The sequence below is a fragment of the Sutcliffiella tianshenii genome (assembly GCF_016908565.1).
Classification (GTDB): Bacteria; Bacillota; Bacilli; order Bacillales; family Bacillaceae_I; genus Sutcliffiella_A; species Sutcliffiella_A tianshenii.
Map to the genome: position 1 here is coordinate 1 of NZ_JAFBED010000015.1, position 57,671 is coordinate 57,671.

General features: G+C 40.3%; 47 protein-coding genes, 2 tRNA genes, 1 rRNA gene, 2 pseudogenes and 3 riboswitches (1 of these 55 running past the window's edge). Of the genes and pseudogenes, 32 read left to right on the forward strand and 20 right to left on the reverse strand.

Annotated features, from left to right (window positions below; all coding sequences use genetic code 11):
* From rrf to JOC95_RS19745, 3 genes are all read left to right on the forward strand, one after another.
* Nucleotides 1–95 (forward strand): 5S ribosomal RNA (gene rrf / locus JOC95_RS19735); the annotation flags it as partial.
* A 25-nt stretch (nucleotides 96–120) separates the two neighbouring features.
* Nucleotides 121–197: transfer RNA gene (locus JOC95_RS19740), tRNA-Met, on the forward strand.
* A 4-nt stretch (nucleotides 198–201) separates the two neighbouring features.
* Nucleotides 202–277: transfer RNA gene (locus JOC95_RS19745), tRNA-Asp, on the forward strand.
* Nucleotides 278–415: 138 nt separating this feature from the next.
* Here JOC95_RS19745 and JOC95_RS19750 read toward each other — a convergent pair.
* Complete coding sequence (locus JOC95_RS19750; protein ID WP_204419562.1) at nucleotides 416–1,351, reverse strand: DUF2268 domain-containing putative Zn-dependent protease; 936 nt, start codon at nucleotides 1,349–1,351, stop codon at nucleotides 416–418.
* Between the two features lie 236 nt (nucleotides 1,352–1,587).
* Nucleotides 1,588–1,902: a DUF3243 domain-containing protein gene (locus tag JOC95_RS19755; RefSeq protein WP_204419565.1), complete on the reverse strand. Its 315-nt coding sequence runs from the start codon at nucleotides 1,900–1,902 to the stop codon at nucleotides 1,588–1,590.
* A gap of 162 nt (nucleotides 1,903–2,064) precedes the next feature.
* Here JOC95_RS19755 and thiL point away from each other — a divergent pair, with 162 nt between their 5' ends.
* Genes thiL through tsaD form a run of 5 tightly spaced genes read left to right on the forward strand, consistent with a single transcriptional unit; the run spans nucleotide 2,065 to nucleotide 5,688 of the window.
* A complete protein-coding gene (thiL, locus tag JOC95_RS19760; RefSeq protein ID WP_204419567.1) occupies nucleotides 2,065–3,039 on the forward strand; it encodes a thiamine-phosphate kinase in 975 nt (324 codons plus the stop codon).
* 11 nt (nucleotides 3,040–3,050) lie between these two features.
* Nucleotides 3,051–3,506 (forward strand): tRNA (adenosine(37)-N6)-threonylcarbamoyltransferase complex ATPase subunit type 1 TsaE, encoded by a 456-nt coding sequence (gene tsaE, locus JOC95_RS19765; protein WP_204419575.1) that lies wholly within the window; start codon nucleotides 3,051–3,053, stop codon nucleotides 3,504–3,506.
* Nucleotides 3,503–4,198 (forward strand): tRNA (adenosine(37)-N6)-threonylcarbamoyltransferase complex dimerization subunit type 1 TsaB, encoded by a 696-nt coding sequence (gene tsaB / locus JOC95_RS19770; RefSeq protein WP_204419577.1) that lies wholly within the window; start codon nucleotides 3,503–3,505, stop codon nucleotides 4,196–4,198. Before tsaE ends, tsaB begins: the two co-directional genes overlap by 4 nt.
* Nucleotides 4,199–4,207: 9 nt before the next feature.
* Complete coding sequence (gene rimI / locus JOC95_RS19775) at nucleotides 4,208–4,657, forward strand: ribosomal protein S18-alanine N-acetyltransferase (protein ID WP_204419580.1); 450 nt, start codon at nucleotides 4,208–4,210, stop codon at nucleotides 4,655–4,657.
* Nucleotides 4,654–5,688: a tRNA (adenosine(37)-N6)-threonylcarbamoyltransferase complex transferase subunit TsaD gene (gene tsaD / locus JOC95_RS19780; protein WP_204419582.1), complete on the forward strand. Its 1,035-nt coding sequence runs from the start codon at nucleotides 4,654–4,656 to the stop codon at nucleotides 5,686–5,688. Before rimI ends, tsaD begins: the two co-directional genes overlap by 4 nt.
* 338 nt (nucleotides 5,689–6,026) lie before the next feature.
* On the opposite strand, the gene JOC95_RS19785 is transcribed toward tsaD, so the two are convergent.
* Complete coding sequence (locus JOC95_RS19785) at nucleotides 6,027–7,955, reverse strand: ABC-F family ATP-binding cassette domain-containing protein (protein ID WP_204419688.1); 1,929 nt, start codon at nucleotides 7,953–7,955, stop codon at nucleotides 6,027–6,029.
* A gap of 192 nt (nucleotides 7,956–8,147) precedes the next feature.
* On the opposite strand from JOC95_RS19785, the gene JOC95_RS19790 reads away from it, so the two are divergent.
* The 3 genes from JOC95_RS19790 to tatC all read left to right on the forward strand — a co-directional run bounded on the left by JOC95_RS19790 (nucleotide 8,148) and on the right by tatC (nucleotide 9,942).
* On the forward strand, nucleotides 8,148–8,786 hold the full coding sequence (locus JOC95_RS19790; RefSeq protein ID WP_204419585.1) for a redox-sensing transcriptional repressor Rex: 639 nt from the start codon (nucleotides 8,148–8,150) through the stop codon (nucleotides 8,784–8,786).
* Between the two features lie 197 nt (nucleotides 8,787–8,983).
* Nucleotides 8,984–9,169, forward strand: a complete 186-nt coding sequence (locus JOC95_RS19795; RefSeq protein ID WP_204419586.1) for a twin-arginine translocase TatA/TatE family subunit — start codon at nucleotides 8,984–8,986, stop codon at nucleotides 9,167–9,169.
* 17 nt (nucleotides 9,170–9,186) lie between these two features.
* Entirely contained in the window at nucleotides 9,187–9,942 is a 756-nt protein-coding gene (tatC, locus tag JOC95_RS19800) for a twin-arginine translocase subunit TatC (RefSeq protein WP_204419591.1), read from the forward strand.
* A gap of 25 nt (nucleotides 9,943–9,967) precedes the next feature.
* On the opposite strand, the gene JOC95_RS19805 is transcribed toward tatC, so the two are convergent.
* Both JOC95_RS19805 and JOC95_RS19810 read right to left on the reverse strand, forming a co-directional pair.
* A complete protein-coding gene (locus JOC95_RS19805; protein WP_204419594.1) occupies nucleotides 9,968–10,168 on the reverse strand; it encodes a YdiK family protein in 201 nt (66 codons plus the stop codon).
* 46 nt (nucleotides 10,169–10,214) lie between these two features.
* Complete coding sequence (locus tag JOC95_RS19810; RefSeq protein WP_204419596.1) at nucleotides 10,215–10,940, reverse strand: CPBP family intramembrane glutamic endopeptidase; 726 nt, start codon at nucleotides 10,938–10,940, stop codon at nucleotides 10,215–10,217.
* 296 nt (nucleotides 10,941–11,236) lie between these two features.
* Here JOC95_RS19810 and groES point away from each other — a divergent pair, with 296 nt between their 5' ends.
* Together groES and groL are read left to right on the forward strand one after the other, a co-directional pair.
* Nucleotides 11,237–11,524, forward strand: coding sequence for a co-chaperone GroES (gene groES, locus JOC95_RS19815; protein WP_204419598.1), 288 nt, complete (start codon nucleotides 11,237–11,239; stop codon nucleotides 11,522–11,524).
* 46 nt (nucleotides 11,525–11,570) lie between these two features.
* Nucleotides 11,571–13,199: a chaperonin GroEL gene (gene groL, locus JOC95_RS19820; protein ID WP_204419601.1), complete on the forward strand. Its 1,629-nt coding sequence runs from the start codon at nucleotides 11,571–11,573 to the stop codon at nucleotides 13,197–13,199.
* A 390-nt stretch (nucleotides 13,200–13,589) separates the two neighbouring features.
* Here the strand turns inward: groL and JOC95_RS19825 are convergent, their stop codons facing one another.
* Genes JOC95_RS19825 through JOC95_RS19835 form a run of 3 tightly spaced genes read right to left on the reverse strand, consistent with a single transcriptional unit; the run spans nucleotide 13,590 to nucleotide 17,267 of the window.
* Nucleotides 13,590–14,669 carry a Ger(x)C family spore germination protein gene (locus tag JOC95_RS19825; protein ID WP_204419604.1) on the reverse strand — a complete coding sequence of 360 codons (1,080 nt, stop codon included), beginning with the start codon at nucleotides 14,667–14,669 and terminating at the stop codon, nucleotides 13,590–13,592.
* Between the two features lies 1 nt (nucleotide 14,670).
* Nucleotides 14,671–15,786 (reverse strand): GerAB/ArcD/ProY family transporter, encoded by a 1,116-nt coding sequence (locus JOC95_RS19830; protein ID WP_204419606.1) that lies wholly within the window; start codon nucleotides 15,784–15,786, stop codon nucleotides 14,671–14,673.
* Nucleotides 15,787–15,791: 5 nt separating this feature from the next.
* A complete protein-coding gene (locus tag JOC95_RS19835) occupies nucleotides 15,792–17,267 on the reverse strand; it encodes a spore germination protein (RefSeq protein ID WP_204419608.1) in 1,476 nt (491 codons plus the stop codon).
* 255 nt (nucleotides 17,268–17,522) lie between these two features.
* Here JOC95_RS19835 and JOC95_RS19840 point away from each other — a divergent pair, with 255 nt between their 5' ends.
* On the forward strand, nucleotides 17,523–18,530 hold the full coding sequence (locus JOC95_RS19840; RefSeq protein WP_204419610.1) for a DUF3231 family protein: 1,008 nt from the start codon (nucleotides 17,523–17,525) through the stop codon (nucleotides 18,528–18,530).
* Nucleotides 18,531–18,622: 92 nt separating this feature from the next.
* Here JOC95_RS19840 and JOC95_RS19845 read toward each other — a convergent pair whose 3' ends face one another.
* The 3 genes from JOC95_RS19845 to hxlA form a co-directional block, all read right to left on the reverse strand.
* The gene (locus JOC95_RS19845; RefSeq protein ID WP_090831815.1) at nucleotides 18,623–19,342 is read right to left on the reverse strand and encodes a 3-ketoacyl-ACP reductase; all 720 of its coding nucleotides are present in this window, start codon (nucleotides 19,340–19,342) and stop codon (nucleotides 18,623–18,625) included.
* 111 nt (nucleotides 19,343–19,453) lie between these two features.
* Nucleotides 19,454–20,011, reverse strand: coding sequence for a 6-phospho-3-hexuloisomerase (hxlB, locus tag JOC95_RS19850; protein ID WP_204419612.1), 558 nt, complete (start codon nucleotides 20,009–20,011; stop codon nucleotides 19,454–19,456).
* An 8-nt stretch (nucleotides 20,012–20,019) separates the two neighbouring features.
* Complete coding sequence (gene hxlA / locus JOC95_RS19855) at nucleotides 20,020–20,652, reverse strand: 3-hexulose-6-phosphate synthase (protein WP_204419614.1); 633 nt, start codon at nucleotides 20,650–20,652, stop codon at nucleotides 20,020–20,022.
* Between the two features lie 430 nt (nucleotides 20,653–21,082).
* On the opposite strand from hxlA, the gene zwf reads away from it, so the two are divergent.
* The 6 genes from zwf (at nucleotide 21,083) to JOC95_RS19885 (ending at nucleotide 27,407) form a co-directional block, all read left to right on the forward strand.
* Nucleotides 21,083–22,540, forward strand: coding sequence for a glucose-6-phosphate dehydrogenase (zwf, locus tag JOC95_RS19860; protein ID WP_204419616.1), 1,458 nt, complete (start codon nucleotides 21,083–21,085; stop codon nucleotides 22,538–22,540).
* A gap of 47 nt (nucleotides 22,541–22,587) precedes the next feature.
* The gene (gnd, locus tag JOC95_RS19865; RefSeq protein WP_204419619.1) at nucleotides 22,588–23,481 is read left to right on the forward strand and encodes a phosphogluconate dehydrogenase (NAD(+)-dependent, decarboxylating); all 894 of its coding nucleotides are present in this window, start codon (nucleotides 22,588–22,590) and stop codon (nucleotides 23,479–23,481) included.
* Nucleotides 23,482–23,525: 44 nt separating this feature from the next.
* Nucleotides 23,526–24,014 (forward strand): hypothetical protein, encoded by a 489-nt coding sequence (locus JOC95_RS19870; protein ID WP_204419622.1) that lies wholly within the window; start codon nucleotides 23,526–23,528, stop codon nucleotides 24,012–24,014.
* A 145-nt stretch (nucleotides 24,015–24,159) separates the two neighbouring features.
* A complete protein-coding gene (locus tag JOC95_RS19875) occupies nucleotides 24,160–24,510 on the forward strand; it encodes a winged helix-turn-helix transcriptional regulator (protein WP_204419624.1) in 351 nt (116 codons plus the stop codon).
* An 865-nt stretch (nucleotides 24,511–25,375) separates the two neighbouring features.
* Nucleotides 25,376–26,515: a tRNA 2-thiouridine(34) synthase MnmA gene (gene mnmA / locus JOC95_RS19880; RefSeq protein ID WP_204419626.1), complete on the forward strand. Its 1,140-nt coding sequence runs from the start codon at nucleotides 25,376–25,378 to the stop codon at nucleotides 26,513–26,515.
* Between the two features lie 28 nt (nucleotides 26,516–26,543).
* Entirely contained in the window at nucleotides 26,544–27,407 is an 864-nt protein-coding gene (locus JOC95_RS19885) for an SDR family oxidoreductase (protein WP_204419628.1), read from the forward strand.
* A gap of 786 nt (nucleotides 27,408–28,193) precedes the next feature.
* Here JOC95_RS19885 and JOC95_RS21455 read toward each other — a convergent pair.
* Nucleotides 28,194–28,417 (reverse strand): annotated as a pseudogene (locus tag JOC95_RS21455) (hypothetical protein); the annotation flags it as partial.
* A gap of 571 nt (nucleotides 28,418–28,988) precedes the next feature.
* On the opposite strand from JOC95_RS21455, the pseudogene JOC95_RS21460 reads away from it, so the two are divergent.
* Both JOC95_RS21460 and JOC95_RS21465 read left to right on the forward strand, forming a co-directional pair.
* A pseudogene (locus JOC95_RS21460) lies at nucleotides 28,989–29,486 on the forward strand (LamG domain-containing protein); the annotation flags it as partial.
* Between the two features lie 195 nt (nucleotides 29,487–29,681).
* Nucleotides 29,682–30,761, forward strand: a complete 1,080-nt coding sequence (locus JOC95_RS21465; RefSeq protein WP_239583040.1) for a glycosyltransferase WbsX family protein — start codon at nucleotides 29,682–29,684, stop codon at nucleotides 30,759–30,761.
* A gap of 247 nt (nucleotides 30,762–31,008) precedes the next feature.
* On the opposite strand, the gene JOC95_RS19895 is transcribed toward JOC95_RS21465, so the two are convergent.
* The 4 genes from JOC95_RS19895 to rfbF all read right to left on the reverse strand — a co-directional run bounded on the left by JOC95_RS19895 (nucleotide 31,009) and on the right by rfbF (nucleotide 35,215).
* A complete protein-coding gene (locus tag JOC95_RS19895; protein ID WP_204419633.1) occupies nucleotides 31,009–32,262 on the reverse strand; it encodes a UDP-glucose dehydrogenase family protein in 1,254 nt (417 codons plus the stop codon).
* Nucleotides 32,259–33,347: an NAD-dependent epimerase/dehydratase family protein gene (locus JOC95_RS19900; RefSeq protein WP_204419635.1), complete on the reverse strand. Its 1,089-nt coding sequence runs from the start codon at nucleotides 33,345–33,347 to the stop codon at nucleotides 32,259–32,261. The genes JOC95_RS19895 and JOC95_RS19900 overlap by 4 nt, the downstream gene beginning before the upstream one ends.
* A 129-nt stretch (nucleotides 33,348–33,476) precedes the next feature.
* Entirely contained in the window at nucleotides 33,477–34,388 is a 912-nt protein-coding gene (locus JOC95_RS19905; RefSeq protein ID WP_204419637.1) for an NAD-dependent epimerase/dehydratase family protein, read from the reverse strand.
* A gap of 47 nt (nucleotides 34,389–34,435) precedes the next feature.
* Nucleotides 34,436–35,215: a glucose-1-phosphate cytidylyltransferase gene (gene rfbF / locus JOC95_RS19910; protein ID WP_204419639.1), complete on the reverse strand. Its 780-nt coding sequence runs from the start codon at nucleotides 35,213–35,215 to the stop codon at nucleotides 34,436–34,438.
* Nucleotides 35,216–35,468: 253 nt separating this feature from the next.
* On the opposite strand from rfbF, the gene JOC95_RS21650 reads away from it, so the two are divergent.
* Together JOC95_RS21650 and JOC95_RS19920 are read left to right on the forward strand one after the other, a co-directional pair.
* Nucleotides 35,469–36,593, forward strand: coding sequence for a glycosyltransferase 61 family protein (locus JOC95_RS21650; RefSeq protein WP_204419643.1), 1,125 nt, complete (start codon nucleotides 35,469–35,471; stop codon nucleotides 36,591–36,593).
* 187 nt (nucleotides 36,594–36,780) lie between these two features.
* Nucleotides 36,781–37,653: a methyltransferase domain-containing protein gene (locus tag JOC95_RS19920; protein WP_204419647.1), complete on the forward strand. Its 873-nt coding sequence runs from the start codon at nucleotides 36,781–36,783 to the stop codon at nucleotides 37,651–37,653.
* A 435-nt stretch (nucleotides 37,654–38,088) separates the two neighbouring features.
* Here JOC95_RS19920 and guaC read toward each other — a convergent pair whose 3' ends face one another.
* Nucleotides 38,089–39,072, reverse strand: a complete 984-nt coding sequence (guaC, locus tag JOC95_RS19925; protein ID WP_204419650.1) for a GMP reductase — start codon at nucleotides 39,070–39,072, stop codon at nucleotides 38,089–38,091.
* A gap of 83 nt (nucleotides 39,073–39,155) precedes the next feature.
* A riboswitch (purine riboswitch) is annotated at nucleotides 39,156–39,255 on the reverse strand.
* 257 nt (nucleotides 39,256–39,512) lie between these two features.
* Between guaC and JOC95_RS19930 the strand changes: the two genes are divergently transcribed.
* The 3 genes from JOC95_RS19930 to JOC95_RS19940 all read left to right on the forward strand — a co-directional run bounded on the left by JOC95_RS19930 (nucleotide 39,513) and on the right by JOC95_RS19940 (nucleotide 47,217).
* Complete coding sequence (locus JOC95_RS19930; RefSeq protein WP_204419659.1) at nucleotides 39,513–45,362, forward strand: lamin tail domain-containing protein; 5,850 nt, start codon at nucleotides 39,513–39,515, stop codon at nucleotides 45,360–45,362.
* A 268-nt stretch (nucleotides 45,363–45,630) separates the two neighbouring features.
* On the forward strand, nucleotides 45,631–46,374 hold the full coding sequence (locus tag JOC95_RS19935; RefSeq protein WP_204419663.1) for a phytanoyl-CoA dioxygenase family protein: 744 nt from the start codon (nucleotides 45,631–45,633) through the stop codon (nucleotides 46,372–46,374).
* Nucleotides 46,375–46,410: 36 nt separating this feature from the next.
* Entirely contained in the window at nucleotides 46,411–47,217 is an 807-nt protein-coding gene (locus JOC95_RS19940) for a helix-turn-helix domain-containing protein (RefSeq protein WP_204419666.1), read from the forward strand.
* A 24-nt stretch (nucleotides 47,218–47,241) separates the two neighbouring features.
* Here the strand turns inward: JOC95_RS19940 and JOC95_RS19945 are convergent, their stop codons facing one another.
* The 3 genes from JOC95_RS19945 to JOC95_RS19955 all read right to left on the reverse strand — a co-directional run bounded on the left by JOC95_RS19945 (nucleotide 47,242) and on the right by JOC95_RS19955 (nucleotide 49,868).
* The gene (locus JOC95_RS19945) at nucleotides 47,242–47,892 is read right to left on the reverse strand and encodes a VOC family protein (protein WP_204419675.1); all 651 of its coding nucleotides are present in this window, start codon (nucleotides 47,890–47,892) and stop codon (nucleotides 47,242–47,244) included.
* A 558-nt stretch (nucleotides 47,893–48,450) separates the two neighbouring features.
* The gene (locus tag JOC95_RS19950; RefSeq protein ID WP_204419678.1) at nucleotides 48,451–48,852 is read right to left on the reverse strand and encodes an anti-sigma regulatory factor; all 402 of its coding nucleotides are present in this window, start codon (nucleotides 48,850–48,852) and stop codon (nucleotides 48,451–48,453) included.
* A gap of 326 nt (nucleotides 48,853–49,178) precedes the next feature.
* On the reverse strand, nucleotides 49,179–49,868 hold the full coding sequence (locus JOC95_RS19955; protein ID WP_239583039.1) for a Na-translocating system protein MpsC family protein: 690 nt from the start codon (nucleotides 49,866–49,868) through the stop codon (nucleotides 49,179–49,181).
* Between the two features lie 400 nt (nucleotides 49,869–50,268).
* Here JOC95_RS19955 and JOC95_RS19960 point away from each other — a divergent pair, with 400 nt between their 5' ends.
* From JOC95_RS19960 to JOC95_RS19980, 5 genes are all read left to right on the forward strand, one after another.
* Nucleotides 50,269–51,222 carry an AAA family ATPase gene (locus tag JOC95_RS19960; protein WP_204419680.1) on the forward strand — a complete coding sequence of 318 codons (954 nt, stop codon included), beginning with the start codon at nucleotides 50,269–50,271 and terminating at the stop codon, nucleotides 51,220–51,222.
* Nucleotides 51,222–52,433: a DUF58 domain-containing protein gene (locus JOC95_RS19965; RefSeq protein WP_204419682.1), complete on the forward strand. Its 1,212-nt coding sequence runs from the start codon at nucleotides 51,222–51,224 to the stop codon at nucleotides 52,431–52,433. The genes JOC95_RS19960 and JOC95_RS19965 overlap by 1 nt, the downstream gene beginning before the upstream one ends.
* Nucleotide 52,434: 1 nt before the next feature.
* Entirely contained in the window at nucleotides 52,435–54,657 is a 2,223-nt protein-coding gene (locus JOC95_RS19970) for a transglutaminase TgpA family protein (RefSeq protein WP_204419684.1), read from the forward strand.
* 230 nt (nucleotides 54,658–54,887) lie between these two features.
* Nucleotides 54,888–54,989: riboswitch (purine riboswitch) on the forward strand.
* A gap of 180 nt (nucleotides 54,990–55,169) precedes the next feature.
* The gene (gene guaA / locus JOC95_RS19975) at nucleotides 55,170–56,690 is read left to right on the forward strand and encodes a glutamine-hydrolyzing GMP synthase (RefSeq protein WP_204419692.1); all 1,521 of its coding nucleotides are present in this window, start codon (nucleotides 55,170–55,172) and stop codon (nucleotides 56,688–56,690) included.
* 139 nt (nucleotides 56,691–56,829) lie between these two features.
* Nucleotides 56,830–56,931: riboswitch (purine riboswitch) on the forward strand.
* A gap of 126 nt (nucleotides 56,932–57,057) precedes the next feature.
* Nucleotides 57,058–57,671, forward strand: the beginning of a protein-coding gene (locus JOC95_RS19980; RefSeq protein ID WP_204419686.1) for an NCS2 family permease. Its footprint extends 715 nt past the window's final position; only the first 614 of its 1,329 coding nucleotides appear in the window; the start codon lies at nucleotides 57,058–57,060; the stop codon falls past the right edge of the window.

Consider the following 57,671-nt stretch of genomic DNA (forward strand, 5'->3'; position numbering starts at 1 on the left):
TCACACCCGTTCCCATACCGAACACGGAAGTTAAGCTCTTCAGCGCCAATGGTAGTTGGGGGCTGTCCCCCTGTGAGAGTAGGACGTTGCCAGGCGTATAATTACTATACATATTATTATCGCGGGGTGGAGCAGTCTGGTAGCTCGTCGGGCTCATAACCCGAAGGTCGCAGGTTCAAATCCTGTCCCCGCAACCAATAAGGTCCCGTGGTGTAGCGGTTAACATGCCTGCCTGTCACGCAGGAGATCGCCGGTTCGATCCCGGTCGGGACCGCCATTTTTAAAGAAAACGAAACTTGGTTTCGTTATTTTTTTTGGTCTTTTTTAATGAATGACTAGGCAAAGCGAGCCCTTCTAGACAACATATAACAACACATATAAAACCTCGCCATCTCAAGATGGCGAGGTTTTCTGCTTAATTGTAATTAGATTGATAATCGGTTTCTTCGAAGATCTCACTTGCAGGCTTTGCTGCCCATTCCTCGATTGGAGTGTCTGGGTTTGCATCAAGGTACGCCTTGACCATTTTGTAACCTTCGCTTGCGCCATAGCTTTTTGGAAGCTGCTGAACCTGTGCTCCGCCTTTTAGGATCGCATTTCCTCTGTCAGGATCAGAATTGCCAAGATCTTTTTCGATCTTTGCCCATTGTTCCTTTTTGAAGGCTTCATCAACCGGTGTCAAAGAGAAATTAGGGAAAACAGTCTTTTCAAACATGACAGCTTTTCCTTTATTGACCAGTTGATCCAGGACAGTCGTTGTATCGGCAAATTGCTTTTCATAAGCGACACTATTATAGTATTCATGTGCTACTGCAGATTTGATGATTTCAGGTGAATAGTTGCGATTGTATAATAGGATGATCTTCCCGGATCCCGCTGTAAATGATAAAGTGGTGGAGTCATTGGTAGGGAAAATACAAACGGTTGTATCTTTTCCAGATGGTAATAGTTTTGAAGATTCAATAAGTGCTTCTTTAACTGCTTCATTAGTGCTTGCATAGTCGATTTTCTTGATAACATCCTGAACGGCAATACGATTCTTAGGTTCCTCGTTCAAGATGGTTTCCGCCATTTGAATATTTTCGCCATCTTTAAAACATTTATCGTTGACCTGGTCAATGATACTTGATTTATATAAAGCCAAAACTTCTTCTTTTGGAAGACTCTTAGATTCTTCATAGTATGGGTTGAATAACTGGTATGCATGAATTACTTCGAAGTTTTGATCATTTTCCTTAAATGTTGAAGTTAACCCTTCTTCCCCACTTACCGTACCTGCACTCTCTCCGTTGCCACAACCTGTCAAAGCTAAAACAATGATGAAAAAAAACAAGAAACCCTTCAAACGCATTAATTTCCCTCCTAAACATAATTTTGTCCACAATTGATACTTATTTGTGCCTGAGGATAAGTATTCTACAAAATACCTGAAAATCCTTTATTTTCAGAAAATTTTTGTTGTAAGGAAACTTCCCACGCCAAATGCCCTACCGGTTAGGGTAGGGCTATTGTCTCAACTGTCATTATGTTAGTTGGGTTTCTCTGGCTGAAGCTGTCTAGCAGACTGTTCGTCCAAAAACTTTTCTATTAATCTACCAACTTCACCAGCATATGAGCGAGTTTGTGGCGTTCGTCTTTGTCTCCGACTTTCCAGAGTTCCTGGAGGAGTTTTTCTTCGCTGTTTCTTGGCTCTTCGTGTTTGGCCAGGTAGTCTGCGACTTTTTCCGCTGCCATGGCTAGTTGCTCTTCGCCGAGGCCGACTCTTTTCCCTGCTGATACTTTATCGTTCAGATAGCTCTTAAAGGTATCGAAATCGGCCAGGATTCTTTCTTTCTTGTTTTCATCCATGTTCTCTACTGTTCGTTCCACTTTGCTTTGGGTTTCTTGATCAGTGTGTGCCATTATTGATTTCCTCCTTTAATTTCCTTGAATTAGTGCATCCCTAGTCCATATCCTTTTTTTGGATTGGCTAAACCTTTAAATGTGGGGCAGGATTTATTTTCTTTCTCTTTCTTCTTTCGTTATAATAGTGGATAGCATAAGGAAGCAGAGGGGTGTCGTCTCTTGTCGGTTTCGGATGAGTTTGGATTCATAAGTAGTATTCAGCCACAGGCTCTGTTCCATGGGGACAAGGTTGTGGGAATAGGCGATGATGCAGCTATCGTCGGGATGGATGAGGGCTTTGAAAGCGTGGTTTGTGTCGATACCATGGTGGAAGGGGTCCATTTCAACCCGGATACGATGAAGCCGTATGATATCGGCTATAAGGCACTGGCAGCAAATATCAGTGATATTGCTGCGATGGGTGGCATACCGCTCTATTACCTTGTATCGATTTCGATTCCAAAAGCATGGCCGGAGGAAGAGCTTTTGGACATCTATAAAGGAATGAAGGCTCTGGGTGATCAGTACCGGATGGATCTTATCGGTGGCGATACAACTTCGGGGAAATCCCTTGTTCTGAGTGTCTTTGTCATCGGGAAGGTGGAGAAGGGAAAACGACTTCTCCGTTCGAACGCCACGCCTGGTGATCTTGTGTTTGTTTCTGGGACATTGGGTGATTCTGCAGCGGGCCTGGATGTTCTTTTGCAAGGTCATTCCGGGTGGGATGAGTTGAAAAGGAAGCATCAGAATCCAGCACCTCAAGTGGAACTAGGCAGGATCCTGACAGCATTCGATCGGGTTGCATTGAATGATGTGAGTGATGGCATTGCAAGCGAGCTGATGGAAATTGCGGAAGCAAGCCATGTAGATATTGTGATAAACAAGGATACACTACCATTAAGTACATCAATGGTTCAATATAAGGAAGAAAAGGCACTGAAGTGGGCGCTTGCCGGTGGAGAGGATTTTGAGCTGGTAGGTACGATCAGTGCGAAAGATTGGTCTCTTTTACAAAAGCGGTGCCAGGATGCCGATATTCAAATTACCCAGATCGGTGAAGTGACGGCAATCGGAAAAGGACAAGTCTTTTTGAAAGATGAAGGTCAGAGCGTATTAATGAAAAAAGAAGGATATAATCACTTTTTAAAAGAGTAGGAGCATGTTATATGATGCAAGTCGAGTTGAAGACACATTCTTCAGAGGAAACGATGACTATCTCTCAAGGACTAGGGAAGCTCCTGAATGGGGGAGAGGTCCTTTTATTGGAGGGAGACCTTGGTGCAGGCAAGACAACATTCACCAAAGGGCTGGCAAAGGGATTGGATATCAAGCGCAATGTGAACAGTCCTACGTTTACCATCATCAAAGAGTATGAGGGGCGCTTGCCTCTTTACCATATGGATGTGTACCGCCTAGCGGACAGTGAGGAAGACCTCGGGTTTGATGATTATTTTATGGGCAGTGGCGTCACGGTTGTGGAGTGGGCCCATTTGATAGAGGATTATTTGCCGGAGGAACGGTTGGAGATCTATATCTACCACCTTGGCGATGATGAAAGAAAAATCGTGTTGACTCCAAGGGGAGCACGCTATGAAGATATCTGTAAGGAGCTAATGGAATGACTAGAGTATTGGCCATTGATACATCAAGCTATGTGCTTGGTGTGGCGGTTGTAGAGGAAGACAGAGTGATCGGGGAGCTTGTAACCAATCTGAATAAAAACCATTCGGTGCGTGCGATGCCTGCGGTGGAGAGGCTATTGAAAGATTGCGAGATAACACCGGATACGATTGACCTGATTGTCGTAGGGAGGGGGCCAGGCTCCTTTACCGGTGTACGTATCGGTGTCACGCTTGCTAAGACTTTGGCTTGGTCGTTGAATGTGCCGCTTGTGGGCGTATCAAGCCTGGAGCTGTTGGCAGCAAATGGCCGCTATTTCAAAGGGATGATCTCTCCCCTCATGGATGCAAGGCGCGGACAGGTGTATACCGGTTTATTCTCATGGGAGAAGGCGGGCGTGCAGACCTTGGTGGAAGATGTGAATATCGCATTGACAGATTGGCTTGGCATGCTGAAGGAAAAGAATGAGGATGTATTATTTATAGGCAATGATGTGCACCTGCATAAGGAAACCATCATAGAGTATCTTGGGGAAATGGCTCATTTTGCACAAACAAGTGAAAACAGCCCTCGACCGAGTGAGCTTGCTCTTATCGGACTTGATAGGGAAGCGGAGGATGTCCATAGCTTTGTTCCGAACTATACCCGTTTGGCGGAAGCGGAAGCAAAATGGCTAGAAAGCAAAGAAAAATAGGTGAACAAGATGGAATCAATGATTGATATAACGAAAATGACGGTCCATGATATTGAGGGGGTCCATGAGGTGGAAATGCTTTCGTTTGCCACTCCCTGGACAAAGGACGCCTTTTACTATGAGCTGACCAATAATCCATATGCCCATTATTTTGTCATGAAGGAAGATAACAGGGTGATTGGGTATTGTGGGATATGGGTGGTCATGGGAGAGGCGCAGATAACCAATATTGCGATTCATCCCTCGTGTCGGGGTCGGAAGCTTGGGGATATACTGATGGGAAATGCCATTCAGTATTGTCGCATGATCGGGGCAATCTCGTTATCACTTGAGGTGAGGGTCTCCAATATCGTGGCACAGAACCTGTACCGGAAGCATGGTTTCCAAAATGGCGGAATTAGAAAAAAATATTATGTGGATAACAGTGAAGACGCATTAGTGATGTGGGTGAGTTTATGATAAATGAGCAACAAAAAGACGAATATATATTAGGTATTGAAACGAGCTGTGATGAAACGGCTGCAGCTGTCATCAAGAACGGGACGGAAATCGTGGCAAATGTGGTTTCCTCCCAGATTGAAAGCCATCAGCGCTTTGGAGGGGTTGTTCCAGAGATCGCCTCTAGGCATCATGTGGAACAGGTCACCATCGTGCTCGAGGAAACGATGAAGCAGAGCGGCCTCACCATGAATAGTATTGATGCCATCGCCGTGACGGAAGGGCCAGGTCTTGTAGGAGCGCTCCTGATCGGTGTCAACGCAGCGAAGGCTGTGGCGTTTGCCCATCAGAAGCCGTTGATCGGTGTTCATCATATTGCGGGGCATATTTATGCCAACCAGCTTGTTGCGGAGCTGAAATTCCCGTTATTGGCCCTGGTCGTTTCCGGAGGTCATACTGAGCTTGTTTACATGAAGGAGCACGGTTCCTTCGAGGTAATCGGTGAAACGCGTGACGATGCAGTAGGCGAGGCCTATGATAAGGTTGCGAGAACGCTACAGCTGCCTTATCCGGGCGGTCCTCATATCGACCGTCTGGCTATGGAGGGACAACCTTCCATCAAGCTTCCAAGGGCGTGGCTTGAGGAGGATTCCTATGATTTCAGCTTCTCAGGCTTGAAATCGGCAGTTATCAACACGCTCCACAACGCCAAGCAAAAAGGGGAAGAAATCAGCCCACAGGATTTGGCGGCAAGCTTTCAAGAAAGTGTCATCGAGGTGTTGGTCGGTAAAACACTGAAGGCCATGGAACAATACAAGGTGGATCAAGTACTGCTTGCAGGCGGGGTGGCGGCCAACAAGGGATTACGCAGTGCCCTTATGACTGCTGTGGATAATGTGGGGAAAGAGCTGGTGATTCCTCCACTATCGTTATGCACCGATAATGCAGCGATGATTGCAGCGGCAGGAAGCGTCCTATATCGAAAAGGAAAACGTTCCGGTATGGACCTTAACGGAAACCCGGGGCTTGATATCGAAAAACCTTTCAATTGATTCTTCAGTTGAAAGGTTTTTTATTTGTCCAAAAATAGAAAGCGCATACGTTATACACAGTCTTGTGGACAACTTGTGGATAAAAGTCTTACTTTCCCACATATTCAATCTTGTAATTGTGAATAAAAATTGTGGATAACTTTAGATGAAAATGTGGATAGTGTGTATAAACCTCTTGATAACTTATTAATTAAGGGTTGATATGTGAATATGTATGTGGAAAAGTGAGTTATATCGACAAAGTTCTTAAAATGAGGGCTATGTATCGACAAAATCAGCTAATTGATATTTTTATCCACAAAAAAGCTACTCCCCTTTTAAGGAAAGTAGCTTATTCATCACACCAACTCTTCCCATTCCTCCATCAGTGCCATCAATCTTTCCTGCAGCTCCTCATTATGCGTGTTGAGCTCCAGTACTTTTTCATGATCCTGATAGACTTCCGGGAGACAGAGCTGGCTCTCATTTTCTTCGAGCCTGTTTTCGATCTCTTCTATTTCTTTTTCGATTTCTTCAAGACGGCGCTTTTTTTGCCGTTCGAGTCGCTTTGCTTCTTTTTCCTGTTCATAGCTCGGCTTTTCCTTTTCAGCCTGAAGAGATCTGACGGTAGTTGCGGAAGATGCTTCGCTTTCCAGCCTTGCGAGCTCCATCGCCTCTTCTTTTTTCTCTATATAATAGTCATAATCCCCGAGATATTCAGTTGCCCCAACCCGGCTCAATTCATAGACCTTCGTTGCCAGGCGGTTGATGAAATAGCGGTCATGGGAGACGAATAGGATGGTTCCAGGATAATCGATCAAGGCATTCTCCAGGATCTCCTTGCTGTCGAGATCCAGATGGTTGGTAGGCTCGTCCAGGATGAGGACATTGGAGCGCTGCAGCATCATCTTGGAAAGTGCCAATCTCGCTTTTTCACCGCCGCTTAAAGTGGAAACGGGCTTCAGTACATCATCCCCGGAGAAAAGGAAGTTTCCGAGGACAGTCCGGATTTCCTTTTCCATCTTGCTTGGGTATTCATCCCAAAGCTCGGCCAACACCGTCTTATTGGAAGTGAGGTCCGCCTGCTGCTGATCATAGTAGCTCACAGAAACATTTGCCCCGAATGAAAAGCTGCCTTCGAGCGGATCAAGCTGTTTGACCAGCGTCTTTAACAGGGTGGACTTCCCGATTCCGTTTGGCCCTACTAGCGCCACGCTATCTCCGCGAGAGAGGGAAAGGTCCACATGCTGGAAAATCGGTGTACGGTCATAGGAGACGGCCAGGTCCTTCGCTTTCAGTACATCATTGCCACTCTGCCTATCAATATCAAACATGATGCTGGCGGACTTTTCGTCCCCTTTAGGACGATCCATCACCTGCATCTTATCGAGCTGCTTTCTGCGGCTCTGGGCACGCTTTGTGGTGGAGGCCCGTGCAAGGTTGCGCTGTACAAAATCCTGCAGCTTAGCAATTTCATCCTGTTGCTTTTCAAACATCTTTATATCACGTTCGTATTGCTCGGCCTTTTGTGCAAGGTACGCACTGTAGTTGCCTACGAACTTCGCAGACTGTTTGCGTGAGATTTCATAGACGGTTGTGACTACCTTGTCTAGGAAGTAGCGGTCATGGGAAACAATAAGTAATGCACCAGGATAACCCTGCAGATAGCCTTCGAGCCAGGACAGGGTATCGATGTCGAGATGGTTCGTCGGCTCATCGAGAATCAATAGATCCGGCTTGGTCAGAAGAAGCTTGGCAAGCGCAAGACGCGTCCGCTGACCGCCGCTGAGCGTCTCGATCTGAGTCTGATAGTCAAATTCTGAGAAGCGAAGTCCGTGAAGCACAGAGCGGATATCCGCCTCATATTGAAAGCCGCCTTTTTGCTTGAAGCTTTCCTGGATTTCGTCATATTCCTTTAAGATGCGGGCGTAAAGCGGGCCATCCTCAAAATATGCGGGATCACCCATTTTCGCTTCCAGCGTGCGCATCTGACTTTCCATCTCTTTCAGGCCGGAGAAGACGGTCAGCATTTCATCCCAGATGGAACGCTCGGTCTCAAGGCCGGTATCCTGCGCCAGATAGCCGATCGACACGTCCTTAGGCTTGATGATGTCACCGGAATCATAGGAAAGTTGATTGGATATGATCTTCAGCAGGGTGGACTTCCCGGCCCCGTTCCGCCCGACAAGCGCAATTCTGTCTTTCGATTGTACTTCTAGTTTTATATTCGATAGAATAAGGTCAGCACCAAAATATTTCGTTAATTGATTTATCTGTAAAATAATCATCATTTTCACCTCATGCAATTCTAATGTAAGTGTATACTTCTTCAAGCCCTACATCAAGAATTGGAAACGGCAACCCCTTACAAAATTGCAGAGAATAAGGTAAAATGAAAGCGATTTAAAATCGAAGAGCGGAGCCGGTATCCGTTATATATAGAAAAGAACCGCAAACTGGTTGGACAATGGGGGAGTAAGATGAGTAACGAACCGATGAAAATACCGCAGGCGACGGCCAAGAGATTGCCCTTGTATTACCGTTTCCTCAAGAATTTGAATACATCCGGGAAGCAGCGGGTTTCTTCCGCAGAGCTGAGTGAAGCGGTGAAAGTGGATTCAGCCACCATCCGACGGGACTTCAGCTATTTCGGGGCATTGGGGAAAAAGGGATATGGATATAATGTTCAATATTTGTTAACTTTTTTCCGGAAAACGCTCGACCAGGATGAATTGACTTATGTTACTCTTATAGGTGTGGGAAACTTGGGAACAGCTTTCCTGCATTACAATTTCATGAAAAACAATAACACGAAAATCGTGATGGCCTTTGATATCGACGAGTCGAAAATCGGCACGGAGATCGGCGGTGTACCGGTGTATCACCTTGATGATATCGAAGAGCACCTGCCGGAGGATGTGACGGTGGCAATCCTTACCGTACCTGCGCCAGTAGCGCAGCCGATAGCAGACAGATTGGTGGAAAAAGGGGTAAAGGGCATCCTGAACTTTACGCCAGCACGCATCAACGTGCCGGAAACCATCCGTATTCATCATATCGATCTAGCCGTGGAACTACAGTCATTGGTATATTTTCTCAAGCACTATCCAACAGAATGAAAAAGTAGTAGAATGAGTATATTTCAAGTTGGGGTTCAAAAAGGAGGATAAAAAGAGCAAAGAAGTTCGAGGAAGCGAAGTCTCGAGCACCGCAGCGTATGGACTTATACGTGAGGAGCGGAGAGGCAAGCTGACGAAGAAATTCAAAGCTATTTTTACCGGACTTTTTGAACATCCTCTTCAAGGAGGTGGCAAGAATGGGTCCAATCGGAATGGGTAGCCTCTTGTTAATCGTTTTCGTAGCATTACTAATCTTCGGTCCAAGCAAATTACCTCAATTAGGTAAGGCAGCTGGAAACACATTGCGTGAATTCAAAAACGCAACTAAAGGATTAGCGGATGACGACGACACTAAACCAGAGAAAAAAGAAGAAACGAAGTAATGTAAGGATGAACATATATGCTAGATAGAGAAATGTCGGTGTACGACCATATAGGCGAGCTCCGGAAAAGAGTGATCATCATTGCATCCTTCTTTTTCGTCTCAGCGATCGGCGGTTTTTTCCTCGCGGAACCGATCATTGTCTATTTACAGCACACAAATGAAGCGGAAGCGCTGACGATGAACGCCTTTCGCATTACAGATCCAATCAAGATCTTCATGCAGTTTTCATTTTTGATTGCATTCATCATCACGTTCCCCGTCACGCTCTATCAGATTTGGGCATTCATCAGCCCCGGTTTGTATGAGCGGGAACGGAAAGTGACGTTAAGCTATATTCCTATCTCCCTTTTCTTGTTTCTGAGCGGATTGACTTTCTCTTATTTCATTCTATTTCCGTTTGTCGTGAAATTCATGAGCAATCTGGCAGACCGCTTGGATATCAACCAGGTAATCGGGATCAATGAATATTTTCAATTCCTGTTCCAGCTGACCTTGCCGTTTGGCATCCTGTTTCAGATGCCGGTTATTGTGATGTTCTTAACAAGACTGGGGATCATAACCCCGGCTCTGCTTGTAAAAATAAGAAAATATGCGTACTTCGTATTACTGGTGATAGGGGCGCTCATCACGCCGCCTGAGATCATCTCCCATCTGATGGTGACGGTACCGCTTCTTATCCTTTATGAGATCAGCATCATCATTTCCCGCTTCGGCTACAAAAAGGTCAAGCTTGCAGAAGCGAAGCTGAATGAGGAATTAAATAAAAAATAGGCAACCTACCGGAAAGGTAAGAAGCCTATTTTTTTTGCATACTTTTAATTTTTTTATGAAGCAGATATGCCCGGATGCTGACGCCGAAGTCGAAGGTGGCGATCAGCATCAGCAGCATCGTGTGCCATTCAAAGACGCTTTCCTTGAATGACGCGACTGCAAGATACGTAAATAAACATCCCATGATGGCATAGAAAAAGACCATATTGATCGGTTTTATTCTCATTGTGCTAGTCCTCCAGTTGTAGATGGCCTTACCGTTGTTTCTTTAATTATAAGAAGAAGGAGATAAGATTCGGTAACGTATTCTGCATCTCTTCCATCTGCTTGATCATTTCTTCAATATCTTCCCTGAACACATACTGCACAATGACAACAAAGCTGTTCATGGCAACATGGGCGATGATCGGAACGATGATGCGGTTTGTTTTCACATAAAGGAAGGCAAAAATCCCACCCATCACAAAGTAGATCAACAGATGCTTGAAATCATTATGGACGACAGCAAAAAGCAGGGAGCTGACAATCAGTCCGACAGCAAAATTGAAGCGTTTGTAAAGGGAACCGAAAATTATTTTACGGAAGATGATTTCTTCTAAAATAGGCCCTGCAATCGTTATCGCAAAAATCATGATCGGGGTCGCCGTCACAAAGGCCATGATTTCCTGCGTGTTTTCTGAACCAGGTTGGATCCCAAAAAGCTTGAGCTGGATCTGGGCCGCTATACCCTGCCCGAAAAGAGCCATCGGAAAGCCAAGCACCGTCCAAAGAATGGTTGTCGGGACAGAGGCCGTCTCGCCCCTGAAGTCGCCTTCCTTCCATTCATCCCGCAGAATGAAGCAGACAATCAAAAGACCGATCGTAAAACTGACAAACGTCCAATACCCCACAATATCTCCACGTTCCACACCAAGAGCCATCAAGATCGGAAAGCCGATAAATCCGGACAGCTGCATCAACACATAGGTCAAAATCACATACCAATACTTTTTCGTCATAGTAAACTCCTCTAAAGTCAATTATTCGCTTTCCGTATTGTATCATATTCTAACCCTACCCTTATAATGATAAGGTTCCCACATTCACCGCTCCTTACGAAAATCATGTCGATATTTCGGTTTATATGAAGGCCAGGGGGAGATAATGGAAAAGTGCTAAAAAGGGTGAAAAATTTTAAGCAAAGATACTTGCAAAACAGGAAGAGATTCATTATTATAATAATTGTGTTAGCACTCAAGACTATAGAGTGCTAATAAATAAAAATATTACATATGAAATCAAGGAGGTTGTTTTCATGTTAAAGCCAATAGGTGATCGTCTAGTAATTGAGCTTGTTCAGTCCGAAGAAAAAACTGCTAGTGGTATCGTATTACCTGACTCCGCTAAAGAAAAGCCTCAAGAAGGAAAAGTAGTGGCAGTCGGTACAGGCCGTGTATTGGACAGCGGTGAGCGTGTAGCGCTTGAAGTAACTGAAGGCGACAGCATCATCTTCTCCAAATATGCCGGTACTGAAGTGAAATTCGAAGGCAAAGAATATCTGATCCTTAAAGAAGCAGACGTACTTGCAGTAGTAAGCAAGTAATCCAATAAAAAATAAATTTTAACTTTACTGAGGAGGTCTATCAATTATGGCAAAAGAGATTAAGTTCAGTGAAGAAGCTCGCCGCTCCATGCTGCGCGGTGTAGACAAATTAGCTGATGCGGTGAAAGTGACATTAGGACCAAAAGGACGCAACGTGGTACTTGAGAAGAAATTCGGTTCTCCACTAATCACAAATGACGGTGTTACAATCGCTAAGGAAATCGAACTGGAAGATTCCTTCGAAAACATGGGTGCGAAGCTTGTTGCTGAAGTAGCAAGCAAAACAAACGATGTTGCCGGTGACGGTACAACTACTGCAACAGTTCTTGCGCAAGCGATGATCCGCGAAGGATTGAAGAACGTTACTGCCGGGGCTAACCCAATGGGTATCCGCAAAGGGATCGAAAAAGCGGTTGCAGTTGCAGTGGAAGAATTGAAGAACATTTCGAAACCAATCGAAGGCAAAGCTTCCATCGCACAGGTTGCAGCTATCTCTGCAGCTGACGAAGAGGTTGGCCAACTGATTGCAGAAGCGATGGAGCGCGTTGGTAATGACGGCGTCATCACATTGGAAGAATCCAAAGGCTTCACTACAGAGCTTGAAGTAGTAGAAGGTATGCAATTCGACCGTGGATATGCTTCTCCATACATGGTAACAGACTCCGATAAAATGGAAGCTGTATTAGACAATCCGTACGTGTTGATCACGGACAAGAAAATCACTAACATCCAGGAAATCCTTCCGGTACTTGAGCAAGTTGTACAACAAGGCAAGCCATTGTTGTTGATTGCTGAAGACGTTGAAGGTGAAGCGTTGGCTACACTTGTAGTGAACAAATTACGCGGAACATTCAATGCAGTAGCTGTTAAAGCTCCTGGATTCGGTGACCGCCGTAAAGCGATGCTTCAAGATATCGCTGCCATCACTGGTGGTGAAGTGATCACTGAAGAACTAGGCTTAGACCTTAAAACTGCGAACATCAGCCAATTGGGACGCGCAGACAAAATCGTGGTTACAAAAGAAAACACTACAGTTGTCAACGGACACGGAAACACAGAAGAGATCCAAGCTCGTGTTGGCCAAATCCGTGCGCAATTGGAAGATACAACTTCTGAATTCGACCGTGAAAAATTACAAGAGCGCCTAGCAAAAATCGCTGGTGGCGTAGCTGTAATCAAAGTTGGAGCGGCAACTGAAACAGAACTAAAAGAGCGCAAGCTTCGCATTGAAGATGCTCTTAACTCCACACGTGCTGCAGTGGAAGAAGGAATCGTAGCCGGTGGTGGTACAGCGCTTGTAAATGTCTACAACAAAGTATCCGAAATCAAAGCAGAAGGCGACGAAGCTACTGGTGTGAACATCGTATTGCGTGCAATCGAAGAGCCAGTGCGTCAAATCGCTCACAACGCTGGACTTGAAGGATCTGTAATCGTAGATCGCCTGAAAAAAGAAAAAATCGGTGTTGGATTCAACGCGGCAACTGGCGAATGGGTAAACATGCTTGACGCTGGTATCGTAGATCCTACCAAAGTAACTCGTTACGCACTTCAAAACGCAGCAAGCGTATCTGCAATGTTCCTGACTACTGAAGCAGTAGTAGCCGACATCCCTGAAGAGGGCGGCGGCGGAATGCCAGATATGGGCGGCATGGGTGGAATGGGCGGAATGATGTAATACCGAAAAGCAGAAGCGGCTTGTTCAGCCCCGACAAGCATAAGACGATCTAGGAAAGAAGGCGCTCTTTGTCTTCATTCCTAGAGTGGCTAGCCGCTGGAGCTAGACAGTACGCCCCCAAACCCTTGATATAAAAGGACTTGTTGGTAAGATGAGAATGGTTTACTAACATTTTGCAACATAGAGGATAACGGAAGAAGCTTCTCATAAGTTGAGTAAACTTGTGGGGGGCTTCTTTTTTAATTTCTTCGGTGACATGAAGGTAATCATTTTTCATTGTTTGATCGTCCGTATGACCAAGCCGGAAAGGAAAAGGACGCCCCCCTATATGTGAAACTGCGACAACAGTTCCACGGGAGACGTCCCACACTTTCTTCAGAGTTGGATTCATCAGTTTTTGATATCTGTTAGCGGTTGGATATTAATGTCATAATCGACTGTGACCTCCATCTGCTCCCACCTGTTTGACCATTCTTCCCCATTAAGAGGTTTTGAGAAAGGTCTCAAGGTATACTTTCTTAATTGTAAAGGGTCAACCTTATTCTCTTGAAGCTTTTTTAAAAACTTGGTAGTCTGTTCTTCTAAATACAATTCAATTTCCGTCTCGAATTTTGAAAATTCATCCCGGGTGAGCAAGTTATGTTCCCTGGCAATCTCGTCAAGCCGTCCATTCAATTGAACGGTGAGCTTCAGTTCAGAATATTTCTTATCCATATACCATTGAACATTGGCTGTCACATGGCCTAGAACAAAAGATAAGTCACGGATCGGAAAATACTTTAAAAAGTGATCGTTGTCGATAAGCTGGTATATTTGCTCTTCCATTTTGTTCGTGGTTTCGATCAATTTGTCATTTTTAAAAATGCCAGTACCTTGATATTGGAAATTACCACTACTGGCTTCAAATACAGGCACTACAGGAGAATTCGCTGGTGAATGAAGCATTTTCATGAATTGATGCAAATTCACAACAGTCAACTTCCCCTGACCATCGTAATGCTTGAACATCCGATAGAGATAATAATCCAGGTCTTCTTGCACTCCCAATTGACTGTTCATGTACTCATCAAAATCCCCTCTGACAATGGCTACATACAAACGTTTAGAAATATCAGGATCTGTCAAAATCGTATCGATCAATGGACTGATCCCTTCTTTTGCAATTTCTTCACTGATCAACAGCATCCGGAGTTGTCCAACTTTCAACTCTCTATAATACTTTAAATTGAAACCCTTCATGCCTTCTTTTAACAAGTCGACTTGAACAGTCAAAAGGCGTTTCTTTTCTTTTACAAGGGGAGGTATCAAAGTGCTCATTCTGTAGTTCTCCTCCTCTCCTTTCTGAATCGACCAAAAAGTCACAGGTGCAATTTCTTCAATCAGATTTTTTTCTGCAATAGGAGAACAACCTGATAAAACGATTATATTAACAAAAATGACGAAAAGTATTTTGGTATGTTTATGTTTCATACTAGTCACGGACCTTTCGCTTAAAAGAGATGAAAAGAAGTAATGGTACGAATAAATAAGTGAGTGCTCCTGCCCATATCTCTAGCTCTAACAAAATATTTTGGTTAGTTGCCTTTTTCCACAACCATTCATTTAGTAGCATTAAACAAAGGATGAATATAAAACAACATAATGCAAATCCTGATCTAGTCGTTTGAACTTTCGATTTCTTCAGAGTGATACGAATTGCACCATAAAAAAGTAACAGGAAGATTGAAATGGCGAATACAAAGTGAAATAAGTATACAGAGATAAAAATTATATCAATTCGCTCAAACACTGGAAAATTCAGGTAGCGTATCATTTCCACCACCGGCAATTTGATTTCTCCAAGATAATGTGATCCGAAAAAAAACAAAGATGCAATGAATATAAACACATATTCAAAAACGGTAAATGCATTTCCGATTGTCATGTATTTGAGGATTTTTGCTCTCGTATTGAACCAAGGGGCAAGTAAAACCAAATATTCTGGCCCAGAAAAGGCTGACCATATAAACAGCACACTTTTCCATGATTTCATCGTCCATTCATATGGTATTAACGGAAATAGATCATGTATAGTAGCATAAGGCTGAAAAGGGAATTTCAATAATAACAAGAGCATTGGAGCTGTAAACAAAAAAGCGATGACGATGAAACGGATCGTACTGTCCATCCCTAGTGAAGCAACATACCAGCAAATAAGCAAAATGAAAAGGATCATCCAATTCGTATTTAATGAAGGGAAGATAAATTGTTGTACTACTTCTACATATCCGAGTGTTATTACCGTTACTTTTAATAAAATGAAACCGATTCCGATGAAAGAAAGTAACCGTACCATAGGCTCACCGAAAAGATCTACAAAACCTTCGTAGCCTGAGGATGCATACTTGGAAGTAAACCATTTTGATAACATGAATATACTGATCTGTGATAGTGCGCCTACGATGATAATCATCCAAATCATATAGGGGTATATGAGAAAAACTGGCATGATGATCGCAAAATATAGCATTTGCATCCTGTTGACCATCAAAGTCATATAAACACCATTATATGAAGAGGTTTTCTCGAACAATGAAAGTTCAGTCAATGGGATTATCTCCTTCGGCTATAACGCCATTTCTGTAAAGGATGAAGAGCCTCAGGCCTTGTTTTCATCCATTGCAATGGTCCTCTAATAAATAGATCAAGCCAATCTTTTCCATAAAAAGGTGTAACAGGGACTAAATATGGCTGCTTCAAGGAAGTAAGTGCATTCATATGGACAAAAAGTAAAAGGATGCCCATAAAAATGCCCATTACTCCAAGAAAAGAAGCAAGGATCAATAGTATGAACTGTATCAAAGTGTTGGCTTTGGACATCAAATAATTCGGCACTAGAAACGAAGCGATAGCAGAAATACCAACCAAAACGATCAGAACTTGACTAGCGAACCCTGCTTCTACAGCTGCCTGCCCAACGACAATACCACCGATGACGCCTAATGTTTGACCAGATTTCGTAGGCATTCTTAGACTTGCTTCTTTAATGATTTCAATTGTCACCAACATAATGAGCGATTCCCAAAACGGGCTTAGTGGCAATTGACTTCTTGTATCCACAAGGACGAATAAAATTTGCAAGGGAATCATCTGATAATGATGTGTCGTTAACGCAACATATATTGGAACCATCAGTAAGGAGAGCATGAAACTTAAATATCTTATGATCCGCAAGAAGCTTGCAACAATCCAACGATTAATATAATCCTCAGGAGATTGGAATAAATGGAAAAAGGTGATTGGAGCATTCAGAGCAAACGGTGTATTATCGACCAGTATGGTAAGTTTACCAACGCCAAGTGCGAAGGCACACACATCAGGACGGTCAGTTTGTTGAAATTGAGGAAATACAGTATGTGTGTGATCTTCCATAAAAGCTGCTAGTTGGGAGGAGTCAAGGATTTGGTCATAATTTACATTTTTGATTTTCTCCCTGGCAATCGTAATGAAATTAGTATTCGTTATACCTTCAATATACATCAAGACAACATTTGTTTCAGTTAGTGATCCTACCGTGAATTTTTCTGTTTTTAAGGTTGTTATTGGCAGCCTTCTGCGAATCAATGCTATATTCTGTTCTATGTTTTCAGTGAAACTGTCCTTGGCTCCATAAAGAATTGTTTCTGTTTCAGAGGTTTCTATCCCTCTACCTGATGGATCTTTAAGATTGACTGAACACCATTCATTTTCATCAGTGTCAAAAATAAGGATGGATCCCAGCATCAATTGTTTTTCGGCCTCTTCCACCGTTAAAATTTCTGTAATTTTGGAGGCGGAAATACATTCAAAATGATTTTCATTGCTGCAGCTCCGTAATGGTTGAATTACAGATTCATTCAACCTTGCGCTATCAATCAATGTTCTTATGTATACCAGTATAATTGTCGAAACATTAGGTGTTTGATGTTCTATTATTTCAGCGTCTTCCATATTGTCTACGCGTTCAAGGAGAACCTCTAGTGTGATAGGTGTATTTTGGGCTTTCCCTGTGCTGTTTCTTACCCCTGTACTCGTCCTCTTCCAAAACATAGACATCAATCTCCTAATAAGATAATAATGAATTTGCACCATTGATATTGTGTTCAGACTCAGCCAATTTATACCATCAGAAAAGACATAAGAACCAAAAAACCGCCAAGTGATTTTAGCGGTTTCTCGTCCCTTTGGTATCTATATCAATGTTTCTTACAAAAAAGGATGTGTCCATTCTTTCTGAAGTTTATAACAAATATAATTTATTGTTATTGGTTAACCTATTCTGTAAAAGTAAGGAGGGTTTAAAAAATGGATCAGGTTAATCACCAGGATAATATTAATGCCTCAGAATATGGCATCATCTGGTCGCAATATGTAAATGATAGTATGTCACGTTGTGTTCTTCGCTATTTCTTAAATAATGCTAAGGATGAAAATACTCGTGCTTTACTTCAATTTGCCTTAGAATTATCAGAAACTCATATAGAAAGAACGAAACAATTTTTAATACAAGAAAACTATCCCATTCCAATAGGGTTCACAGAGGATGATGTAACTGTAAACGCCCCTAGTTTATTTACGGATACATTTAAGGTTATTTATTTGCAGATTATGGCGATACACGGCTTGACGAGATATGCTGGTGCAACAAGCGTTTGTATTCGTGAAGATGTCAGAAAATATCTTATTGAATGTACTTCTCAAACGCTGCAATTATATGATAGGGTCACTACCCTTGCTTTATCAAAGGGAATTCTTAGCAAGCCGCCTATATTGAATAACAAACAAAAGGTTGATTTTATTAGGAAACAGAACTATTTAACTGGTTGGTTCGGAAAGCGAAGACCGATAAATGCAATCGAAATCAGTGGTGTACATCTTAATATGCAAAAAAATATGGTGAAAATGGTTTTAGAGTTAGGATTCAGTCAAGTATGCCAATCTAAAGAGGTACGAGAGTATTTCGAACGTGCTCGAAAACTTTGTAAAAGACACTTTCATATACTGGGTGTAATGTTAGAAGAAGAGAATCTCCATATACCAAGGATATTTGAATCAGAAGTAACAGATTCAACCGTACCTCCCTTTTCTGATAAGCTTATGCTTTTCCATATAGCAACACTACTATCTGCGGCACTTGGTTATTATGGGGAGGCTTTATCAATGTGTCAAAGAAGAGACTTGTCTGCTGATTACGCTCGAATGAATATGGAAATTGCTTTAATCGCTGAAGATGGTATGAATCTTTTAATAGAAAAAGGTTGGATGGAACAACCCCCTACTGCCACTGACCACGAAAACTTGGCGAAGGATTAGAACAAGGTGTTGATAATGTCCTTTTATCACTGATACATATAAGAGTATTTTGTACGAACTAAAGAAGCAGACCCCACTGGATCTGCTTCGGTTTATGATGGATTTGTTGACCATAATCCAGCTGTTTTAATGAATACTCTTGGATTGAACTTTAAACTAGCCACGACTAATTCTGCAAGGTCTTCTGGGTGCATCACGTTTTCTTCATTGCCTTTAACAAGATTTGTATCAATTGCTAAATCTGTAACGACAGTACTTGGTGTTAAAGCAGTAACACGGACATTATGTTTTCTTACTTCTAGCATAAGTGATTCTGTTAGTCCTAATACAGCGAATTTAGAAGCACTGTAAGCACTTGTAACAGGAGCACCTTTTTGGCCAGCAGATGAAGAGATATTGATGATATCTCCTGATTTTCTTTCGATCATTCCTGGTAATACTGCTCTTGTTACATTATACACACCCATTAAATTGACTTGGATTATTTTTTCCCATTCTTCTGGTGTTAGATCAAGGAACCCACCAAATTTAGCAACACCAGCATTGTTGATTAGGATATCAATTGGGCCTAAGTCGGATTTGATATGTTCAACAGCATGGGTAACGGATTCAAGATCGGTCACATCTGCTGTTGCTGCAGAAACCTTAACATCAAATTGTGCGAGTTCAGCAGCTACCTTTTCTAGATTAGACATATTTAAGCCGATTAAGCCTAAATGAACGCCTTCTTTGGCTAACGCGATAGCAGTTGCACGGCCAATGCCTCTTCCTGCGCCAGTAACTATTGCAGTTTTTCCATTTAAAGAAATCATTTTATCACTCCTAAAATTATTACAAATAGTAGTTCATTCTAGCAGAAAGACCGCAAACTTGCATGGAAACAGTTGCGGTCTTTCCTATTTAGAACTTGAGGATTAATATATTTATTCTAAGTTGGCATGTTTACCGTACATTTTATTGGTATCCAAACCTTTTTTCTCCATGAACCGAAGAATCACAGCGTCGTAAAATAGTAAAAGTGTTTGTTCGAATAATGAGCCCATTGGTTGAATCGTCTTAAAATTACTTTCCGACTGATCTTTAGGTGAGCCAGGCAACTTAATGGTGATATCCGCTAATTGTCCAATAGTGGACTCAGGGAAAATCGTTACAGCTGCAATTGTCCCACCGATGCTTTTTGCCTTCTCAGCCATGGAAACTAAACCTTTCGTTTCTCCTGAACCTGATCCGATGATCAAAATATCATCTTTTCCAAAGTTAGGGGTTACTGTTTCGCCAATCACATAGGCATCTATCCCCATGTGCATCATTCGCATGGCGAATGATTTGGCCATAAATCCGGATCTACCTGCGCCAGCAACAAAGATTTTTTTTGATTCAAGAATCCCATTAACTAATTTTTCAGCTTCATCATTGGAAATTAAATCTACGGAGCGAATTAACTCTTTTATTATTCTAGCTAGGTATTGAGTTGTATTCATGATTTGAATTACCCTTGATTAATCATTTGTTGCATTTTTGCAGCAGCAGCTTTTTTATCAGCTTGTCCAGTAATCCCGCCACCTACAATGACAAGGTCTGGTTGTACTTTTATGACTTCTGGAAGTGTGTCTAATTTAATACCACCTGCGATTGCAGTTTTAGCATTTTTCACAACACCTTTGATGGTTTGTAAATCTTCAAAAGAGTTCTTTCCAACTGCTTGAAGATCGTAACCAGTATGAACGCAAATATAATCAACGCCCATAGCGTCCACTTCTTTTGCACGTCCAGCAAGGTCTTTTACAGCAATCATATCAACAAGGATTTTTTTACCTTGTTTTTTCGCTTCTTCAACAGCACCCTTAATGGACATATCTTCAGCAGTTCCAAGAATTGTGACGATATCTGCACCTGCTTCAGCAGCTTTCATTACTTCATAACCAGCTGCATCCATGATTTTTAGGTCTGCTAATACCTTTAAGTTAGGGAATGCTTCTTTTACTGCTTTTACTGCATGAAGTCCTTCATTGATTACAACCGGTGTACCGATTTCAACGATATCAATGTGATCCTCCACTTCTTTCACTAACTCAATTGCTTGTGGAATATTTACTAAATCTAAAGCTAATTGCAATTCCATCTATATTCACTCCTATAATTTTTTTTGTTTTTGTACAGTGCAATAAGGAATATCATGGCCTTTCACTGAACAATTGCAAGTATACAATGTATGTTTTAAAAATAAAAGTACGCACTTTTATTTTACATAGTGCTAAAAAGTATACTGTAAAACAGACCGTTTTTAAATTCTTACTATTAACTATAAATCTACCATGCACCATTTGAGGCCAGGGAGAGGATGCTCACCCTGGCTTTTAATTTTTTTCCGCGCATAAATAGAAGAGTTTATTTCCTATAGTATACATATTGTTACTATGTTATTTTTTTAACACTATTTAAATAAAAAGTGCGTACTTCCATTTGAAAAAAGTAGGTATTATACTTACATCTTGTTGATGCATTGTTTAACGAAATACTGAAATTTATTTTTAATTTTGGAGGTATGTAAAATGGAGGCAATGACATTTGTCTTATTTGGGGCGACCGGGGATTTAGCAAAAAGAAAAATCTTCCCGGCTCTATATAATTTATTTTTGGATAAAAAATTACCTCTGCCCATCTCAATTATTGGGGTGGGCAGAGGAGATTTATCAGATACTGATTTCCAAGACCATGTAAAAGATTCTTTAAAAGCTTTTTCTAGACGATCACTACATGACGATACAAACCTTGAAGTGTTTATCCGTGCCTTCAGGTATTTCCATGTAGATGCTATCGAGACTGAAGGATATAAAGGATTACTTGAACTCGTTAAACAACGTGAGGAAGAATTGAATATTCCAGAAAATCGTATGTTTTACCTGTCTGTTGCTCCAGAGCTTTTTAATGTGATTTCTTCCAACATTAAAGAGAGTGGTCTAGGCTCTACTAAAGGTTTGAAACGTCTTATTATCGAAAAACCGTTTGGACATGACTTGAAATCAGCTCAAGAATTAAACGATAAACTAAGTAAAGCTTTTGATGAAGAAGAAATTTTTCGCATCGACCACTATCTTGGAAAGCCGATGGTACAAAACCTGGAAGCGTTAGGATTTGCAAATCCAGTGCTTCAAGCATTAAGAAACAACCAATACATTGCAAATGTGCAAATAACTGCAAGCGAAACAGTTGGGGTTGAAGATAGAGCCGATTATTATGATAAAGCTGGGGCTATTCGCGACATGTTTCAAAATCATATGCTGCAAATGTTGATGATGACAGCAATGCAGCTGCCAAAACAAATTAGTGCAGAAGAGATACGCAATGAAAAAAGAAAAATAATAGAATCACTTCGTCCATTAAAGAAAGAAGATGTAGTGAATCATGTGATTCGAGGTCAATATGGTCCTGGTGAAATCCAAGGTAAACCAGTTGTTGGGTATACAGGAGAACCTGAAGTTGCTCCTTCTTCATTAAATGACACATTTGTGGCTGCCCGTCTATATGTGGATGATGATTTTTGGAGAGGGGTTCCTTTCTATATCCGTACAGGAAAAAGAATGACAGAGAAATCCACCCGAATTGTGATTGAATTCAAAAATACTTTAAAGGATTTGTATAGGGATCATCAAGAAGAAACTGCGCCAAATCTTTTAGTGATTGAAATCAATCCAAACGAAAGTGTTTCATTACAATTAAATAGTAAAAACCCATTAAACAATGGAAAAATCGAACAAGTCAGTGTTGATTTTTCTGCTAAGCAAGCAGATGTTCCTGAAGCGTATGAGCGTTTAATTTACGATGCAATGCGTGGCGACTCTACATTCTTTGCGCATTGGAAAGAAGTGGAGTTGTCTTGGAAATGGGTACAGCCTATCTTAGAGGCTTTTGAGGAAAATACAATTCCCCTTCAATTATATCCATCCGGGTCAACGGGACCAGATGCTTCCCATCGATTATTGGCAGAGGAAGGATATAAATGGTGGTAGTAATAAAAAATGCAGAAAATTTTTAGATAATTAAGGAGGAAATGAATATGAAAGTTGGATTAATTGGTTTAGGAAAAATGGGATTAAACTTAGGTCAAAATTTAATTGATAACAAGCATGAAGTAGTAGCTTACGATGTAAATGGAAGTGCCGTTGAAGAAATGAAGAAATACGGTGCTCAAGGTACATCTGATTTAAAAGAACTTGTTGAATCATTAGAAAAACCAAGAGTTGTATGGATTATGGTTCCGCATGCAGTGGTAGATTCAGTAATTGATGAAATGACACCATTATTAAGCGCTGGAGATATCGTAATTGAAGCTGGGAATTCTCACTATAAGGAATCCATTCGCCGATATGACCAGCTAAAGGAAGTAGGAATTCATTTTATGGATGCCGGAACTTCTGGTGGAATGGAAGGTGCTCGTAATGGAGCGTGTTATATGATTGGTGGAGACCCTGAAGCCTGGAGCATCGTGGAACCTATTTTCAAGGAAACATCTGTCGAAAACGGATATATTTATGCCGGTAAAGCAGGGAGCGGTCATTTCTTAAAAATGGTTCACAATGGAATTGAATACGGTATGATGGCAGCGATTGGCGAAGGATTCGAGGTATTAGAAAAAAGCAATTTCGATTTTGACTACGAAAAAGTAGCTAGAGTGTGGAATAACGGCTCCGTTATTCGTTCATGGCTCATGGAGTTGACTGAACGTGCATTTTCAAAAGATGCAAAGCTGGATGAAATTAAAGGGATCATGCACTCTTCTGGTGAAGGGAAATGGACAGTTGAAACAGCTTTAGATTTACAAGCAGCCACTCCTGTTATCGCAATGTCTCTTTTGATGCGCTATCGTTCATTAGACAGCGATACTTTTACAGGTAAAGTGGTAGCTGCATTAAGAAACGAATTTGGTGGACATGTTGTTGAAAAAAACTAACAGAATTACATCTGTCCCATTTAATAGAAAAGGATGTGAAGTCCATGAATGTATTGGATGCAAAAATGATAAATACTCAGTATGGAATAGAAACTTATCTCGATCTATTGGAAAATGTTGAAGTGAAAGACATTCAATATGTTACAGAGACACCTTCTTTTTACGAAATCACTATGGGTGTAGAGTATTTTCGATTAAGGAATGAGAATTATTATAATAGTGAAAAGAGATATTTTAAGATGCGGATGAATGCTGATTTAAATGCTATAACTATAATAGAAACAAAAAGAGAAAGTTTATTTGCTGTGAAAAATGAATTTGAAAGATCTGCAACAAAGGAACTGATTGGAGAGTGGCTAATAAAAAGCAGTGCCTTCAGAAAGGTTCTTAATGATTTGATAGAGGATAAAAAAATGGAAAACGTAAAAACGGAGGAAGAGGAAAATATAATAGGAACAATAAGGTTCCTGGAGAAATTACTTGAAATCACAACAGAAGATATTTTAAGTGCTCGTGTTGAGAGATCTCACTAGCTTCCCAAATAACCATTAATTGATAGAGAATTATATATTCACTGAAAATATATTATGTATGGAAGGATATAACAAGTACAGACATATATATTATATAGTGAAAAAAGTATACTATGGGCTATAATAAATATGGAGGTGATGATAAATGTCGCGAATGGAGGAAAAGATGTTTAATTGTGAAAAAGAATTAACTCTTTCCGTTATCGGTGGTAAATGGAAGATGCTAATACTATGGCATCTAGGAAAAGAGGGAACGAAGCGATTTGGTGAATTGAAAGCTCTTATGCCAGGAATCACGCAGAGAATGCTAGTTAATCAATTGCGAGAACTGGAAGAAGACTTGATAGTAAAACGCGAAGTCTATCCCGTGGTTCCTCCAAAAGTAGAATACTCCCTTACTGAACAAGGAAGAAGCTTGATGCCGATTCTCGATGCTATGTATAACTGGGGAAAAGATTATATGGAAACTGCTGGATTGAATCCTTTAGTAAGATAAGAGTCGATCAGGTGAATTTTAATAATTAATTTAAGGTTGATTCCGCCCAAAGGGGTCAACCTCTTTTCATGATAATTTAGTAATTATATTTAGTGCTTTTTTTGATAATGACACTCAATGGGATTGAATCTGGCGGAAATTGGCTAAGAATTTGAGGCATTAAAAAAGTAAATTAAATTTCCACTAAAATTTGTCATGAAAGCAACTGATTATTTCATTGACTTTTCAAACTGTATTAATTAATATTACAGTACAGGTGCCAAGAGGAAGTGAAATTCAGTGAATAGTGAATTTACGATAGCCGTTCATAGCATAGTTCTCTTAGCGCATTTGCCTGATCATATATTTGAAGAAGTTGTTTTATTTTCGAACTAAATGTAATGTATTTTGTTACAGATGGTAAATGCTATTTTGGTTAGATGGTTAAGTTTCTTTTTGTATAAACTGTAACTAATTTCATTTCAGTTAGCTTCGATAAATCCTATCAATACTTGTTAGCTTTTACATCGTAAAGGGTTTAATTTAATGGAATATATATACCTGATTAATCAAGGGAATGATTGAGCAATCAGGAGAAATTAGGGGTTCATTCAATAAAATATAGAAAGGTATGATAAAAGTATGGTTATGTCAAATGCAAAATATAGACTCGTTTGCGACAGATGCCTAACAATAACTAAAGAAATTAGTCATTGTCCTAAATGTGGTCATTCCGAACTACGACCATTCATGTTTTCTTTACAGAGTGGGGTCAAATATCATGTCGCAAATCCAAATTCAGTGAAGCAAGAAACTGCATAATAATCAGGGAAGTATCCCAGGTATGGATGTAAAGCATCAGATAGATCAAAAGGTGGTGAAAGGTATGAAGAAACGACCAGAAGATACAAGGGTAGTAGTCGGTATGTCTGGGGGTGTTGATTCATCGGTTACAGCTTTGCTTCTTAAAGAGCAAGGATATGATGTAATTGGAATTTTTATGAAAAATTGGGATGATACTGATGAAAGTGGTTTCTGTACAGCAACTGAAGACTACGAAGATGTGATTAAGGTTTGTAATCAAATTGGAATCCCGTATTATGCTGTAAATTTTGAAAAACAGTATTGGGATAAAGTCTTCACATACTTCCTGGAGGAGTACAAATCAGGTCGGACACCTAACCCTGACGTCATGTGTAATAAAGAGATCAAATTTGAGGCGTTTTTAAATCATGCGATGTCAATTGGGGCTGACTATATCGCAACAGGTCACTATGCACAAGTCGAAGAAAAAGATGGACAATTCCGATTGCTGCGAGGTGCTGATCATAATAAAGACCAATCATACTTCCTTAATGCTCTTTCTCAAAAGCAATTATCGAAAACCATGTTTCCGCTTGGGCATTTATCCAAACAGCAAGTGCGTGGGATTGCGATAGAGGCAGGTCTTGCAACAGCAAAGAAAAAAGATAGTACAGGTATATGCTTTATCGGTGAACGAAATTTCAAGGAATTTTTAAGTGGCTTTTTGCCAGCTCATCCTGGTGAAATGCAAACCTTTGATGGTGAAATTAAAGGTCACCATGATGGTCTTATGTATTATACTATTGGTCAACGTCAAGGTCTTGGTATTGGCGGATCAGGGGAGCCTTGGTTTGTCATTGGTAAAGACTTAAAGCGAAATGTTCTGATTGTTGAACAAGGGTTTCATAACGAAGGACTTTATTCAGAGGGTTTAGAGGCTATTGGTATGAATTGGATTAAAACAGAACTAACTTTTAAGCAAGAATTTAGTTGCACCGCCAAGATGAGATACCGTCAAGAGGATCAAGAGGTAACAGTGTATCCGCAAGAAGATGGAACAGCTAAGATTTATTTTCACAAAAGACAGCGGGCTATTACCCCAGGACAAGCTGTTGTTCTGTATGATGGTGATATTTGTATTGGTGGGGGAACAATAGACCGTGTTATTAAAAATGGGAAAATGCCTAAATCCGTGAAAGTTCAATCATTGCTACACTATTAAAATGAAAAGTATATCGGGGGAATAATACATGAAAATGTTAGTTACAGGAGCAACAGGAAAATTAGGTTCTAAAATTGTAGAGTATTTATTAAAAAAGGTACCAGGAAACCAAGTAGCTGTTAGTGTTCGTAATCCAGAGAAAGCAGAAGGATTACGTGCTCGAGGAGTAGATGTCCGAAAAGGTGATTTTGATTATCCGGAAACACTTGATGCGGCTTTTGCTGGTGTTGATCGCTTGCTGATTATCTCTGCAGATGGGGAAAATAAAACAAGAATACGACAACACGCGAATGCAATAGCTGCGGCTGAGCGTGCTGGAGTGAAATTTATTGCTTATACTAGCATAGCGAATGCAAAGGCAAGTGAAAACTTCCTTGCTCCAACGCATAAAGCAACAGAAGAAGCTATTATGAAAACAGGTATTCCTTATTCTTTTTTAAGAAATAATTGGTACCTGGAAAATGAAATTTCAAGTATTCAAGGTGTTCTAGCAGGTGCTCCTTGGGTGACAACAGCAGGAAATGGTAAGGTAGGATGGGCATTGCAACAAGATTATGCAGAGGCTGCGGTTGCGGTATTGACTGGTAATGGGCACGAAAACACTATCTACGAGCTTTCCGGAAAATTATTAACACAGGAAGAGTTTGTATCAGCTCTTGGTATTGTATTGGGCAAAGAAGTACCAGTACTACAAGTAGATGACAATACTTATGCAGACATTATGAAAGGTGCAGGTGTACCAGATTTTCTTATTCCTTTTCTGGTGGAAATCCAAAAAGGCATTAGAGAAGGTACGCTTGAAGTCGAAAGCAATGACTTCGAAAAACTTCTTGGGCGTTCAGCTACACCAATTAGTGACGGACTCAATCAAATTGTTAATGGTATCTCTTAAACAGAAAAATCGACTTAGTTTAAACCGACCTTTATTATTAGAAAGGTCGGTTTTTATGTTGATGTTAATGCCAATGAAATACTTATCAGTTAAATTACAGGTTGTTCTATTGATTCAAACTCAGGTAAATCAGATCTGAATTATTTAGCTGGGCATCAAAGATAGACTATTACTCTGAGTATTATCTTAGAGGCAAATGAGAATACAGAATTTTCATTGGGGGTCTCAAAAGCAACTAAAATTCATTTGATGAGAAATGATCTGCATGAAGCAACCAGGGATTATGTGCTAGAAAACATAGAAGCAGAGTTTACTGAAGACGAAAAAATAAAGTCGATAAATTAGCTCGAAAAAACAACCTATCAGTTAAATTTGTTTTTAGAATCCTATGATGATTCTATAGTCGATAAAGAAACCTTGTATCAGTTGTTATCTAAATTAGAAAACCAATTAACCATCAATGGTTCTTCTACAGATGAACTCAATTTTTATAACTTATTAAGGAATCCTAGGGTAAGTTCAGATGCTTACTCGAAATCAGACGTTTATCTATGATTGAACAATTAAGTGCGGACCTTACAAATTTAGATCAGCTTTTAAAAGAAGGTTAAAAGATAGAGAGTTACTAATGAAACCAGATGATTCTTTTGAGATGCTAACATTTTGCTAACGCAATCAAATGAATAACAGTAAATTCCGGTTAAAGGTGTTACAGTGGAAATTTAGCAAAACCCTGATATACTGAACTCTACGCACACCCAGTTAAAGATATTACACGCTCTCACCTTAGGGGCGGCATGATGTAATTAAGGTTTTAAAAACCTTGTTATACCAACGTCTAAAATGAATATATGCTTCGAGAAGGTCTTTCATCAGTTTGCTAAACTGTTGGGAGGCCTTTTCTTGCATATTGGTGGTCATAAGAGCATAGATATTCAATGTAGTATTAATATCGTAGTATTAATATCCGTATGTCCTAGCAGCTGTTGTATTTCTTTAATACCTACTCCAGGTTAAATCAATTATGCTTTTTTTTCAAAAATTGTTCACAATAAAGAGATAAACATCAGAAGTCCTTTATTGTTAGACAGGATTTCTGATGTTTAATTTTATGTAAATGAAAATCCTTATTTATAAATTAATAAAAAACTAGTAAAAACGTCTATGCATTTATAGTACAGTTGTCATAATTATATAAAACAGACTGATAAAATTTCTATTTAAACAACAATAAATCAAGAAAGTTCTCCTGCCTTTGTAAAAAAAATATAGTGATAAATCCATATCAAAATATAAGAAGTGGAATTGCAGAAAAGCAAGAAATATAATCAGTAAGCAAACTATAACTCTACCTGAACTGTCCAATTCAACAAATATCCTTTTAAAAAATTTCAAATATAGAACCAGAACTCTAAATTAAACATTTTTAGAATTTTAGGTCTGCATTATCCAACACTTTGGAGTAAATACCCTCTGAATTTAGAAGAGAATTAATACTGGCTATTTCAAAGAAATTAAAATAAGTGATAATTATGACTCTAAAATTAGGAGTAATTGATAATAAATTTAGGGGGATATAAAATGGATCAAGAGTTATTACACTTTAGTGGATATAATTATATAGAATTCGAATCAGTATTTAAAAATTTAATAAATAACTTCACTTATGAGTTTTGGGTGAAACCTGAAGAGAGTCATCGTGTAATTAATCAATCAAATAGTGGGACAGAAGGATTGAAAGGTCAACGTTTCGTCGTATTTCCAGGCCATACAGGTAATCATCGTCAATCAGGTCTAGGTATATCCGTTGGTACAAACGGTGTCAGTATTTTGGAACATACTCACAATTATTTAACGGCAACTCTGGTATATACAACAAACATTATAGAATGGACTCATATAGCAGTTGTGGTTAATAAAAAGATTCCTTCCCTTTATATAAATGGAAAGTTTATCAAATCTGGATATAAGAGTCCTAAAATTAATGTTTATGCATCTGGTATAGTTGGAGGATTTGAACCATATGGTTTTTTTGTTGGAAAGTTAAAAAAATTCCGGATATGGGATCATGTAAGAAATGAAAAGCTAATAAATGAACATATGAATAATGAGTTAACTAACAGTGAAAAAGGTCTTTTTATAAATTGGAGTGGCTATCCTAGTAATGAGGTTAGCGAGAGAACTTCAATAGATATCTCTGAACAAACGGATACTCAACAGTTGGAAAACTCAAAAGAGACAAAAAATAAAAAGGATATATTTCGGGAACGAAATATGAAATTAATTGCTTTTTATTTACCTCAATTTCACGAAATTCCTGAGAATAATCAGTGGTGGGGAAAGGGATTTACAGAATGGGTGAATACAAGAAATGCAGAACCATTATTCCATGGTCATTATCAGCCAAGGGAACCATATAGTGATTTTTATTACGATCTAACAGATCCTTTAGCGAGAAAATGGCAAGCTGAGTTAGCAAAGGAGTACGGTATATATGGTTTCTGCTACTATCATTATTGGTTTAATGGAAAGATGCTATTAGAAAAACCATTTAATGAGGTTTTAACTTCTGGTGAACCAGACTTTCCATTCTGTCTCTCTTGGGCGAATGAACCTTGGACTAGGAGATGGGACGGAAGAAATGATTTGGTGTTGATGCCCCAAGACTATGGGAATGAAAAGGATTGGAAAGAGCATTTCGATTATCTATTAAAAGCATTTAAAGACGATAGATACATTCGTGTAGAGGATAAACCCTTATTTCTCATTTATCGACCAGCAATCATTCCGAATTGTTCAGAAATGTTATATTTTTGGGATAATTTAGCAAAACAAAACGGTTTAAATGGTATTTATTTTGTCGAGACATTAAATGGATTTTATCCACTTACGAATATTAAAGGGTTTGATGCATCTGTTGAATTTGAACCTCATTATTCAATTGCTCATGGTAACTGTCAGAATATCTGGAGAGAGGGCAATGGATACCAGGGAAGAATGAAGGTAGTGGATTATGATTCTATGTGGTCTTGTATTTTAAATAGAAAAATAAATACAAATAAAAAAGTTATTCCAGGAGCATTTATTGATTGGGATAATACTGCGCGAAGAGGGACGGAAGCAACAATTTATTATGGTGCTAACCCAGCTAAATTTGAAAAGTATTTGAGCAAGCAAATAGATAGAGCGGAGACCGTATATAAAAGCGATTTTCTGTTTATTAATGCTTGGAATGAGTGGGCAGAGGGAACATATTTAGAGCCTGATAAGAAATTTCAATATCAATATTTAGAAGCTGTTCAAAAAGCATTAAGAGTAAATGGTATAAATAGAGTGAACAAAAGCTCCTTCTGACATTTTATAAATGCCAGAAGGAGCTTTTGTTCTTTTTACTCTGTTTATAGTGGTTTTAATTTTCATGAAATTTCTTCCTGAATATAACCAAAATAAAAAACTCCCTGGTAAGGACACAAATTACATTAGGAAGTTGAAAGAATTTAAAGTAATATAAAAAAATGTGGCAGGTTCAAACAACTTAAGGATTCTAATGGATATATTTTTTAAGCTTTTAATAAATATAAATTAGTTGTTTTGTAAAGTTTTAGTCAAAAATATATCTATAATCAAATACATTTTTTTTTGCAATACTTTCTCTACATTCAATAAAATCATCCCATGCTGTTAAGATGACAATGTGTGATACTTTATCTAGTACATCTTTCAAAGTATCGCCATAATCAATATGAAAGTTATATGTCTTTTTAAAAGTATCAATGGCCAGTGGATCATAAGCAATTATTTTATTATATCCATTTTCTATCAGCAATTTAATAATTTCATTTGCAGGTGTATCTCTTACATCATCTGAATTAGGCTTGAATGATAGTCCTAAAATTCCTATATATTCATTTGTATTTACCTTACTCATAATTTCTTTAATAATATGTTCTTTAATTTGTCTATTTACTTTTAGAACACTTTGAAGGATTTCTGGTTTATAGAAGTTTTTTAAAGAGTGATTTATTAATGCATTTGTATCTTTTGGAAGACAGTATCCCCCAAACCCGCAGCCAGGAAAAACATAACTAGTCATATTTGCTGGATTTCCATTCCATCTCTTATCAAGATGTAAAATCTGAAATGATTTTTTTATATCTATATCACCTATTGATTTTCCAATCATAGATTGTTCATTCGCAAAGCTAATTAATGTGGCTAATAATGTATTAGACAAATACTTAATATATTCAGCGCTATTTAGAGAAACTTTAAAAATCTGACTATTAAAAGGTTTATAAATGTCTTCGACTATCTTTACACTTTTACTATCTTCATAACCAATAACAATACGATCTGGATATAAAAAATCTTCCCACGCGTAGCTTTCTCTTAGGAACTCAGGATTATTTGCTAACCCTATATCTTCACCAACTTTAAAACCTAATTTTTCAATATAAGGCTTAAGGAAGTAACTTGTTGTAGAAGGTGGTACTGTTGATTTAATCACTAAAATTTTATAATCTTTCTTATCTATACTGTTTACTGTATTTTTGATTGCAGAAAATAGAAAGCTTAAATCTACACTTCCTTCATTGTTACTTGGTGTACCTACACATAAAAAAATAATTTTGCTGTTATTTACAGCTTCCTTTAAGTCATGACTAAGTTTAAAATTATTGTTTTTATATTTATTTAATTTGTCTTCCAAATATGGCTCATAAAAAGGTACAATACCGCTTTCAAATTTTTTTATTTTCTCTTTATCAATATCATATCCATATACGTTGAAGCCTTTTTCACAAAAACCCAGTGCTGTTGTTAACCCAACGAAGCCAAGACCAACTACTGTTATCAATCAATGATGCCTCCTTCATTAATGAACTTTAAAAATCTGAAAACACCATTATCGATTGATATTGACGGGGAATAATTTAGAATGGATTTAGCTTTAGATAAATCTGGTCTTCTTCTAGATGGATTATGAATCAAATAATTCTTGTCCTGTGAAACTGTAATTTCAATGGGACAATTATAACCAAAAATCTGTGTTCCAATGTTTTGATAAATTTGAGCTAATTCATTAATAGATATTTCAGGTTGATCCATCCCGATATTAAAATAATCAAATGGTTCGTATAATAATGATTTTAGATAGCCAATAATTGCATCTGATACATAACAAAAGGTTCTAGTGGGTGAACCATCGGAATACATAATAATCTTCTTATTTTCGCTTACTGCTTTGGCAAAATCTGCAGGGACTCTTTTATCATTTAGTTTCATACCTGGACCATAATTATTAAATGGTCGAACAATAGAAACTGGCATATTAAATTGTTCTGAATAAACATAACACAACGTCTCGCCAAATCTCTTTGCTTCATCATAGCAAGCTCTAGGTCCAATCATTGATACATTGCCTTTATAATTCTCTTTGGTTGGGATGAATTCGGGATGAGGATCTCCGTAAACTTCACTACTTGAAAAAAATAAAAATCCTTTTATATTTTTATTTTTATAAAAATCAAGTAAAGCTCTTAATCCCCATACATTTGCATCTATTGTTGCAAGTGGATATTTTCTATAAAAGGTTGGTGAAGCGATTGAGGCCATATGGATAACATAATCAATATTTGCAAGTGAATCGATGTCTAAAGAACCTAAATTAGTGATATCTAAATCATGTAATTCAATTCGACTATTTTTTTTATATTGTTTGATCCAATTGGGTAATCCTAATTTAAAATTATCAATACCAACTATTTTTTTTAGTCCTAACTTTTCGAATTTCTCTAACAAAAACGATACAAAATAAAAGCCTAAAAATCCTGCACATCCAGTGATTAATATTTTTGAATTTCTTAATTTCTCCAGTTCAGTTGAATTTAAACCTTTAAATATATAGTCTATATCAGAATAATAGATACTATTCTTATGCATTTTTATCCACCCTTGCATAATAATTAGGATAATTAAATTAGATGAGACCTTTTATTTTTTTCCCAGTCTTTTGTATATCAATAAGAATCGAATAGTTTGGATAAAATATATTATGGAAAGGAACAAATTCTAGTCTATAATAAATTTTTCAAACCCAAATTCTTTTTCTTCTTGTATTACTTTTTTAATACCTTCATTCAATGGAACTTTATCTTGCCATCCTAATATTCTTAATTTCTCATTATTAGCTTTGGATTCCATAATTTCATTCTCTCTATAAGAAAGTGATCCAAATATTAAATTTGTATTTGATTGTGTTATTTTGTGGACTTGTTCAATAAAATATCGAATAGTCACAGTTTTATTAGTACCTAGTTCATATTCACAAAAGAAATCGGAATCTTTTTGTTTTAAAAGGGTATTATATGCCGAAACAACATCGTCAATATAAATAAAATCTCTCTTTTGGTTTCCAGGTGTAAGGGCCAGTTCAGTAACATTCCTTAAGCAGCTCTTTATGATAAAAGTTGTAAATTTTGTATCGTCATCAAATGGTCCGTAAATATGCTCCAATCTAACATTTATAAATCGTATTTTACTTATGGCAGCAAACTGTTTGCCCCATTCTAAAAACTGTCTTTTTGTTAACGCATATCTCAATAAATGCTGGTATCCATTGTTATTTTTATTTATAAAGGAATCAGTATTAATAAAGAATCCAACTTTGTATTTTGTAGCAATCTCAAGTAGTCTCAGTGGAAATAAAACATTTGATTCAACTATCTCTGAATACTTTTCTCCATGCCTATCATATTGTGTTGCAGTATGAATAATTGCATCAATATTCTTATGTTCACGAAAAATTTTTTCAAGAGTATATTTATCAATATCATAGGAAGAAATTTGTAATAAAACATCTGATAATCTCCATGTATTTGAAAAACTCCGTTTTAGAATAATTACCTCATGATCATCTTTTAAAAGTGCCTTTACCAAATGACTCCCCAAAAAACCTGTAGCTCCTGTCACTAATATTTTCATGAATGTAATCCTCCAATATTACAAAGCTTTAAATCGATAATAAAAAACTATTTTCCCCATATTTTCCAAGGGGCTTTTCCACTGTTCCATAACCTTAATAATTCATTTTTGTCACGTAATGTGTCCATTGGATGCCAAAAACCTGTATGTTTATAAGCATATAATTGCCCTTCTTCAGCGAGTTTTTCTAATGGTTCCTTCTCAAAGATGGTATGATCTCCATCAATATAATTAAAGATTTCAGGCTGTAAAACAAAAAAACCACCATTTATCCAATCATCGTTTTTCTTAACTTTTTCTTCAAATTTATTTACTCTTGATTCAGGTGTTAGATTTAAGGTTCCGAATCTACCTTCATATTGTATTGCAGTAACTGTAGCTAATTTTCCATTTACCTTATGATGTTCTATTAAATTTTTTATATTGATATTGGCTAGACCATCGCCATAAGTTAACATAAATGGCTTATTTTCGGTATACTTTTGAATCCGCTTTACACGTCCCCCTGTAAAAGAGTCATCCCCGGTATTCACCAGGGTAACTTTCCAAGGTTCAACACAATTAGAATGAATGACTTTTTCATTTGGATTTATTAGATTAAATGTTATATCTGAATGATTTATAAAGTAATTAGAGAAATACTCTTTAATTACATGGCCTTTATGTCCTAAACAAATAATAAAATCATTAAATCCATAAAATGAATATAATTTCATGATGTGCCAAATAATTGGGTAATTACCGATCTCAATCATGGGTTTCGGTTTTGTAGCCGTTTCCTCACTTATTCTTGTTCCAAGTCCTCCTGCTAAAATAACCACTTTCATTAAAAAACTCCTTTCTACCTTTCTGTAAAGTTAGGAGTCTGACAAATTTAAAAAGGAAAAGATCGTATTTTTTATTCTTAAAATATGGTATGCAAATCACGATGGAGTGTTCGGGTGGAATTATTGTCAAAAAAGAGAAAGTGGAATGGTCAAACGGATATAAAAGCGACTTCAAAACTTTGATGAACATATAAATACAGTATCAATATAATGTATATATAAATTGATATCATTGGATAATGGAGGAAATGAAGTGGATAAGAATGTTGAGCATCCTCAGAATTATTATGAAACAATGCTTGATTGGCTTTCTTCTAATAAAAGGCAGGATAATACGTACAAGGGAATTTATCATGCTGAAAAAATGAACGGGTTAGAACCAAAAAATATAACAAAAAGCGACCGTTTATATAAACCTGTATTTGCTGCTTCCACAGCAGTTTCTCCTGAGGCGTTTGTCACTGTTTTGGAAAATGGGCGATTATACGGTGATAAGGATAATTTTGCGATTATTTCACCTGATAATAGTTTAATTTGGGATGTTTCTCGGGGATATGAGAAAAATGCTGCCGACCATTGGCTATTTAAACAGGAAAAACTTCCTGATGTTGAGAGTTCTGATGAGACCATTGCAATTATTAGTACAGTTCCAGGCTGGCAAAATAATTATTATCATTGGATGTTTGAGATCATCTCGCGATTTCATTTAATAAAAAAGTCTGGCATTAAAGTAGATAAGTATATTATTCCGACCTGCAGCATTTCATATCAATTTGAAAGTCTTGCTGCATTAGATATACCAAGAGAAAAAATCATAGAAATTCATCAATCTTTTCATATAAAGCCTAAAAATTTGGTTATTCCTTCGATGCTTTTCCATGGATTGGTCACAACATGGGCATGTAATTTCTTAAGGGAACAATTTTTAACAAATGAAATGGCAAGTATTCATAATACCCAAAAATTTGAAAGAGTTTATATAAGCAGGGAAAAGGCTGATTATCGTAAAGTAATAAATGAAGATCATGTTATGGAAATATTAAGTCAATACGGCTTTATTAAAGTTAAATTGCATGATCTTTCATTTTCAGAAAAGGTAAACATTTTTTCTTCAGCTAAATACATCATTGCCCCTCATGATGCTGGACTTGCAAATCTTGTATTCTGTAATCCTGGAACAAAAATAATCGAGATTTTTAATCCCCGATATATTAATCCCATCTATTGTTGGATCAGTAATCGAAAATCTCTAGATTATCATTACATGTTGGGGGAGGGGAAACGCCCGTCAGTCAATTTATTTTATAACAATGAACATTATCCATATTGTGGTGATGATATTTTCGTTGATCTAAACAAGCTTAAAAAGGCTCTATAATATATTTCTTAACAATGCTTTTTTAGATGATTAGATATAAATTGATGTTTAGTTCACCTAGAGTAATAGGAGTAAATTCACAAAACAGCAAAAACATGAATATATTTTTCAATATTAGTTTCTGTAATACATGATGTGTTTTAATCAAAAAAGTCATCATATGAAAACGATCGTGGGAGGTTTACTCGTGACTAAGTTTAAGCTAGGGAGTAAGTTTGATGAAATGGTTAGCACGTTAACTGATGAAGAATATTTAAAATTATTAGTTGATAGTTGTACACATACTAAAATTAATGGGGTTAAGATGCCGGAATTTCCCGACGGAGAATTTCAAAGACAATCGGTGGGATCCTCCGATGTATCTACTCTATATGAGGCATATAACTTTTATCTTCATGTTAAAGGTTATGCTGAAGGATTAGGGTTACCGCTTAGTAAGGAAAGTAAAGTTTTAGACTTTGGGTGTGGCTGGGGAAGGATCATACGTTTTTTCTTTAAAGATGTGGCGGATGATAATTTGTTAGGTGTAGATGTTGATCCAACGATGATTTCCATTTGCAATGAAACATTAGGAAAAGGGACTTACAAGGTAGTAAATCCGCATCCTCCTATTGAGTTCATTGCTGATAACTCTTTAGATATCATATTTGCTTATTCAGTATTTTCCCATTTAGCTGAAGATGCTGCGAAAAATTGGATAAAAGAGTTTTCGAGGATATTACGTCCAGGCGGAATTGTGTTGGCTACCACACAAGGTCGTCATTTTTTAGACTATTGTAAACAATTTAGAGAGGATTCAAAGCTCATTCAAATAGAATGGCAGAAGTTGTTAGCAAATTCTTTTGTGGATATGAACCGTGCTATCTCAGATTATAAAAATGGGAAGTTTCTTTTTAGCCCAACTGGCGGCGGAGATTATCGTGATAATAGCTTCTACGGTGAAGCCATCATTTCTGAGTTATATATTAAGAATAATTTTGAAAAGTATTTAAAACTAAAGGACTTCTTTGATGATTCAAAAAGATTATCTCAAGCCTTATTTGTTCTTAAAAAGGAGTAGTTGAGCTATTTGTTCGAATTTAAATGAACTTTTATCAGATGATTTTTTAAAAACGAATCACGTGAAGTAAATAGTTACTTGCAACTCTAAAAAAAGCTCTCTACTCAAATGTGAGTAGAGAGCTATTAATTGTAATGAAACTTCTATATTTATGGATTTGATGGGATTATTGGAGGTGATTTTTTCCTTCCGTATAAATTAATCATTGATTTCGAAAATAAAGAAGTGCGAAATAACTAGGTTAAAGTTAGAGATCCTCATAACAATTGAAGGTCTTTCATCAGTCAACTCAACTGTGAAAGACTCTTTTTATATGCCAGCAGGAGAACCGTCCTCCCTGCTCATTTTTTATTTTGAAAAACAAAAAAATGCAGCATACCCAACCCCTCCGGATTAAGTATGCTGCCATGCCTGTTCCTCTAAAACCTCTAAACCTTAATAAACCTTATCCCCATTAAAAATAGAGTTCTTCACAATCACATAATCTACGTGACGGATGGAGTCTAAAGTGGTTCCACCAGCGTAGGAGATGGAAGATTGAAGGTCTTGTTCCATTTCGGTTAGTGTGTCCTGTAAGGAGCCTTTATGCTCGACGAACATTTTTTTGCCTTCTACGTTCTTCTTTTCGCCTTTTTGGAATTCGGAAGCGGAGCCGAAGTATTCTTTGACTAGCTTTCCTTCTAATTCGATCGTTTCTCCTGGTGATTCTTCATGGCCGGCAAAAAGGGAGCCGATCATGACCATTGTTGCACCGAAACGTACTGACTTTGCGATATCACCGTGTGTACGGATTCCGCCATCGGCAATGATCGGTTTGCTTGCAGCCTTTGCACATAAACGAAGTGCTGCCAACTGCCAGCCGCCAGTTCCGAATCCTGTTTTAATTTTCGTGATACATACCTTACCAGGGCCGATCCCGACTTTTGTTGCATCTGCACCCGCATGCTCCAGTTCACGCACTGCTTCAGGTGTACCAACGTTACCAGCAATGACGAAGCTCTCTGGCAGGTGTTTTTTTATATGCTGGATCATATTGATGACGGCATTGGAATGCCCATGGGCAATGTCGATCGTGATGTATTCAGGAGTAAGCCCTGCTGCCGCAAGCTCTTCAACGAAGGAATATTCTTCTTCTTTCACTCCAACACTTATGGAAGCGTAAAGACCTTTTGCGTGCATGTTCTCAATGAATGCCTGGCGCTTTTGTGGTTCAAAGCGGTGCATGATGTAAAAATAGTTGTTTTCAGCAAGATAAAGGGCAATCTTTTCATCGATGATTGTTTGCATATTTGCTGGTACAACAGGAAGCTTGAATTGACGGCCACCCAGTGTCACAGTGGTATCACACTCAGAACGGCTGTTTACCACACATTTATTTGGGACTAACTGAATATCTTCATAATCAAATACATTTTCCATGAGACACACTCCTAAAAGAATAATTTTCATAGTAATGTTCGGTTAAATATTTACACAACAAAAAATCCGGACTAAAAATGGGCAGAGTGAATCCACCCATTCGTAGTTAGGATTTTACGGCTCCTAGTAGAAACTCTTAGACCATATCTCTAAGAATATACGAATGAAACTATATGAGTTATTTCAACACAAGTTCGATTATAAACGAACTTTTATAATGTGTAAATGTTAATCGTTCGTATTTTATTAAAAAATAGTTGAAATTTCATTTGATATCCACTTAGAACATGAATTTTCACTAATGAAGTAAAGAAATCATTTAATATTAATTCCGATGCGAGAAAACCCAATTATAAACAATTTTTACAACACCTTCATACTCACTTAACATTCTATCGGTAGTATTTTAAATGTTCAAAAAAGTTCGGTGGAGGTTAGTGATGAGGAAAGAGAAGCGTAAGTTTGGAAGGAAGCTGCTGTCGTCTTTGATGATTTTTTCTATTGTGGGAACGAGTTTTCAGCCTGTTGTGCCCCGCCGAGTGGTGCATGCGGAGGAAGAGGTTAAGGAAATGGAAACCACTCCTGTAGAGGCAACAAACCAGGAGGAAAAAAGTGAGCCGGTGGAAAGTACGGAGCCACCAATTGATGAACAGGTAGAACCGCAGCCAACTGAAGAGGAACCGGTGGAAGAAGAGGTTACGGAAGAACCTGTTAAAGAAGAACCATTAGTGGAAGAGCCACTAGTAGAAGAACCACAGACAGAAATCGCCCCTCCAGCAGACCAGGAAGAAGAAATCATCACAGAAGAGCTGGATTACAACCTGCTCCCGCATCTACTCATCACAGAAATTTCTCCAAACTCAGCTGGTGCCGGGACTGATTATTATGAGTATATTGAGCTTTACAATAATACAGATCAAGCGATATCTACAGCGAATCTTAATTTTATCTATACATACACGGATACAGGGAAGGAGATTCCTTTCGCTGTACCTGAAACGACTATTGGATCACAGGAAACCCTTGTGTTCTGGTATAACAACGGAGACCGTAGTTTGGCAGAATTTAACCAGAATTATGGGTTGGCGTTAACGGAAGCGCAGGTGGTTCCTTTTAAGGATGCCTTCAAGGGTTTTTCTAATGGTGGAAACCGTGCCTTGGTTATTAAGGATAAGCAAGGGAAGGAATTAGTCTCTGCCAGTTATCTTGGAAACGAGAATGATAACAACGGAGCGGGAATTGAGTATAAGTTTCCGGCGAGCGGGACGGTGATGGACAAGCATGCGGTTCTTGCCTTGCCAACGCCGGGTTCCATTGAAGCGGTTCAAGTTCCCGAGCAGCCGGTAACCGTGGAAGAAGAGGAAGCACCTGCTCCTGACCAATCACCGCCAGTGATCGAACACACTGCCGTTACAAAAGTGGAAAGATTCACTGCCATCCCCGTTAAAGCAACGGTAACGGATGACGTGGGTGTAACTGCGGCGACATTATTTTATAAAAAAGAATCAGAGGAAAGCTTCACGAGTCTAAGCATGCAACAAACAGAGGCAGCATCTATGTACACCGCCGAAATCCCGGCTTCTAAGGTAGATGGACCAATCATCTACTATATCGAAGCAACGGATGGAACCAACACAGTAGCCACTGAGCCATATACGGTTGAAGTTGGGGTGCCAGAGGAAACATACAGTGAGCTGCCGCTGCTTATAACCGAGCTGTCCCCGAACTCTAAAGGCGGAGGGACGGATTACTACGAGTTTTTTGAGGTGTATAACAATACGGATCAGCCTATGAATCTAGCAAACTATTCTTTTGTCTATAAGTACACGGACACAGGAAATGAGCTGCCATTCCAGGTGCCTGCCGTGATCTTGGCGCCGCAGGAGGAAATCGTATATTGGTATAACAACGGAAACAGGACGCTTGCTGAGTTTAATGAAAACTTTGGGCTCTCACTAACGGAAAATCAGGTTGTGGAGTTCAAGGATGGTTTCCCTGGCTTTGCTAACCCAGGCAATCGTGCCCTTGTAATCAAGGGTGCAGAGGGTGCGGAGGTCGTGTCAGCAAGCTATCTTGGCAGTGACAATGATAATAATGGAGCGGGCATCGATTATATGTTCCCGTCTAGCGGAACGGCAATGATGAAGCTGGAAGGATTGGCTGCGCCGACACCAGGTATGGCAAAAGAAAGCCAGGTGCCGACCAAGCCGGTGGAACTGGAGGAAGTTCCGGAAGATACGGTAGCACCTGTGGTGGAGCATACGCCTGTTACCAATGGAACAGCGTATACGTCAATCCGAATAGAAGCAACGATTACAGATGATATGGCAAAGCCTTTTGCGACTTTGTTTTATAAAAAGCAAGGCGCCGAGACGTTCACTTCGTTGTCCATGAATCCAACGTCAGAAGGGTCTTCTGTCTATATGGCGGAAATACCTGGGGCAGATGTTTCGGGGGATGTCGTTTATTATGTGGAAGCTTCGGATGGTTGGAATGTTTCCAAGACGGAAGCGTTCACTATAGCGGTAAAACAAATCGAAGTGGACTATCAGTCTTTGCCGCCATTTTTGGTGACGGAAGTGGTTCCGGATTCCACGAATGTTGGGTCGGCGGATGGTTATGAGTTCATTGAAATCTATAATAATACGAATCAGGATCTGAGTTTTAAAGATTATAAGCTTTATTATCGTTACGGGGCGGAGAGTGCGACAGATGTTGTGTGGCCTTCCATACCGGATGATGTGGTGATTCCATCCAAGGAAACGCTTGTATTCTGGATCATCAATGCGCAAAACCGCGAGCAGACGGTGGCCGATTTTAATGCCAATTACGGTTCGAGTTTGGTGGAGGATCAGAATATCGTCCGCATCTATAGCGACGGCATGGCCAATGGTGCGATGCGCGGACTTGTAGTCGCAACGAACTCGAAACAGGAGCTTGCGGTCGCCTATTACAATGATGTTCCGAATGTGAAGGACACGGCAGCCAATATGGGTGTGTTTTATCAATACCCGCTAGACGGCTCCACTCAAATGATCAAGACGAGTGCTGCGGAAAAAGTGGCAACGCCTGGTGTGGTGGATGCTTCACAAGTGCCTGCGGAAACGGTTCAGATCGAAGAGGATACGATAGCACCGACATATGAAAATTTAACGAAAGTAACCGAGGTTGATCAGACGGAGAATATCGAGGTTCTTCTGGATGCGCAGGACGACAAGGAAGTGAAGACAGTCCGTTTATTTTACCGGACGAACGACGAGACGGACTACAAACAGGCCATCCTGACAAAGGATTACAATGACCTGCTTTACCACTATACAATCTACTCGCCTGAAATTATCGCGAAAGAGTATGTGGAATATTATTTCGAGATTTCAGATGGCATGAATGAAGTGACAACAGAGACCTATAAAGTGAATGTCACTACGGAATTGGATTTCTCCAGTCTCCGCTTGAATGTAAAAGAAGGAGAGATTATTGCTGGGGAGAAGGTTTTGAAAGGGACCTCGAGCACGGATGCCCCGGAAGATGTGAAGCTTTTGATAGACGGCGTGGAAGTGGAAGGAGAGACGTTCCAAGCTGTAGAGCATACCTCTTATTTTGCTTTTGAGGTGAGCGGCATCAACACCTTCTTCCAGAACGGGGTCACCATGGGAGATGAGGTGCTGCACATTTTTGATGATTGGATCAATGAATGGCAGACAATCACCGTTCCGATCAATCCGGACAAACTGGATCTTGGCGAAAATACGATTACAATTCGGGCGGGTAACAAGGCGTCTCCGTTTGACCTGGAGTCCGCGGACAACCGTGATGACTATAACTTGAGAAACGTTCGCCTTGTCTTGGCAGATGGAACTATTCTGCGCGATACGGCGAAAAATGACCCGGCCCAAGTGTTTGACATGGGGGATGACGGAACAGACCGTATCTTTGAAGACTTTACTTTTACCGTGACAGGCGAGCAGGCTCCGTCCAAGTCGTATAAATGGGACACAAACTCCGTCTCGGATGGGGAGCATGTGATCTCAGCCATGGATGCGGATGAGGAAATCTCAACAACGGTGATGGTTGATAACACGGCTCCAAGCATCACCACTTCCTTGGAAGAAGGGAAGGAATACAAGGGTGCTTTTACAATCGATGTGACTGCAACCGATGCAATTGCCGGTGTAAAAGAAGTGAAGACGCTGCTTGATGACAAGGAGATTGCGATACCATTTGAAACGGCTTCTTCCAAGCTTTCGGCTGGCGGGCATACGTTGAAAGTTGTGGCGATCGATGAGGCAGGAAACGAAGCGGTAAAAGTCGTACATTTTTCTGTTGTGAATGAAAATCCGTTGAAGCCAGAGCTCGTTTCTCCAGTGGATGATGCAAAAACCCCTGTTGACGGAGACCCGACATTGAAGGTGAGGGTGGCCGATCCGACTGATGATCAACTAGATGTTACTTTTTATGGTGGATATAAGTATGACGTAACACAAAATGATCGGATGAAGGGCTTTAAAAATGCCAATGAAGTAGAGCCGCCGCAAACGATGGTGCCAGAGGGGGAGGAAGCTTTCACAGAAGAGGATATTGCGCTTGTTTCTAAAGAAGACGGGGAATATCTGATCACGGACTCTTCCACGGAGTTCCCGTACCACCGATTTGATGTGACAGTGGATGCTTCTATTCAGGAAGGGGATAAGGTCGAGCTTGTATGGAGAGGGAACTCCCTTGAAGGCAGGAAGGTAACAATGTATGCCTGGAACCATACGTCCAACAAGTGGGAGATCATTGATTATAAGATTGCTGGAACGGAAGACTTTGGCCTGCAGGGTGAGGTCGCAGTCGCTGATTTTGTAAAAGACCATAACATCAACGTGCTTGTTCAGGATGAAATTCCAGCGTCCTCTGAAGATTACGATTATACCTTTGTCTGGATGTCAGACACGCAGTATTACTCGGAAAGTTTCCCGTATATCTATGAAAGGCAGACCGAATGGATAGCGGAAATGGAAGAGGAATTGAAGATTGAGTATGTGTTCCACACGGGAGACCTCGTGAACATGGCCGATCAGGAAGCCCAATGGAATTATGCGGACCAGTATATGAGTGTCTTGGACGAGCGTGAGATTCCATATGGCGTGCTTGCAGGGAACCATGATGTGGATCATAAAACAAATGACTACACGCAGTACTATAAATACTTTGGCGCGGACCGTTTTGAGGACAAGCCTTATTACGGCGGGACATATAAAAATAACCGCGGACATTATGACCTTATTTCCTCGAACGGAAATGACTATATCATGGTCTACCTCGGCTGGGGTGTGGAGGAAGAAGGAATTGCCTGGATGAATGAGGTGCTTGCTGCCCATCCGGACCGCATGGCTATCCTGAGTTTTCACGAATACTTGCAGGCAACAGGCGTCCGTCATCCGCTTGGCGACAAGCTGTACGAGGAAGTCGTGCTGCCAAATGAGAATGTTGTTGCTGTCTTGAGTGGCCACTATCATGAGGCGCAGTTATTAGTGGATGAAGTGGATGATGATGGAGACGGTGCGCCGGACCGCCAAGTCTATCAGATGCTTGCCGATTATCAGGCGGGTCCTGAAGGTGGACAAGGCTTTATGCGACTGCTCCATTTTGATACGGATAATAACCGGATTGTCGTGAATACGTACTCTCCGTACCTCGATCAGTATAATTATTATGATACTGAAACATACCCTGGCAAGGATGAGTTTGTACTGGATCTCGACCTACAGCCAAAAGAAAAACGAGTGGCGACTGACTACTTTGCTGTGAACGTTTATACGGAAGTGGAGATTGGCAAGCAAGAAGCTGTTTCAAGCGGAAGTGTGGCGGAGATGGTGTGGGAGGATCTCGAGGAAAACCAACGCTATTGGTGGTATGTAGTGGTAGAGGATGAGCACACGGGACGTACTGTTTCAGATATTTGGACCTTTACAAAAGGTGCCGTGGCAGATGTGCCGTCTACGCCGGTTCCAACAGATCCCGATGATGTGCCCGATCCTGTTGACCCTATGCCTGCCCCTGTGGATCCAATTCCGGAGCAACCTGTTATTCCGGAAGACCCAATGGAGGAAAACATGCCAGGCAAACCTGGTGAAGATGCTAAGGAACAGGAACAAAAACAAGAGAAGAAAGAGAATGGGGAAAAGCTTCCGAATACCGCAACCAATGTATATAACTTCTATACCATTGGACTTATTCTGCTGGTAATGGGAGCAGGCTGCTTGGTTTATATAAGAAAAAGAAGAAGCGAAGTATCCTATAGGTAGTTCAGTAAGACACAGCGAAGAAGAGTAAGAGAATTAAAATGGATGATAGTTTACCTGATATCAGTTTAATGGGGGCTTCTCATAAGTTGAGCAAACTTGTGGGAGGCCTCTTTTTCATTTATTGGTGAACAGGGGGATAGTAAATTATCATAAGAATATCGGATACAGATACATAATTGTCGGTTCAAGATGTTGTGTAATAACTGTTGATTTTTAATAATAGAAGTAAGCGAATGGTGAAACCAACGAACGAGAAAGGGTGGTAAAAATGGAATCAGTAAAAGAAAGGTTAAGTCCCCTTACAAATGAGCAGGTTGAACAATATGACAGGGATGGATACATTCTTATTAAAAAAGGGTGTAGTCATGATTTAATTGATGTGTTTAACGCACATATTCACACAATCCGTTCAGCAGATGTGATGCCGGAGTGGGCTGCAGTTGAACCTGAGGACCGTTTTAAGCTTCGCGTGTTTAATCCGCATTTGCATGATGGCTTTGCACTGCAAATGATGAAGCTTCCAATCGTTCGGGGAGCGCTCGCTCAGATAATGGGTGATGAAGCTGTCGGGGTACAAAGCATGTACTTCTATAAAGAGCCGGGTTCTAAAGGGCAGGCAGCACATCAGGACTATTTTTATATAAGAAACAATCCGAATACAATGGTTGCAGGATATATCGCCTTGGAAGAAATTGATGAAGAGAATGGCTGTTTATGGGTCATTCCAGGGTCACATAAACATGGCTTATTGAAGCATGGTAAAGTGAAGAGAGTAAATGAACATGAACCATGGACGGATGAGACAGAAGGTATAGATCTATCAAAAGAAATTACGATCAGAATGGAAAAAGGGGATATTCTTTTCTTCCATAATTTATTGGTACATTCATCAGGACGGAATCGTTCAGAGAACAGATGGAGAAAGTCTTATGTTTGTCACTACATCAGACAGGATTCTGAAATTGAACGGGAAGATTTAAAGAGGAAAATCCCTTTATACGATCGTTTATAATCAATGTCATAGGAATGATGAAGGTGGACAGGTACAATGGAAGTGAATTCTTTAAACATTTTAAGTGCAGGTGCAGGAACAGTAGTTTATCCGCCAGGAGGTCATTTTGGGCCAAGAAAGCAAGTGAATTATCAACTCGTTCTTCTTCATACTGGTAAAATGAGTGTTTCGATAAATCAAAAACATCATTACGAAGTGCCACAAGGGAACCTATGTTTATTGCAACCAGGAAATCTAGAAGAATTTCAGTTCGCTAAAGATCAGGAAACATGGCATAGGTGGATTGATTTACACATAAAAAACATGCCATCCGAAATGGAAAATAAATTAAAGTTTCTCCCTTTTTATATGCCGATTTCTGATGCCATGAATCAAATAACCGATCTGATGTTACAGATTCAACAAACAGGACAAACAGGAATATCCAAATCGAAGTGTACACTAGGAGCCGCTGTTTTAGAGTTATTCATGGAAGAAACACTAAATCAATCAAACTTTGATCGACTTTACCATCCAGTTGTCCTGAGGGTAAAGTCGATTATTCATAAGCGTTTTAATGAAGAAATAACCATAGCGGAACTGGCGGAAAAAGTCTCAATATCACCGGATCACCTTGTTCGCTTATTTCGCAAACATGAAGGAGTTACGCCTAGTCATTATTTATGGGAAAAGCGCATGACTAGAGGAATTGATTTACTTCGGAATACAGGATTAACGGTTAGTGAAATTGCTTATCAATCAGGATTTAAAACGTCACAACATTTTGCACGGCTAATTAAAAAACATACAAGTCGTACACCAACAGAAATCAGGATGGAGTATAGGGAAGGTAGAAATAAATAGTTGCTTAAATCCCCGTTCCCAAAACTATACAGGCTTCACCTTTATCTTGTATGGAAGGGTTGGATGATATATTAGCTGTCCGGATGCATCTTCACTTGCAACTTCAAGTGTTACTGGGCTGATATAGGCGCTTTTTTGAGTGGGGTACCACGGCCGGCCGGTTTTGGCTAGAACAAATACACCGTCGTTTCCCCCGAAAAATCTAAAGGTAGAATGAATAGATGGAAATCTGTTTGGTAAAGGTGATAGAAATTGACTCATTTCACTAAGGTCCGGTGCGGGTAAGCCGATTTCGCCGATATCATAAAAGCCTATCAACCGATTTGTCGCGGGAATTGGCCTTTCTAAAATTTCCATAATGTTTCCTTCGGGATCATGGAAATATAGCTGCTTTCCTTTCCAGAACATACTTGTTTCTCCCTGCTCATTTTCTAGCAAAACCCCGAGCTTCTCTAATCTTCGATACATATGGTTAAAGTGTTCCATATCCGTTCGAAAAGCAGCGTGATAATAGGGTTTTTGCTCCGAATGAATGAATTTGAGCCTTGTACTTCCGACCCCGACCGTAAAGTAGTCCTCAAAATCCTCCAATAGAGGAAGCTCCATAACCTCATGGTAAAAAATTTTCATTTCTTCTAAACAGGTGGTCTCTAAAGTGATTTTTATTAATTTCATGATAAAAACTCCTTCCTTTACTATTAGTTTATCTGTTGATATGAATGAAGGAATTGGATGTTAGAATGGTCTTCTCTCGTTCTTTTGGAGTAGATAGACGCTTGGCTTATTGGCTTAGTGAAAAAGGGTCTTTCATCTCCCAATGAAAGTTCTTTTTCCACTAAATGCTAATTGTTCTGATGAGAATAGATGGCTGGAAAGTCGCTGGAATTCTCAATAGTGCCCTGGTTTTTCAGATCGTTTTGGATTGTCTGCAGCTATATGAGGCATGGGGAGTAGGCGTGGGGTGATGATCTTTTTAGTGAAGGCGAGTCTTTCCAGTTTCCATAGCTCATATTAGTTAATGTTGTTGATCAGCATGTTGCCAAAGTGATTTAGCAAGCTAGCTGGTGTCATCGACGCAATAAAATCGCCCGGCTCCACGTTAGGAGCCGGGCTTTAAGGTGAAAAGAAAAACATTGGAATGGAAAAAGGGAAAAAAGTTTGCGAGATTTGTTTAAGAAAAGATGTAAGGGGTAAAGGATAAGAAAGAGGACGTTTTACCTATCAGAGGAGCAGTCAATTTTTCAACCATTTGACTACTCGTATTTGTGTGCCGTTGTCCACTTGGCTATCAATTAAAAATTCATCCATCAGCCTTTTCACTCCCGGGAGTCCGGCTCCCAAGCTGTTGGAAGTGGTATATCCATCCTCCATGGCTTTTTTGATGTTCACGATGCCTGGCCCATCGTCACGCACGACAACCTGTAGACCGGGAACATACTTATGGATGATTTCAATGCTGATGGTGCCTTTCCCTGCATACTTGACCACATTTCTGGCCAATTCCGATATGGCGGTGGTGATCCTCGCCTGATCGATATGATTGAAGCCGAGGTCTGTTGCAACCTCACGTCCTAGTTTCCTGACTACAATGATATCTTTCTCATTTTTGATTTTCAGCTGGTGCTTAACAGTCATTCTGCAACCCTCCAAGGGTGAGACATAAAATTTCCTTTGGCTAAGCAATATCAGCTAATAAGGCTCTTTTCGCAGTGTCTGTTGCTTATGTCCGTAAAAAATCGGCATTTGGATTTTTTACAGCATACTCCCCTGTATCATTAATTGAAATGAAACCTCTTACACGGGAAAAGAGCACGAAAGCAAGCAATGTTACGTGTTTGTGTTGAATACGACAAATGCAACAGGATTTGCGAAAACATACTCCATTAAAAAAAGCCAAAAAGAAGGTCGGTTTCCACCTTCTCTTTGGCTTATGTCTAGTTCCATGCCTAGATCATTACTGCCTACTTGTTAGGATTCAATATGAATACGATCGTGCTTTTGTCCAGGGTAAAATCCCAATTTACAAATATGTCATCGATTTGTACATCCAGATATTCCTCGAACAGTTCTTTTCGTTGAAAGAGAAGACCTTTTTCAAGTTTTCTTTTTGCAATTGTCAATTGTTCCTCAAAGCCGAGTTCAATGAGCATTTTCTCAATTTCCACCAGGATCCCTTTTCGGATGACGATCAAGGTCCGGGGGTTTAACTGATGGGAATAAATTTGATTTGGTGCTTTTTCTGCTATCTTGCTTACATTGGATATTTCCATGTCCACTTTGATGCTTTCCGGGTAGGAGTAATCGGCCCGAAAGTCATCATCCGCGCAGATTCCAACAAAGATGCCCGATGCATTTGCCAATGTCCAATCATAATAGAATTCTTCTATTTTTAAACCAGACACATTTTTTATCAGTTCCATCATTTCCGGTGCAAGTCCAAGCATCAATTTATCCCGCGTCTCTTCAACGGTCAATTCATGCTTTTCATTTATTAAAGCCTGTTCCATTGGAGTAAGGAAATGACGCAAATAAACGGTGATATACGGCCGTGATATGGTTACGAAAATGGATTCAGGACCTTTCCCGAAGTGATCCCTCAGAAGTCTCCCGATATTGCTTGCTAACTCCAATTGGCTTTTCTTTATCCCCATAAGTTCATTCCTCTTGGAACGAAGCATCATATCTTCATTCCATAAAATTTAGGGTTAATTTTTCCAAAAATAAAGAATTATCTAAAGTACATTATAACGCATATAAGGGGACAATCCCACCATTACGCTTATATCCCAATAACTCCCTCTTTTAAGAACACTAACCGCACTTGTATTTCTCTATTGGTAATATTCTACACAAAAGCTTGGATACCTCTTTTAAAAGAGCGATTACTACCCATTAATCCAATTTTTTTGTTATTCTATAAAAAGGGAATATTACAAAAATAATCCGTTTGCCTAAAAAAGGAATTTCACCTAGGTCAGGCGAATAGTATGAAGGTTAAGTGTCTTTACGGAAAATGCTAGAAACATAGATTCTCTAGGGGGTACATAATCAATGGAAACTTCTCAGTTACAAGTCAAAAGAATTTTGGATAATATCGGAAACGTCATGATCGGGAAAGAGCATGTTGCAGAATTAAGCATCGTAGCACTCTTGGCTGGGGGCCACGTTTTATTGGAGGATGTGCCTGGTGTCGGAAAAACACTGATGGTGCGCTCATTGGCAAAATCGGTCGGCGCGGAATTCAAACGCATTCAGTTCACGCCGGACCTATTGCCATCGGATGTAACGGGAAGTTCCATCTATAATCCCAAGGAGCTGCGCTTTGAGTTCCGTCCTGGACCGATAATGGGGAATATCGTATTGGCGGACGAGATCAACCGTACCTCACCTAAAACCCAGGCGGCCCTGCTCGAGGGGATGGAGGAAGCGAGTGTGACGGTGGATGGGAATACGCTATCCCTGGGCAGTCCTTTCTTTGTCATGGCCACCCAGAACCCGATTGAATATGAAGGAACGTATCCTTTGCCGGAAGCGCAATTGGACCGCTTTCTCTTTAAGATGAATATGGGCTATCCGACACCGGATGAAGAGGTTCAGATTTTACATTCCACAGAAAAACGCCAGCCGATCAACGAACTTCAATCTGTTATCACGTTGGAAGAGCTCCAGGAAATGCAGAAGAGAGTAAAAGAAGTGCATGTGGATGTCACGGTAAAGGAATACATCGTGGACCTCGTGAACCGTACGAGAACCCATCAATCTGTCTATCTCGGTGCGAGCCCGCGTGGATCTGTCGCACTCATGAAAGCCGCACAGGCGTATGCCTTCATACATGGCAGGGATTATGTGCTGCCGGATGATGTGCAGTATTTGGCGAAATACGTATTGCCACATCGAATTATCCTGAAATCGGAAGCGAAATTTGAGGGAATGACAGCGGAGCAGGTAGTCAAAAAAGTGATCGACCGGACACCTATCCCTGTCCAAAGGTCGATGAGCCGCTAATGAAACAATTTTTCCAAAAAGCCAAAAAGGTTTCAAAGTTAATCAGCTTCCTATTTTTGGTCATCATCACCTTTGTATATGCCATGTTCCAGGGGGGCTTTGTGAGCTGGTTCCTATTTTTCAGCTTTCTGCCATTTGCACTTTTCTCCTTGATGGTCCTGCTTTATCCGCTTGGCGATTTCAAGGTGGAGAGGACATTGAATCAGGAGAAGTACAAGGCTGGTGACCGCTTGATCGGAACCATCACATTAAAGCGGAACATTCCTTTTCCGCTCACCTATTTACTTGTGGAGGAAGTGCTGCCAAGCAATCTTTTGTTCAGTCAGCAGACGAAGCAGGCGAAACGGATCATCTTCCCTTGGTTCAAAAACACCATCACATTTCAGTATGCGCTTGACCGCATTCCCCGGGGGGAGCACACCCTATCGGCGATCCGCTTTAAGACCGGGGATTTTCTGGGGCTGATGGAAAAGGAACGACTGATTGAGATGAAGCGTAAATTCCTGGTCTACCCGCACTATTCAGAAATGGTCTATAAGCAGAATGAAAACAAGTTCGATCAGGGTTCCACTTCTTCAAATATGAGGCTGATCCGCGATACATCGATGACAGTCGGGGTCAGGGAATACCAGCCGGGCGACCGCTTTTCCTGGATTGATTGGAAGGCGACCGCCAGGAGGAATGACATCATGACAAAAGAGTTCGAGCAGCAGCAAAGCCATGATGTGGTCCTCCTTTTGGATCGGTCGCAGGCGTCATCCTTTGAAGCGGCAGTCAGCTATACTGCGACACTGACAAAAGCGGTTTTGAAATACGGATCCCAGATCGGTCTCGTATCCGTCGGGGAAGATCATTCCGTATTCCCTTTGCGAAGCGGGGAGGAGCAGTTTTCACAAATCTACTATCATCTTGCAAAGGTGCAGCCTAACAGTAAACGCAGCTTTGCGAAAGTGATAGAAATGGAGATCGGAAAGTTCCAGCCGACGGTGACCTTTCTTTTCCTCACAGGAAAATTGACAAAGGAAACGGTGGAAAGCCTCGAAAAATTATCACACCGCCACATCCATCTGCAGGTGGTCATCACCAAGGATGAAGGAGCGAGGTTATCGAGGGAAGAGCATTCGTATCTGGACCTCTTGAAACGAAGAAACATCCAAGTGAAAATCATTCATGCTGGTCATTCAACCGAGACAATAAGTGAGGTGAGCTAATATGGCCACAGCCAATCCATATCAAAGAAATGTGTATGCTTTCCTTATGCATGTATTCGGCTTCATCCTGCTGCTTGAGTGGGTGCTTCCATTGGAGCAAGTGACAGACACGGCAAATCTCTATGTCTTCATCGTGTTCCTGATAGTGGCGTTTGCCCTGTCCTTTCTGCAGATCATTCCCATTCTGAGCATCATCGTACAGATGGGATTTATGATGTATTTCCTTCATATCCTGTACATGGATGGCGTGTTCCTGAGCAGGGAATGGCTCTCCTTTTTATGGCAGGATCTGACCTTTAACTTCGATATCATATGGGCAGGGGACTGGACTTCCATGACCGGCCTGTTCCGAAGTCTGCTCCTGTTCGTTTTATTATGGCTTGTAAGCTATCTGGTGATCTACTGGATCCTATATCGCAAGCAGATGCTCCTGTTTGTCGTATTCACGGTCACTTATGTGGCAATCCTCGATACCTTTACGGTGTACGAGGGGAATACGGCGATTGTCCGCCTGATGATCGTCGGATTGCTCATCGTCGGGTTTGTCCATATGGAGCGCCTGAAGGAGAAAGAGGGAATCTATAAATCAGGCAAAATGCTCTTGGCGTGGGGAATCCCCCTAACCGCTTTTGTTCTGCTATCTGCAACGGTCGGGTATTTGTCACCAAAAGCAGCACCGATCTGGCCGGATCCGGTTCCGTTTTTGACTTCATTCAACAAGGATAGCGGCGATGGCTCGGGCGGCGTGAAAAAAATCGGCTACGGGGAAAATGATTCACGCCTCGGAGGCCCGTTCGTGCCGGATGACACGGTGGTATTCCAGGCAGAGGTCACACAGTCGCACTATTGGCGGGTAGAAACGAAGGATATTTATACGGGCAAGGGCTGGGATGCGACAGAGGCAGACCCCGTGCCACTTGAAGGCGGAAAAAACACCCTTGTGGAATGGATTGCCGAAGGGGTGGAAAAAAGACCGCTGACCGCAACGATCATGATGGAAAAAACATATCCACATGTCAACTATCCGCTTGGTTTTACCGGTGTGGAAACCGAGGAAGAAGTGTTGTATGAAATAAATCCGATTACAGAAAAGATAACCACCCGGGATTCTGATGAGGAAACCTTACGTTTGGAAGAATATCAGGTTACCTACAACTTCCCTAGGTATTATATTGAATCGTTGAAAAGTGCAGTACCGGGAACCGGGCAAGAAAGCGAAGAAGAGTTCGTCAAGCGGTACACACAATTGCCGGAAAGCCTGCCTGAACGGGTAAGGGAGCTTGCTGTCGACATCACCGACTCCTATTCCACAAGGCATGACAAAGTCCAGGCCGTCGAGCGCTATTTCAGGAACAATGGCTTTACGTATGAAACCACGAATGTAGCTGTCCCAACTGGAGACGAGGATTACGTCGATCAATTCCTTTTTGAAACACAAATGGGGTATTGCGACAATTTCTCCACTTCCATGATCGCCTTATTGCGTGCAGTCGATATTCCTGCAAGATGGGTAAAGGGATATACCGGAGGGGAAACGGCCCAGGGCGTACAAGCGGTGAACAGTGCCAACAGGGTGGTCGAAGTTACCAATAACAATGCTCACTCATGGGTGGAGGTCTACTATCCGGAGGTTGGCTGGGTCACTTATGAACCGACAAGCGGCTTCAGTAATCCATATAGCTTTGTTTATGAAGCGGTGGACCGCAATGCAGCAGGCGAAAATGGGGAAGAACAAACGCCTGAACAGCCAGAAACCCCGGAAACACCTGAAACTGAAAGACCGGATCCTGCTATGGAGGACATAGAAGAAGGAGGAGGATCTTCCAAAGGCACGAATGCGACATTCGATTTCGAGCTTTCCTGGAAACCCGTCCTCATGACACTTGGGGTAGCGATTGTCCTATTCTTGGTCGCCTTTTTCACAAGAAACAAATGGAAGCCGTACTTCTATATCGCGCGCTTTAAAGGCAGAAGAGATGAGAAGGCTTTCGGAAAAGCCTACAACACCTTACTGAAACAATTCCACTCGATCGGCTTGGTGCGGGAAGATGGCCAGACCTTAAGGGAATACGCAAAGTATATCGACAATTTTTACCGTAGCAGCGATATGCAGAACCTGACCTCCCACTATGAACGGGTGCTATACAGAGGGAACTCATCAAAGGATGAATGGGAGAAATCGGTGGAATTATGGGAAAATTTAATTAAAAAGGCATCATCTTGACCTGCTGAAGACTCATTGTTAGAATAAGGACAAATTATTTAATCAAGGCTCTTTTCTTAAAGATTGTTGCCTATGTCCGTAAAAAATCGGGTTTTGGATTTTTTACAGCATTTAGCCCCATAATATACAAATGGAACATTAATATATTTTATGGGAAAAGAGCACGAAGGCAAGTAATGTAATGTGTCTTCGTTAGATGCGTCAAAAGCAACAATGGATGCAAAAAGCTTAAATTTAATAAGTATTGGCTTCATATATCCTCGATAATATGGTTCGAGAGTCTCTACCGGGTTGCCGTCAACTACCCGACTATGAAGGCAGTTTATTCTTTTGGGGATTTTATCCTCTATTAAACTAGAATTCTGCCTTCTTATGTATATATGAGGGGGAAATTCTGGTTTTTTTGTGTTTTTCAGGCATATCTTCCTTCTTTAAGGTCAAAATAAGCGGAAAGCTGTGCTCGAAATAAATATTCTATTATGAGGTGAATAGGGTTGGAAGGTATTCAACAGATGGTCGTCGTTCTAGACTTCGGTAGTCAATATAATCAACTAATAACTCGTCGTATCCGTGAGTTCGGTGTTTACAGTGAACTGCATCCACATACGATTACAGCAGAAGAAATCAAAAAGATGAACCCGAAAGGAATCATCCTTTCAGGTGGCCCGAACAGCGTATACGGAGAAGGCTCTTTCCGCTGTGACGAGGAAATCTTTGAACTTGGCATCCCGGTACTCGGAATCTGCTATGGCATGCAATTGATGACCATGCATTTTGGCGGAGTCGTGGAAAAGGCAAGTCACCGCGAGTACGGCAAGGCGCTTGCAACCGTTTCGAACAAATCGGCATTATACAATGAACTTCCTGATCAGCAGGTAGTGTGGATGAGTCATGGAGATCTTGTAGTAGGAGCTCCGGAAGGATTCGTAACAGATTTAACAAGTCCATCATGTCCGATCGCCGGCATCAGTAATGAAGAAAAGAAAATGTACGGCGTTCAATTCCACCCGGAGGTACGTCACTCTGTGTACGGAAATGACCTATTGAAAAACTTCGTCTACAACGTTTGTGGCTGCACAGACAGCTGGACGATCGAGAACTTCCTTGAAATTGAAATGCAAAAAATCCGTGACATCGTCGGGGACAAAAAAGTTCTTTGCGCGCTTAGCGGCGGTGTAGACTCCTCTGTTGTGGCGGTTTTGATCCATAAAGCAATCGGCGATCAGTTGACATGTATTTTCGTCGATCATGGTCTGCTTCGTAAAAATGAAGCAGAGCAGGTAATGAAGACCTTCAGCGAAGGCTTCAATATGAACGTAATCAAGGTGGATGCAAAAGACCGTTTCTTGAACAAGCTAAAAGGCGTATCCGATCCTGAGCAAAAGCGTAAAATCATCGGTAACGAATTCATTTACGTATTTGATGATGAAGCGTCCAAACTTGAAGGGATCGACTATCTGGCACAAGGGACACTTTATACAGATATTATCGAAAGTGGTACAGCGACTGCGCAAACAATTAAATCTCACCATAACGTAGGCGGCCTTCCTGAGGACATGCAGTTCCAGCTGATTGAACCGTTGAACACATTGTTCAAGGATGAGGTCCGTGCTCTTGGGACTGAGATGGGTATTCCGGATGAGATCGTTTGGCGCCAACCTTTCCCAGGACCGGGACTAGGTATCCGTGTTCTAGGAGAAATTTCTGATGAGAAACTGGAAATCGTCCGCGAATCCGACCATATCCTCCGTGAAGAGATTAAAAAAGCGGGTCTTGACCGTGACATCTGGCAATACTTCACGGTTCTCCCTGATATCCGCAGTGTAGGGGTAATGGGAGATCAACGTACGTATGATTACACAATCGGTATCCGTGCCGTTACTTCCATTGACGGAATGACTTCCGACTGGGCTCGTATCCCTTGGGATGTTCTCGAAATCATCTCCACTCGTATCGTAAACGAAGTGGACCACATCAACCGCGTAGTGTATGACATTACAAGCAAGCCACCAGCAACGATTGAGTGGGAATAAACAGAAAAAGCTGACCGGATTCATGCCGGTCAGCTTTTTAAATTGCCAAAAAACGAATAAATATCGATTTCGTGTCGAAAATGTTCGTATTTTGTATTGACGTAATTCTGATTGCTTGGTAAAATAAGAGCAGAAATCATATCTTATATAGTTCAAATCTCGTATAAATTTGGGAATATGGCCCAAAAGTTTCTACCAGGCTACCGTAAACGGCTTGACTACGAGGTGTATGGAATGGTGTATGGACTGCCCTTTGATGAGGAAGCCATATCTATTTCCTTATCCTCGTCTGTTAACGTCCCTGGTATCTGGGGGCGTTTTACTTATTTATACGTTCATCTGCGTCACACATTCGAGGAGGATTCTTATGAAGAAATATTTTGAGTTTGAAAAATTCGGAACAAGCTATAAAACAGAATCCATTGCAGGTTTGACGACGTTCCTTGCAATGGCCTACATCCTGATCGTCAATCCATTGATGCTTTCTTTGGCAAGCGTAGGGGATTATCCCGACGCCCTTCGCATGGATCAAGGAGCGGTCTTCACGGCTACAGCATTATCAGCAGCTATCGGTTGCTTAGTCATGGGGCTATACGCCAAGTATCCGATCGCACTTGCTCCCGGTATGGGACTTAACGCGTTCTTCGGTTATACGGTAGTTCTTACAATGGGCATCCCTTGGCAAACTGCTTTGGCGGGGGTTTTGGTTTCTGGATTGATCTTCATCGCTTTGACACTTACAGGATTACGTGAAAAAATCATCAACTCCATTCCTGCAGAGTTAAAATATGCAGTCGGAGCTGGTATCGGATTGTTCATCACCTTCATTGGTTTCCAAAATGCAGAAATAATTGTTGCGGATGGTGCAGTTCTTGTAGGACTTGGAGATTTAACATCAGGGAATACTCTGCTAGCGATCTTCGGATTAGTTTTGACAGTGATTTTTATGGTTCGAGGAATCAAAGGTGGAATCTTCTACGG

Excerpts from the sequence above, each read along its gene's own strand:
- JOC95_RS19900 (WP_204419635.1), bottom strand. The coding sequence starts at position 33,347 with ATGCATAAGAATAGTATCTATTATTCTGATATAGACTATATATTTAAA.
- JOC95_RS19785 (WP_204419688.1), bottom strand. The coding sequence starts at position 7,955 with ATGATTATTTTACAGATAAATCAATTAACGAAATATTTTGGTGCTGAC.
- JOC95_RS19870 (WP_204419622.1), top strand. The coding sequence starts at position 23,526 with ATGAATGTATTGGATGCAAAAATGATAAATACTCAGTATGGAATAGAA.
- JOC95_RS19825 (WP_204419604.1), bottom strand. The coding sequence starts at position 14,669 with ATGAAACATAAACATACCAAAATACTTTTCGTCATTTTTGTTAATATA.
- hxlB (WP_204419612.1), bottom strand. The coding sequence starts at position 20,011 with ATGAATACAACTCAATACCTAGCTAGAATAATAAAAGAGTTAATTCGC.
- tsaD (WP_204419582.1), top strand. The coding sequence starts at position 4,654 with ATGATAAATGAGCAACAAAAAGACGAATATATATTAGGTATTGAAACG.
- JOC95_RS19960 (WP_204419680.1), top strand. The coding sequence starts at position 50,269 with ATGGAAACTTCTCAGTTACAAGTCAAAAGAATTTTGGATAATATCGGA.
- JOC95_RS19930 (WP_204419659.1), top strand. The coding sequence starts at position 39,513 with ATGAGGAAAGAGAAGCGTAAGTTTGGAAGGAAGCTGCTGTCGTCTTTG.
- JOC95_RS19885 (WP_204419628.1), top strand. The coding sequence starts at position 26,544 with ATGAAAATGTTAGTTACAGGAGCAACAGGAAAATTAGGTTCTAAAATT.
- gnd (WP_204419619.1), top strand. The coding sequence starts at position 22,588 with ATGAAAGTTGGATTAATTGGTTTAGGAAAAATGGGATTAAACTTAGGT.
- groL (WP_204419601.1), top strand. The coding sequence starts at position 11,571 with ATGGCAAAAGAGATTAAGTTCAGTGAAGAAGCTCGCCGCTCCATGCTG.
- rimI (WP_204419580.1), top strand. The coding sequence starts at position 4,208 with ATGGAATCAATGATTGATATAACGAAAATGACGGTCCATGATATTGAG.
- tatC (WP_204419591.1), top strand. The coding sequence starts at position 9,187 with ATGCTAGATAGAGAAATGTCGGTGTACGACCATATAGGCGAGCTCCGG.
- JOC95_RS19940 (WP_204419666.1), top strand. The coding sequence starts at position 46,411 with ATGGAAGTGAATTCTTTAAACATTTTAAGTGCAGGTGCAGGAACAGTA.
- guaC (WP_204419650.1), bottom strand. The coding sequence starts at position 39,072 with ATGGAAAATGTATTTGATTATGAAGATATTCAGTTAGTCCCAAATAAA.
- mnmA (WP_204419626.1), top strand. The coding sequence starts at position 25,376 with ATGAAGAAACGACCAGAAGATACAAGGGTAGTAGTCGGTATGTCTGGG.
- zwf (WP_204419616.1), top strand. The coding sequence starts at position 21,083 with ATGGAGGCAATGACATTTGTCTTATTTGGGGCGACCGGGGATTTAGCA.
- JOC95_RS19970 (WP_204419684.1), top strand. The coding sequence starts at position 52,435 with ATGGCCACAGCCAATCCATATCAAAGAAATGTGTATGCTTTCCTTATG.
- JOC95_RS19750 (WP_204419562.1), bottom strand. The coding sequence starts at position 1,351 with ATGCGTTTGAAGGGTTTCTTGTTTTTTTTCATCATTGTTTTAGCTTTG.
- JOC95_RS19795 (WP_204419586.1), top strand. The coding sequence starts at position 8,984 with ATGGGTCCAATCGGAATGGGTAGCCTCTTGTTAATCGTTTTCGTAGCA.
- JOC95_RS19810 (WP_204419596.1), bottom strand. The coding sequence starts at position 10,940 with ATGACGAAAAAGTATTGGTATGTGATTTTGACCTATGTGTTGATGCAG.
- JOC95_RS19905 (WP_204419637.1), bottom strand. The coding sequence starts at position 34,388 with ATGAAAATATTAGTGACAGGAGCTACAGGTTTTTTGGGGAGTCATTTG.
- JOC95_RS19845 (WP_090831815.1), bottom strand. The coding sequence starts at position 19,342 with ATGATTTCTTTAAATGGAAAAACTGCAATAGTTACTGGCGCAGGAAGA.
- JOC95_RS19835 (WP_204419608.1), bottom strand. The coding sequence starts at position 17,267 with ATGTTTTGGAAGAGGACGAGTACAGGGGTAAGAAACAGCACAGGGAAA.
- JOC95_RS19950 (WP_204419678.1), bottom strand. The coding sequence starts at position 48,852 with ATGACTGTTAAGCACCAGCTGAAAATCAAAAATGAGAAAGATATCATT.
- guaA (WP_204419692.1), top strand. The coding sequence starts at position 55,170 with ATGGTCGTCGTTCTAGACTTCGGTAGTCAATATAATCAACTAATAACT.
- groES (WP_204419598.1), top strand. The coding sequence starts at position 11,237 with ATGTTAAAGCCAATAGGTGATCGTCTAGTAATTGAGCTTGTTCAGTCC.
- JOC95_RS19805 (WP_204419594.1), bottom strand. The coding sequence starts at position 10,168 with ATGAGAATAAAACCGATCAATATGGTCTTTTTCTATGCCATCATGGGA.
- JOC95_RS19790 (WP_204419585.1), top strand. The coding sequence starts at position 8,148 with ATGAGTAACGAACCGATGAAAATACCGCAGGCGACGGCCAAGAGATTG.
- JOC95_RS19840 (WP_204419610.1), top strand. The coding sequence starts at position 17,523 with ATGGATCAGGTTAATCACCAGGATAATATTAATGCCTCAGAATATGGC.
- rfbF (WP_204419639.1), bottom strand. The coding sequence starts at position 35,215 with ATGAAAGTGGTTATTTTAGCAGGAGGACTTGGAACAAGAATAAGTGAG.
- JOC95_RS19965 (WP_204419682.1), top strand. The coding sequence starts at position 51,222 with ATGAAACAATTTTTCCAAAAAGCCAAAAAGGTTTCAAAGTTAATCAGC.
- JOC95_RS19755 (WP_204419565.1), bottom strand. The coding sequence starts at position 1,902 with ATGGCACACACTGATCAAGAAACCCAAAGCAAAGTGGAACGAACAGTA.
- JOC95_RS19875 (WP_204419624.1), top strand. The coding sequence starts at position 24,160 with ATGTCGCGAATGGAGGAAAAGATGTTTAATTGTGAAAAAGAATTAACT.
- JOC95_RS19955 (WP_239583039.1), bottom strand. The coding sequence starts at position 49,868 with ATGGGGATAAAGAAAAGCCAATTGGAGTTAGCAAGCAATATCGGGAGA.
- tsaB (WP_204419577.1), top strand. The coding sequence starts at position 3,503 with ATGACTAGAGTATTGGCCATTGATACATCAAGCTATGTGCTTGGTGTG.
- JOC95_RS19935 (WP_204419663.1), top strand. The coding sequence starts at position 45,631 with ATGGAATCAGTAAAAGAAAGGTTAAGTCCCCTTACAAATGAGCAGGTT.
- JOC95_RS21465 (WP_239583040.1), top strand. The coding sequence starts at position 29,682 with ATGAAATTAATTGCTTTTTATTTACCTCAATTTCACGAAATTCCTGAG.
- JOC95_RS19945 (WP_204419675.1), bottom strand. The coding sequence starts at position 47,892 with ATGAAATTAATAAAAATCACTTTAGAGACCACCTGTTTAGAAGAAATG.
- tsaE (WP_204419575.1), top strand. The coding sequence starts at position 3,051 with ATGATGCAAGTCGAGTTGAAGACACATTCTTCAGAGGAAACGATGACT.
- hxlA (WP_204419614.1), bottom strand. The coding sequence starts at position 20,652 with ATGGAATTGCAATTAGCTTTAGATTTAGTAAATATTCCACAAGCAATT.